Annotated in this window: 41 protein-coding genes (2 of these 41 running past the window's edge); 22 read left to right on the top strand and 19 right to left on the bottom strand. The window is 54.5% G+C overall.

What is annotated here, in order from left to right:
• From QRN31_RS16520 to QRN31_RS16510, 3 genes are all read left to right on the top strand, one after another.
• On the top strand, positions 1-1566 hold the 3' portion of the coding sequence (locus QRN31_RS16520) for a DUF262 domain-containing protein (protein WP_285433146.1). The gene continues 360 nt to the left of window position 1, outside the view; the window shows 1566 of its 1926 coding nt (coding positions 361-1926); its start codon lies off the left edge, out of view; it ends in the stop codon at positions 1564-1566.
• Positions 1567-1659: 93 nt separating this feature from the next.
• A complete protein-coding gene (locus tag QRN31_RS16515; protein ID WP_285433145.1) occupies positions 1660-8295 on the top strand; it encodes a DEAD/DEAH box helicase in 6636 nt (2211 codons plus the stop codon).
• A 2-nt stretch (positions 8296-8297) separates the two neighbouring features.
• Positions 8298-10355: a UvrD-helicase domain-containing protein gene (locus tag QRN31_RS16510; RefSeq protein ID WP_285433144.1), complete on the top strand. Its 2058-nt coding sequence runs from the start codon at positions 8298-8300 to the stop codon at positions 10353-10355.
• Positions 10356-10713: 358 nt separating this feature from the next.
• Here QRN31_RS16510 and QRN31_RS16505 read toward each other — a convergent pair whose 3' ends face one another.
• Positions 10714-11586 carry a BrxR family helix-turn-helix transcriptional regulator gene (locus QRN31_RS16505; RefSeq protein ID WP_285433143.1) on the bottom strand — a complete coding sequence of 291 codons (873 nt, stop codon included), beginning with the start codon at positions 11584-11586 and terminating at the stop codon, positions 10714-10716.
• 225 nt (positions 11587-11811) lie between these two features.
• On the opposite strand from QRN31_RS16505, the gene QRN31_RS16500 reads away from it, so the two are divergent.
• The 8 genes from QRN31_RS16500 (at position 11812) to QRN31_RS16465 (ending at position 21325) form a co-directional block, all read left to right on the top strand.
• Entirely contained in the window at positions 11812-13920 is a 2109-nt protein-coding gene (locus tag QRN31_RS16500; RefSeq protein ID WP_285433141.1) for an AAA family ATPase, read from the top strand.
• A gap of 138 nt (positions 13921-14058) precedes the next feature.
• Positions 14059-15204: an ankyrin repeat domain-containing protein gene (locus QRN31_RS16495; RefSeq protein ID WP_285433139.1), complete on the top strand. Its 1146-nt coding sequence runs from the start codon at positions 14059-14061 to the stop codon at positions 15202-15204.
• A 595-nt stretch (positions 15205-15799) separates the two neighbouring features.
• Entirely contained in the window at positions 15800-16054 is a 255-nt protein-coding gene (locus QRN31_RS16490; RefSeq protein WP_285433137.1) for a hypothetical protein, read from the top strand.
• An 11-nt stretch (positions 16055-16065) separates the two neighbouring features.
• Positions 16066-17118: an ADP-ribosylglycohydrolase family protein gene (locus tag QRN31_RS16485; protein WP_285433136.1), complete on the top strand. Its 1053-nt coding sequence runs from the start codon at positions 16066-16068 to the stop codon at positions 17116-17118.
• A gap of 396 nt (positions 17119-17514) precedes the next feature.
• The gene (locus QRN31_RS16480) at positions 17515-18207 is read left to right on the top strand and encodes a hypothetical protein (RefSeq protein WP_285433135.1); all 693 of its coding nucleotides are present in this window, start codon (positions 17515-17517) and stop codon (positions 18205-18207) included.
• Between the two features lie 400 nt (positions 18208-18607).
• Positions 18608-19693 (top strand): GTPase family protein, encoded by a 1086-nt coding sequence (locus QRN31_RS16475; RefSeq protein WP_285433133.1) that lies wholly within the window; start codon positions 18608-18610, stop codon positions 19691-19693.
• Between the two features lie 4 nt (positions 19694-19697).
• Entirely contained in the window at positions 19698-20834 is a 1137-nt protein-coding gene (locus tag QRN31_RS16470) for a GTPase family protein (RefSeq protein WP_095040968.1), read from the top strand.
• Positions 20835-21121: 287 nt separating this feature from the next.
• Positions 21122-21325 (top strand): hypothetical protein, encoded by a 204-nt coding sequence (locus tag QRN31_RS16465; RefSeq protein WP_285433129.1) that lies wholly within the window; start codon positions 21122-21124, stop codon positions 21323-21325.
• A 12-nt stretch (positions 21326-21337) separates the two neighbouring features.
• Here the strand turns inward: QRN31_RS16465 and QRN31_RS16460 are convergent, their stop codons facing one another.
• From QRN31_RS16460 to QRN31_RS16400, 13 genes are all read right to left on the bottom strand, one after another.
• Entirely contained in the window at positions 21338-21733 is a 396-nt protein-coding gene (locus QRN31_RS16460; RefSeq protein ID WP_285433127.1) for a hypothetical protein, read from the bottom strand.
• Between the two features lie 27 nt (positions 21734-21760).
• Positions 21761-24949 carry a UvrD-helicase domain-containing protein gene (locus tag QRN31_RS16455; RefSeq protein ID WP_285433125.1) on the bottom strand — a complete coding sequence of 1063 codons (3189 nt, stop codon included), beginning with the start codon at positions 24947-24949 and terminating at the stop codon, positions 21761-21763.
• A 1-nt stretch (position 24950) separates the two neighbouring features.
• Positions 24951-27578: a PD-(D/E)XK nuclease family protein gene (locus QRN31_RS16450; protein ID WP_285433124.1), complete on the bottom strand. Its 2628-nt coding sequence runs from the start codon at positions 27576-27578 to the stop codon at positions 24951-24953.
• Positions 27579-27606: 28 nt separating this feature from the next.
• On the bottom strand, positions 27607-27771 hold the full coding sequence (locus QRN31_RS16445; protein WP_285433122.1) for a hypothetical protein: 165 nt from the start codon (positions 27769-27771) through the stop codon (positions 27607-27609).
• Positions 27772-27915: 144 nt separating this feature from the next.
• A complete protein-coding gene (locus QRN31_RS16440) occupies positions 27916-28959 on the bottom strand; it encodes a helix-turn-helix transcriptional regulator (protein ID WP_285433121.1) in 1044 nt (347 codons plus the stop codon).
• A 159-nt stretch (positions 28960-29118) separates the two neighbouring features.
• The gene (locus QRN31_RS16435) at positions 29119-29655 is read right to left on the bottom strand and encodes a GIY-YIG nuclease family protein (protein WP_169872177.1); all 537 of its coding nucleotides are present in this window, start codon (positions 29653-29655) and stop codon (positions 29119-29121) included.
• 218 nt (positions 29656-29873) lie between these two features.
• Complete coding sequence (locus QRN31_RS16430) at positions 29874-30530, bottom strand: inovirus Gp2 family protein (protein ID WP_285433118.1); 657 nt, start codon at positions 30528-30530, stop codon at positions 29874-29876.
• A 537-nt stretch (positions 30531-31067) separates the two neighbouring features.
• Positions 31068-31565 (bottom strand): RadC family protein, encoded by a 498-nt coding sequence (gene radC, locus QRN31_RS16425; RefSeq protein WP_285433117.1) that lies wholly within the window; start codon positions 31563-31565, stop codon positions 31068-31070.
• Positions 31566-31651: 86 nt separating this feature from the next.
• Positions 31652-32536 carry a recombination directionality factor gene (locus QRN31_RS16420; protein WP_285433115.1) on the bottom strand — a complete coding sequence of 295 codons (885 nt, stop codon included), beginning with the start codon at positions 32534-32536 and terminating at the stop codon, positions 31652-31654.
• A gap of 106 nt (positions 32537-32642) precedes the next feature.
• Positions 32643-33647, bottom strand: a complete 1005-nt coding sequence (locus QRN31_RS16415; protein ID WP_285433114.1) for a YqaJ viral recombinase family nuclease — start codon at positions 33645-33647, stop codon at positions 32643-32645.
• Between the two features lie 76 nt (positions 33648-33723).
• On the bottom strand, positions 33724-34692 hold the full coding sequence (locus QRN31_RS16410; protein WP_285433113.1) for a DUF932 domain-containing protein: 969 nt from the start codon (positions 34690-34692) through the stop codon (positions 33724-33726).
• Positions 34693-34763: 71 nt separating this feature from the next.
• Entirely contained in the window at positions 34764-35093 is a 330-nt protein-coding gene (locus QRN31_RS16405) for a hypothetical protein (protein ID WP_285433111.1), read from the bottom strand.
• Between the two features lie 347 nt (positions 35094-35440).
• Entirely contained in the window at positions 35441-35632 is a 192-nt protein-coding gene (locus QRN31_RS16400) for a hypothetical protein (protein ID WP_285433109.1), read from the bottom strand.
• A 112-nt stretch (positions 35633-35744) separates the two neighbouring features.
• Between QRN31_RS16400 and QRN31_RS31445 the strand changes: the two genes are divergently transcribed.
• On the top strand, positions 35745-36113 hold the full coding sequence (locus tag QRN31_RS31445; protein ID WP_350310388.1) for a helix-turn-helix transcriptional regulator: 369 nt from the start codon (positions 35745-35747) through the stop codon (positions 36111-36113).
• Positions 36110-37597, top strand: a complete 1488-nt coding sequence (locus QRN31_RS16390; protein ID WP_285433108.1) for a YfjI family protein — start codon at positions 36110-36112, stop codon at positions 37595-37597. The genes QRN31_RS31445 and QRN31_RS16390 overlap by 4 nt, the downstream gene beginning before the upstream one ends.
• A 108-nt stretch (positions 37598-37705) precedes the next feature.
• Here QRN31_RS16390 and QRN31_RS16385 read toward each other — a convergent pair whose 3' ends face one another.
• From QRN31_RS16385 to QRN31_RS16375, 3 genes are all read right to left on the bottom strand, one after another.
• Positions 37706-38425 (bottom strand): hypothetical protein, encoded by a 720-nt coding sequence (locus tag QRN31_RS16385; RefSeq protein ID WP_285433107.1) that lies wholly within the window; start codon positions 38423-38425, stop codon positions 37706-37708.
• A gap of 79 nt (positions 38426-38504) precedes the next feature.
• Complete coding sequence (locus QRN31_RS16380) at positions 38505-39869, bottom strand: site-specific integrase (RefSeq protein ID WP_285433106.1); 1365 nt, start codon at positions 39867-39869, stop codon at positions 38505-38507.
• A gap of 1399 nt (positions 39870-41268) precedes the next feature.
• On the bottom strand, positions 41269-44286 hold the full coding sequence (locus QRN31_RS16375) for an RNA-directed DNA polymerase (RefSeq protein ID WP_285433105.1): 3018 nt from the start codon (positions 44284-44286) through the stop codon (positions 41269-41271).
• Positions 44287-44740: 454 nt separating this feature from the next.
• On the opposite strand from QRN31_RS16375, the gene QRN31_RS16370 reads away from it, so the two are divergent.
• From QRN31_RS16370 to qatC, 3 genes are read left to right on the top strand one after another with little or no spacing between them, the layout of a single operon-like run.
• The gene (locus QRN31_RS16370; protein ID WP_110624696.1) at positions 44741-46543 is read left to right on the top strand and encodes a KAP family P-loop NTPase fold protein; all 1803 of its coding nucleotides are present in this window, start codon (positions 44741-44743) and stop codon (positions 46541-46543) included.
• A gap of 1 nt (position 46544) precedes the next feature.
• On the top strand, positions 46545-47300 hold the full coding sequence (locus tag QRN31_RS16365) for a Qat anti-phage system associated protein QatB (protein WP_285433104.1): 756 nt from the start codon (positions 46545-46547) through the stop codon (positions 47298-47300).
• Positions 47279-48607 (top strand): Qat anti-phage system QueC-like protein QatC, encoded by a 1329-nt coding sequence (qatC, locus tag QRN31_RS16360; protein ID WP_350310387.1) that lies wholly within the window; start codon positions 47279-47281, stop codon positions 48605-48607. The genes QRN31_RS16365 and qatC overlap by 22 nt, the downstream gene beginning before the upstream one ends.
• A 573-nt stretch (positions 48608-49180) precedes the next feature.
• Here the strand turns inward: qatC and QRN31_RS16355 are convergent.
• Positions 49181-49888, bottom strand: coding sequence for a cupin domain-containing protein (locus QRN31_RS16355; RefSeq protein ID WP_285433102.1), 708 nt, complete (start codon positions 49886-49888; stop codon positions 49181-49183).
• A 61-nt stretch (positions 49889-49949) separates the two neighbouring features.
• Entirely contained in the window at positions 49950-50807 is an 858-nt protein-coding gene (locus tag QRN31_RS16350) for a GNAT family N-acetyltransferase (protein ID WP_285433101.1), read from the bottom strand.
• A 989-nt stretch (positions 50808-51796) separates the two neighbouring features.
• Between QRN31_RS16350 and QRN31_RS16345 the strand changes: the two genes are divergently transcribed.
• The 6 genes from QRN31_RS16345 to QRN31_RS16320 form a co-directional block, all read left to right on the top strand.
• The gene (locus QRN31_RS16345) at positions 51797-52465 is read left to right on the top strand and encodes a haloacid dehalogenase type II (protein ID WP_222585757.1); all 669 of its coding nucleotides are present in this window, start codon (positions 51797-51799) and stop codon (positions 52463-52465) included.
• Between the two features lie 43 nt (positions 52466-52508).
• A complete protein-coding gene (locus QRN31_RS16340; RefSeq protein WP_285433100.1) occupies positions 52509-53783 on the top strand; it encodes an NAD(P)/FAD-dependent oxidoreductase in 1275 nt (424 codons plus the stop codon).
• A gap of 93 nt (positions 53784-53876) precedes the next feature.
• A complete protein-coding gene (locus tag QRN31_RS16335; RefSeq protein ID WP_285433099.1) occupies positions 53877-55514 on the top strand; it encodes an ABC transporter substrate-binding protein in 1638 nt (545 codons plus the stop codon).
• A 45-nt stretch (positions 55515-55559) separates the two neighbouring features.
• Entirely contained in the window at positions 55560-56516 is a 957-nt protein-coding gene (locus QRN31_RS16330; RefSeq protein ID WP_222585760.1) for an ABC transporter permease, read from the top strand.
• Positions 56513-57388, top strand: a complete 876-nt coding sequence (locus QRN31_RS16325) for an ABC transporter permease (RefSeq protein ID WP_285433098.1) — start codon at positions 56513-56515, stop codon at positions 57386-57388. Before QRN31_RS16330 ends, QRN31_RS16325 begins: the two co-directional genes overlap by 4 nt.
• Before the next feature lies 1 nt (position 57389).
• A protein-coding gene (locus QRN31_RS16320) for an ABC transporter ATP-binding protein (RefSeq protein WP_259150079.1) crosses the window boundary here: on the top strand, positions 57390-57671 show its beginning. The gene runs 1560 nt beyond the window's last position; only the first 282 of its 1842 coding nucleotides appear in the window; its start codon is at positions 57390-57392; its stop codon lies off the right edge, out of view.

Raw genomic sequence — 57671 nt, 5'->3', positions numbered from 1 at the left:
GCCAGCAAAGTCGATTTTGAACACGAGCGCTACAAGGTCTGGCCGACCAATAGCGATCGTGAGGCATTCAGACTGGTGCATGCCGCGCAAGGGCCCGAGGGTCTCGAGCAGGCATTAGAAGACCTGCCTGATTGGCAGGATCAGAATCATCAGGTGCTAGGTGGCTACCGCTACTTCTATAGCAAGCTCGATGACTGGCTGCGGGGTGGGTTAAGTCAAGAGGCAGCCTTACCGATCAAAGATCGGTTGGAGGCACTGTGGCAGGTGATAGGTAACGGGCTACAGGTGGTGGTGATCAATCTGGATGACGAAGATGAGTCCCAGGTGATCTTCGAGACGCTGAATGCCCGAGGCACTCAATTGTTGCCGGCTGACCTGATCAAGAATTACCTGTTCCGCCGTGCCCAAACAGATGGTAGGGATATCGAGCTGTTATACGAAAAGCACTGGAAGGCATTTGACGATAAATTCTGGCGCAAGGAGATCAATCAAGGGCGTACCAAGCGGCCACGCATAGACCTATACCTGCAGCACTACCTGACGCTGATGCTACGCGATGATGTGCGCAGTGCCCACTTGTTTGAGGCGTTTAAGGAATATGTGCTGGCGCTTGAGGAGCAGGCCTCCGAGCAGGAGGGCAATGCCAATGCCTCACTACAGAGCACGCAGTTGACCACCCAGCCGCTCAGTATCGAAGAACACCTGCAGTTCATGTCCCGCTATGCACGGTCATTCCGCACCTTTGCTGTGCCGCCGGTAGGATCTCGTCTGGCTGTTTTCCTGTCGCGGCTGCAGGCCGTCGATACGGCAACGGTTTTCCCATTATTGCTTCTGGCCTGTGATCAGCTTTTGCCTAAACAGCAGGTTGAGTTCGATCACTTTCTTGTTGTGCTTGAATCCTTCCTTATTCGACGTATGGTCTGCGGTATGACCTCCAAGAACTACAACCGCTTGTTTGTTGATGTGATCAAGGCGCTAGACAAACGCGGTGAATTCACTGCGATGGCCTTGCAGGAAGTGCTTCAGTCGAACACAGGCGACAGTGTCCGTTTCCCTACGGATGAAGAGTTCAGGCAGAGTATTTTGCATAAGCCTGCCTACCAGAATTTGGCGCAGTACAAGTTGCGGGCAGTGCTGGAGGCGATTGACCAGGCGCAGTGTATAAAGAAAAGCGAAGTATTGCCGCTGCCACCAAGCCTTACCATTGAGCACATCATGCCGGTTAAATGGCAGGAAAACTGGATCATTCCTGAGGCTATCAACAGCGATCCAGAGAATCGACTCACCTTTATCCAGCAACGCAATCAGGCTTTGCATAGCCTGGGAAATCTGACGCTGATTACCAGCAGCCTGAATCCGTCATTGTCCAATGCGGCATGGAGCAAAAAAAGACCAGAGTTGGTGAGGTTCAGCAAACTGAATCTGAACCGCTATTTCCACTTGCCCGTTGCTGGTGAGGCTGACCCGCTAACAGACTGGAACGAGAATGCGGTGCTGCAGCGCGGAGAGATTCTATTTTCTAGTGCCAGCGAAATCTGGCCATATACGTCAGTTGTGGTCGGTTGACGGGCAGGGCAGCCGCGGATTTGTTGTTCTGCAGGTGTAAGTCACGGAAATTCAATAAGATAGCGTCATTACGGGCGTAACAAGGAAAAGACTATGCTGCCGGCAACGCTAGCGCTGGAAGTGCGAAAGCAGGTACTGCATTACTTGGGGGCAACTTTCAACCTTCGCCTGGCTTCGGCAGAACGGGCGCTGGAAGCTTTTTTCATCCATCCCGAGGAGGGTTTATTCAAAGGCCCCTGGGTGCAGTTGCGCCGGCCTTTCAGGCAGGACAGGGGAGATACATCCACCCTGTTTGATCTGCATGTGCCTTTTGTCCCGTTCAAACATCAGGCCTTAAGCTGGCGCCGACTGACCACGCGTAATGGACATGTGCCACAGCATACCCTGGTGACTACTGGGACTGGCTCAGGCAAAACCGAATGTTTTTTATACCCTTTGCTTGATCATTGCTTGCGTATGCATCAGGCCGGCAGGCGTGAGGGTATCAAGGCGATTGTGCTCTATCCAATGAACGCGCTGGCCGCTGACCAGGCCGGGCGTTTTGCAGAAGAAATTCTCAGATCCGATCAGATGAGCTATGCGCTAAATGGTCAGCGCAAGGCCCGTATTAGAGTTGGTTTGTATACGGGGCGTATGCAGCAGAACTCCAGCAAGGACGAAGGCGCAGAGCCAGGCACTTACACTGAAGTCACGGTGATCCAAGCCGGACCTGACGGCAAGAAAGCCTACACTTCCATCACCAACCGGGCCGAGATGCAGAAAAATCCGCCGGATATTCTGCTGACCAACTACAAGATGCTCGATTACCTGCTGCTGCGGCCCAAGGATATGAGCATCTGGAAGCACAATCAGGCGGAGCCGGGACTGTTGCGGTACTTGGTACTGGACGAGTTGCACACCTATGACGGGGCGCAGGGGGCAGATGTTGCCTGCCTTATTCGCCGTCTCAAGGCTCGCTTTGACATTCCCGTGGGCCAGTTGTGCATGGTGGGTACCAGCGCCACGGTGGCCGGCGGGGATGATGAAACCACCATGGGGCCGATACAGAAGCTTTGTGACTTTGCCAGCACTCTGTTCGAAGAAAAAATTACGCACGATGCAGTCATTCAGGAAGATCGCTACCGGGTGGATGAGGTGGTGCGTACTCCGGTTCTGGAGGCCGATCTTCTGCCGGGTGTGGAGGACTCAGAACCACGGCATCTGGAAGATGCGCTGAGGTATGCGCGGCGCATGGCGGCGTGTTTTGGTGGTCCGACTTTCCCCGTATCGGCGGATGATCCGCGCTGGCCTGACTGGACGCCGCACTATGTAACGCTCAGGCCAGTGCTTGAGCGTCTCAATGAAAGTGACCTCTGGGGTGTAGCGCTAGGCGAGTGGATACGCCGGCATTCGCTGTTTCATCAGATGCTTAAGGCTACCCAGGAACAGGCGGTACATTGGCTTGAGCTGCTGCGTCAGTTGTCCCGTGATGACTTTGCCCTGCGTTCGGCGGGTGATCTGCAGCGTCGGGGCGAGATAGTACTGGCTTTTCTGGCATTGATCGCCCACGCCCGTGAGCTGCGCAGTGGCAAACCTTTCCCTCTGGTACCCACCCAAGTGCAACTTTGGTTGCGTGAACTGCGGCGCATTGGTGCGTTGGTCAATCCATCTCCGGTATTTACCTGGCTGGATGACACCTTGCCAGAGGGCAAGCATCAGCTTCCGGTGGTCCACTGCACCGAGTGTGGTGAGCTGGCCTGGGCCGCATTGCATGATCCGGACAAGGACAGCGAGATCAGCAAGCAGGGTGTGCGTGGCAAGCAGCTGAGCGATGAGGTCTCACCCATTTATGATGCTTGGGGTTTTGAGCGCGATCCGGATCAGCGGCTGGTATTGCTTAGCCCCTGGCTGGAGGGGGATGACCCTGTGGAACAGAGTGGCCAGCAGGGCCTGGAAGGCCTGCGCTGGCATTTGGCTCCCGGTTCACTGGTCTTACGCGAGGGGCCTGGCTTATGTCCGCTAAGCAGTGAAACCACCTTCACCGTGAAGATGGTTCATGAACAACGCACCACCGAGAACGGAAACCGTGTTGGTATCCGTAAGTGCCCGCATTGCCACGAGCTAGACAGCCTCATGTTTATTGGTAGCCGGGCTGCGACCATGTCCAGCGTAGCGATAGACGAGGTGTTCGGCTCGGTTCTAAATAACGACCCCAAAATGCTGGCTTTTACCGATAGCGTTCAGGATGCCAGCCATCGCGCCGGTTTTTTCTCTGCCCGTACCTACCATTTCACCCTGCGAACAGCTTTGCAGCATTTGATTGATGATGCCGGTGATGAGGGGGTACCGCTATCTGAGGTAGGCGAACGTTTGCTGGCCTTCTGGGCTGAAAATGAGCCCGGGCGGCCGGGTAGCCTAAAAGAGGCTATGGCAACCCTGATTCCACCGGATCTGCGCGAATACGAGCCCTATCAGGAGTACCGCAATGGCAGCCTGCAGGATCCGCCTGCCAAGCTTCGAAAGGAAATAACCGAACGTCTGACCTGGGAGGCGACGAGTGAATTTAGTCTGATGCTGACCCATGGTAGGACCATGGAGTTGCATGCCAGTGCGACCTTGGGTTGGGACTGCGCGGTCATCGATGCCACGCTGGATGAAGTTCACCAGCGCTTTGTGCGCATCAGCCCGTTGCTGGCAGGCCTAGATGAACAGCGTATGCGTCTATGGTTGCTGGGTATTTTGCATCGCCAGCGCGAAAGGGGCGGTGTGCGTCATGCCTATTTGAACAGCTATGCCCAACAAAACTACTGGGGAAAATTCCCTTTTGGCCGGGTGATCTCGGGTCGTGAAACCTATCCCCCCCAGGGCAAATACAAACCTCGGTTGTTGGCGACTCAGCCAGACAAGTATCACGACCATCTTCTGGTAGCCCCACGGGATGGTCAGATGTTGCCTTGGCAGTTGCTGTGGGCTCGCCGGGTACTGGGTCTGGCAAGCATTGATGATGCCACCCTGGTTGATGTGTTGGCAGCGTTCCTGTCGGCCGGAGAGAAGTCCGGCCTCTTGGTCCGGCTGCATCAGGATGGCGACAAGGCCTGGTATGCCATCAATGATACAGCGGCCAGGCTTTATCCTGCCGGGCATAAGTTGCAGTGCACTACCAGCGGCTACCACCTCTACCGGCCAGAGCAGGAAGCAACACTGTGGCAAGATGCCCCCAGCCTGTCGTATCGGGATAAGCACGGGCGGTATGTAACGGCAGAGCTCAATGAACGGGAAGTTTACTATCGCACGCGTTATCGCAAAGGGGCGCTGCGTCGTGTCTTTGCCCATGAGCACACTGGTCTGCTAGATACCTTGGAGCGTGAAACACTGGAGCTGAACTTCAATAGTGGTAGCCACGCCGATGATCCCAACGTACTGACGGCAACGTCCACGCTGGAGATGGGTATCGACATTGGGGATCTGTCGACCACCATGTTGTGTTCCATTCCTCCGACAACTGCCAGTTATCTTCAGCGCATTGGCCGTGCCGGGCGCAGAACCGGAACTGCACTGGTGTTGAGCATTATCAACCAGCGTCCGCATGATCTGTTCTTCTATGCCAGGCCTGATGCGCTGCTGGCCGGTAAGATCGAACCGCCCGGTTGCTGGCTGGATGCCAGTGCCGTGCTGGTGCGACAGTATCTGGCCTTCTGTTTTGATCAGGCCGTGCGTCGGGGTGCGCTGACGGATCTACCGGCTACGGCAAATCAGCTAGTTGACGAGGTGATCAACAACCGGACCGGGCATATACCGTCTTTGATTGCCTGGATGCTGGAAAACGAAGAGGCATTGCGCACTGCTTTTCTCAAGCATTTTGAGTACAACGCCAAAGCGGATACCCGTGAGCGCTTTTTGCAGGAATCCACCACTGAGCGCCTGCGCGCAGCCATCGAAATGGCTGCCAGTGAGTTTCAGCAACAAAGGCTGTTGCTGATTAACGCCCAGAAGCGCTTGCGCAGCCAGAAGGACAAGATTGATCATCAGACCGAATCGGCAGACCTGGCTGAGATCGAACGTGAAGAGAAGATTCTGCGCGCCCGTCAGCGCAAGCTGAGTGACATCAGCGCGCTGGAGGTGTTGACCGAGCACGGGTTGTTGCCTAACTACGCTTTCCCTGAACGAGGGGTTCGCTTTTCCGGTGCAGTTTATAACCGCAGGCTCAAGGGGGAAACCGGAGAGGATGAGTTCAAGGTACGTCCGCCCTTTGAGCTGGTCAGATCGGGCTCCTCTGCCATTCGCGAGTTGGCACCTTGGAACCATTTTTATACCCATAGTCACCGCTTTGACATTCAACAGTTGGAGTTGGGCTCAAAGAGTCAGCCCCTGATTGCCAAATGGGCGGTGTGCGGGCAATGCGGACACATGCGCCAACAAGCCGAGTTGGATCAGCCTGATGCTGTGCCTGCCTGCCCACAATGTGGTTATGACGGGCCGCAGGGCCAGATGGATAAGGGCCAGCAGGTGCAGTTCCTGGAATTTTCTCGTTCCCAGGCAATTTCCTACATGGAGTATTACGACAGCCTGTCTGCTGACAAGGGGGATGAGCGCGAAAACGAGATGTACCAGTTGGTCACTTCTTTCGATCAGACGGTGGAGCAGGCCAGCGCTGCAGTTGGCAATGATGCCTTGCCCTTTGGTATTGAGTACCGCGCCGCCATGGTTATGAGGGAAGTGAACGCTGGCTTTCAGTCACAACATCGGGATCTTGACTTTGGACAGGATGCCAAGGTGTCGTCAGAAGGCTTTCTGATTTGTGCAGATTGCGGTGTTGCGGCCAAGTCCAATCAGAACCGTGACAAGGTCAGTCACCGCAGGAGCTGTTCCGGTCACCGGGAGACACAGCGACGCAAGCGAGAAGGTCGGCTTGAGGACGCTTACCGCTGGGAAAATGTGTTCTTGTATCGCGAGCTGCGCTCAGAGGCGATTCGTCTCTTGTTGCCTGAAGTAGAGCCGGAGGACCTATCAACCCTAGAGGCAGCCATTTATCTGGGGATGCGTCTGCGCTTTCAGGGCGACCCTGGACACTTGCTGGTGCGCCAGCAGGTAATTCCCAATCTGCGCGAGGGAACTACCCAGCACTATTTGGTGCTAATGGATGCGGTGCCCGGAGGTACCGGTTTTCTCAAGGCGCTGTTCCAGGACCAGGATGATCAGGAACGCATGGGCGAGGGGGTAATGGACGTGATGCGCCGCGCCCTGGTTGCCCTGGAGAGCTGCAGTTGTCGTGAGTTGCACCAGACCAAGGATGACACCGATGGTTGTTACCGCTGCCTACGCACCTTTCACATGCAATACAGATCTGAAGAAATCAGTCGTGAACGGGGTATTCGTCTGCTCAGTCGCTTGATTGAGGCAGGACAGACTCGACAGGCCAAGCATGGGCTCGACGACATCAAGCCGAAAGCAATGTTTGGCAGTGTGCTGGAAAAGCGCTTTGTCAGCAGCTTGCAGCATTGGGTTGAGACGCTAGGTAAACCGGGTGATTGGCGTGAAGAGTTGATAGCCGGTAGCCGCGGCTTTAAGTTCACCCTGGGTGACGGGCGTATCTGGTCGTTGCAGTTACAACCAATGCTGGGCGGTGCCCAGGGCGTTACAGTTAAGTGTCAACCCGATTTTCTGTTGTTTGCCGATGACGAGATTTGTCGTCCGGTGGCAATTTTTCTTGATGGGTTTGAGCCGCATGTGAAGCCGAATGAGGCTGAATCAGGGCTCGCTGATGACTGGCTCAAGCGCAGATCCATTCTGGAAAGTCAGCGTTATTGGTTGTGGAGCCTGGGGTGGGATGATTTGGCTGAAGCCGACGGCCAGCGATTCCGTTTTATGGCTCAACGTGTAACCGACGATATCCTGCCCGCGCGTTTGAAGGCGGTAACCGGGGTGAAAATCCCCGCAGTGAGAACCGCTACGGGTCATGCGCTTGACCAACTAAAAGCCTTTCTGCTTACCCCCAACGCATCGGGTTGGCAGTATGTTGGCAGGGAAATGCTAGGTTTCTCTCTCATGATGTTAGCTGGCAACGGTATTGGACAGGAAGCCGGCAAGGTTTCAAGCCAGCTTGCAATGTGGCGCAATGGTTACCCTGTTCCGCCAGTTGGTAAGGATGACCGTGGTGATTGGGTCTGGTTATCGCAAAACTTGGCGCTGACGGAGGATTTTATGGTCTATGGGTTGGGGCAGGAGTTGCTGGTCAATGACTTTACCAACCTCAAGCTAGAGTTGCGCCTGGGGGATTCGGCTGCTGAACGTTCTGCGGTAGAGACTTTTAAGCTCCGTTGGCGCCGCTTTTATGCGATGGCCAACCTATTTCAGTTCCTCGGCAATACTCTGGTGTTTATCACCTCTGAGTACGTGAACGGCGTGATACCAGAGCCGGATTTGACACCTCTGAACAGCCTCGATGAGTCTTGGCAGAGTGTGATTGAAGAGGTGCTGCCTGCCCTTGAACGATTGGTTAAATTGATGGCTGAGGCACGTTGCGTGTTGCCTGAGGTCGAGCACATTAGTGATGACCTTACCGATGATCTGTTTGCCGAGATGGCATGGCCCGAGTCAGAACCCCCTGTGAGTATTCTAGCGGGTGATCAGGCAGCTTTTGCCAACAAGTGGCAACAGGCTGGATGGCGGGTAATTACGGAGAAAGATATTGAGACGCGCGGTGAACAGTGGTGCATTGACCAACTGCCGAAGTCTAATGGAGATAGTTGAACATGGCTAAAATGATGCTCCACCGGGACGTGCTCAAGGGCTTCGGCAAGCTCCCGGCAAAAGTGCAAAAGAAAGTCGTTGAACTGACGCAAAAGTTTGAAGAAGACAGTACCCAGGCGAGTATTCACCTAGAACCTGTTAATGCCACCAAAGACCCTAAGGTGCGCAGTGCCCGAGTTGGTCTGGATTATCGTGCCATCGTGATTGCGCCAGAGCAGGGCGATACCTACCTGCTCATGCATATTGATCACCATGATGAGGCCTACCAGTGGTGCGCCAACAAACGCTTTGAGACTCACCTTGCACTAGGCACCTTGCAGGTGTTCGACGTTGAGGAGGCTGAACGCTCGCTGTTGGCTGGGAATGACCAGGTTCAACCTGCTGTCCAGCCAGTTGTGCCCGATGTTGAGCTATATGTGCTGCAAAAACTTTCTGACGACGAGTTGTTTCACGCGGGTGTACCACACGCCTTGATTCCGGCTGTAAGGGCGGTGAGGTCAGACGACGACTTTGAGCGATTGTCTGAATACTTGCCGCCTGAGGCCAGTCAGATTTTGTTCGGGATTGCTGCGGGTATGGCGCTTGACGATGCCTTAAATGAGATGATTGGCGGTTTGAATGATGTTGCCAAACCTGTTGGACCAGGTGACTTCAGCCACTTGGCAGATATGTCCAATATGAACCTGGTACTGGTGCAGGGAGAGGAGCATTTACGTGAAATCCTCAGCGAGGACATTGAAGAGTGGCGTATTTTCTTGCATCCCTACCAGCGCAAGCTGGTCGAGTGGTCGACCAAGGGCCCCATGAAGATTTTTGGTGCCGCCGGTACCGGCAAGACCGTAGCGGTCATGCACCGCGCGGCCTGGTTGGCGAAACAGTGTACGGATAATGAAAAAGTCCTTATTACCACCTACACCACCAATCTCTCAGTCACCATCAAGGGCTTAATGGAAAAGCTTGCGGCCGGTTTCAGTGATCGCATTGAGGTGACCAATCTGCATCAACTGGCTAGGACTATTTGCTTCCGGGCTCACTGGAAAGGAAAAATTGCAGAGCCTGATGATTTGCAGTCGATCTGGAAGCAGGTCATGACGCTGCCAGCTGCAACGGAGCAAGAGTTTTCTGCCGACTTTCTGCGTGAAGAGTTCGAGCAGGTAATCGAACCTATGGGTATTTCGACTGAAGATGAATACCTTACGGCGGTGCGCAGTGGACGTCAGGTATTGCGTAGAAAACAGCGTAAAGCGCTTTGGAAGGTGTTTGTTGAGGTACGCAGGCAGCTTACTAAACGGGAGCTTCTGACTTTTGATGGCTTGATCCATCAGGCACGTCTGATCGTTGAGCGTGGCGACTTCCCGCAATACCGACATGTTCTTGTCGATGAGATTCAGGATTTTGGCCTTGAGGCTTTGCGATTGGTTGCTGCAATCAGCCCACTGGATAAAGATTTGAATGATCCACTTTGTGTTGTTGGTGACGGGCACCAGCGAATCTATAACGTAACCCCGGTGCCTATGGGCCGAGCGGGCATTGATGTGAGAGGGCGTTCTCGTCGTCTAAAAATCAACTACCGTACCAGCGAAGAAATTCGTGACTGGGCTCACGGGGTGCTGGAAGGTCTTGATGTCGATGACCTCAATGGCGATGTGGCGGTGACGCAGGGCGACCGTTCAGTATTCCATGGACCAAAACCGCAACTGGTCAAATGTGAAACAGATGATGACGTGGCTAGCGCTGTTCTGGCATGGATAAAGGGGCTGACCGAAATCGGTGAGATTCGTACCCATGAGATCTGTCTCACCCCGGTGAACAACAAGATCATTAATGCCCTGGAGTCTAACGGAATCGCTACTGTAGAGCTGAAAGCACGCCAGGCTGATCCGGGACAGGAAGAGAGTGGAGTGCGTTTTGGCAGCAAGAAACGTATCAAAGGCCTAGAGTTCAAAGCCGTTGCTATTCTTGATTTTGCTAACTCCGGCTGTGTTCTACAGCGATTTGAGAACTACGTCGCTGCAACACGGGCCCGACAGCAGCTACTGGTGGTGAGTAAACCTGAGTGATGCCTCGGTAGGGACGAGAGCTGTTGATGCAGGTACAACCCTCACTCCGAGTTTATTGACACGTAACAGCTCCATGGAGTCCCTATTTAAAAGCTCCTGCTGAAACCTGATGCTGAACTCCCGATTTTTTATGGGAGTCAGCGCCTGATGATGCGCTCCGATGTTGCCGATGCCCAAAGGCGAAAAGGCCTATCGCTCCCTAATCCGATGGACTTTCAAAATTCCGTCGACGGACTGGTTGATTCGGTCATGGGCATCGTCTGTCGATATGAACTCGTTAGCGTTCAGGTACTGGTTCCGCAATGCCTGAGCCGCGGGGGTTTCGAATTTTCGTCAAAAAGCCTCGACACTCCCCACCTCAGTTGTACAACCAGGGCTCCAATTCAGTCAGGTTCTTCACCACAATCTGCTGCGCTTCAGGCCGAGGCTCCATTTTTGTGGGGTCGATCTGATAACGCTGTAATACATATTTCACCAGTGCCCGGCGCGTAGGGATCAGAAGTTGGCCGTTTTGCATCCCGAAATCGGCTTCGATGATTGCCTTCTGTGCGGCTGTCAGTCGCGAGTCGGGCTCGATGATCACCGTTACCTCGTTATTCCAGACCTCGTCCCCATCAATCCCGTTCTCGGATATGCCTTCCAATTCGGGTTGACCGCGCAATCGACTCAGCACGAAGTCACGATACTGGTTGTTCTTCTCGCAATAGGCGCGTACGTGCCAACGCATACCGGTATAGACCAGGGTGTGTGGTGCGATGAGCCGACCTTCTGGGGCGGGGTTGGCCAGTGACACGTATTCAACTTCAAGGCGCATGTTTTCTCGACAGGCTTTGAGCAATGGCCGCAGGATTTCTGCGCGAATCGTCCGGTCCGGAACTTCCAGTACCTTGGTGTGGGCATAGGCCAGGGCCAGGCCTTCGATGTGCGGAGCCCGTTCGTTGTTCTGATAAAGCAGGTGAAGATAGGCACTGGCACTGTCGTCGATGAACAACGGCTTGAAGTGCTTGCTCGGCACGTAGCCCTTGAGTTGCTTGTCATATGTCAAGTTTCGGGGCGCATGTTCAGTGATGTAGGTGTTGATGTCCTTGGACGCCTGCTGGCGACTGATCCCGAAGCTCTGGATCAGGTGCACCGTGGTCAGCCGGCCTTCCCACCAGGCAATGGTCTCGATCAGTCGATAGCGAAGCGCCAGGTCCCAGCGGACCTGCTCGATAGATTGTTTGCGTTTCATAGCCCCTCCATGTGTGCGAATACTTTACCTGTACAAGTCTACAAGATAGACCTGTCGCTAAATATTACATATCGTTTGGCTGTCGGGAAGGTGAATCGACTCACACAAGGAAATGGTCGTGTGTATTGGATGCAGCTTCGCCGATTGCAGCGTGGCGCCCACTCGACTCATTTCGGCGCACCTCTGTTTCACCCTCCGGTCTTATCAGGTACAGGAACTACCACGATGCCAATCCGCCGCGCGATCAGTCATGACTCAAATCGCAGCTCCGGCCCCCACAGCCCAGACACTTGTGCGCTGTCGTTGAAATGGGCCTTCAAATTGATGCTCGATCTCGGCGGACACAGCAATCTGATTCAGCGGCATTACTTCAATGACGACGAGCTCGCTACCGAGCTAGGGTTGCGAGCACTTATTGGTGACGATGGCTTCAAGCCAAGCCATGCTCTGTTGCGCTTGAGAGCTGAACGCAAGGCTTTTGACATGCACTATTGCGAGGCTGGGTACCCGGATCGTTTGAGCCATAACCTGAAGGCGCTGGCACGTCTGATTGAATTGGACGACTCAGAATTAAGCATCCTCGGCTTTTGTGTGTTGATGCACTCCGATCCTGTGCTCAGTAGCGCCGCCGATCTGCTCGGGGCCATGGGATACAACCGCATGCTACGGGTCTTGTCGGTATTGCTGGATATCCCGCAGAAGTTGTTGGCTCGATACCTCGCTCACGATGGCCAATTGGTAAAGGCGGGGTTGCTGGAAGTCAATACGGTTTCTTGTACGGTCACTACCTTGAGCAGCCGGTTAGAAGTGGGTAACAGTGACCTTCCAGGCTTGCTGCGCTTCAACCGGGGGCAACCGATCGAGCTCTTCAAATACGCCTTCCGGCTGAGTGCGGCGGGGACCCTGGAGGAAGACGATTACGCGCACCTCAAGCAACCGATTAAGATTGCCAAGGCGCATCTGACCAAGGCCCTGGCTGAAGCCCGGTCAGGGGTTAACATACTGCTATATGGGCCGCCTGGTACCGGCAAGACGCAACTCAGCCGTCTGCTGGCGGCAGCACTTGATACACCTCTGTATGAAATTGCCTGCAGTGACAGCGATGGTGATCCGGTCAGCACCAATCAGCGTTTATGTTCATTGCGCTCGGCCATGAGTGTGCTCCGTTCGCAAAAAGCGTTGTTGCTGCTGGATGAAATTGAGGACGTTTTTGGCTCGCCTGCATTGTCTCTGGACCGAAAGGCCGGAGCTCAAAAAGGCTGGGTCAACCGCATGCTGGAAGAGAATGCGTTGCCCTGTTTTTGGCTGAGCAACAGCATCGAATCACTGGATAGCGCCCATATCCGGCGGTATGACCTGGTTATCGAGTTACCCAACCCGCCAAAGGCTCAACGCGAGCGCATTATTCGTGGCTGCGGCGGCGATAAGCTGAGTGACGAACTGGTCCGCAAAATGATTGAGCATGAGCACATGAGCCCTGCGGTCATCACTCGCGCTGTGAGCATTGCCCGCAACCTTCATCCTCGTTCAGGCAAGGCTCTGGATGCCACCGTTGAATGCCTGGTGGACAGCACGCTCAAAGCTCAAGGCTTCGATAAGCTTGAGCGTAATCAAGGGCATTCACTTCCTGCCTTCTATTCGCCTGAACTGATTAACACTGACGTGGCGACCGCCGGATTACTGGATGGCCTGCGTGAACACCCCGAGGCGCGTCTTTGTTTTTACGGGCCTCCAGGCACAGGGAAGACGGCATTCGGTTGCTGGATTGCCCGAGAGTTGGGTAAACCCCTGATGGTGAAACGGGTGTCCGACTTGGTATCGCCTTACGTGGGCATGACCGAGAAAAACCTGGCCGCAGCATTTGAAAAGGCTGGGCAAGATGATGCGGTATTGCTGCTGGACGAGGTCGACAGCTTTTTGCAGGACCGGCGCAAGGCCACCCAAAGCTGGGAGATAACGGCAGTCAACGAAATGCTCACGCAAATGGAAAGTTACCGTGGCCTGTTTATCGCTTCAACCAACTTGATACGCGATCTGGACGAGGCTTCCTTACGTCGATTTGATCTGAAAATCCATTTTGGTTATCTGCGCCAAGCTCAAGTTCAGCAATTGTTCAGTGCGCATATGCAGGCGCTCAAGCTCAAGGACCCTTCCAGCGCAGCGGGGCTGCGCTTGAAGCATGAGGCTCATCTGACGCCGGGTGATTTCGCTGCGGTAGCCCGGCGTGCGCGCTTCAAGCCCTTTGTCAGTGCTGATGAACTGGCCAGTGCGTTGCTGGCGGAAAGTCGTTTGAAAACCGTCGGGTTGCAGCGACCGATTGGGTTCGTTCATTAGTTCACAAGTGTCACATTCGAGTGTTTAGTGGCTTATCGCCATTTTCTCAATGGTGCAGCTATGCATTAATTTATTAGTACGTTTGGTGCAGCACCAAACAATTGCCCGATTGGGCCTCGGTCGGCAGCGAGCTAGCAGATGAATGAATTCACACATCACCGGCAGGACTTCTTTATCCCTCGTGTCAGGACTTCAGGCGACCGAGTAAAGGTGCTCGTTGTTGACATCTATCAGATTGGCGGCCACTACGCCTATGTCGATTGGCGTGAACTGATCAATGATTTCGCTCGGCAGTGGTTGGCGCGGCACCCTCATCAGCGGCCTGCAACTCTCTGGTTCTCCAGAGCCTATAGCAGTCTGTTCAACGGTGGCGATTGCTGGCATGGAGCTTGTAGTTCGAACTTGCCTGAAGCTTTCCTGGTGGAGCTGGCGGCATTTTTGGCCAACACGCTGGAAGGGCACGTCAAAATAGGCGAGGAAGTGATTGTAAATGAGGAGGAGGGCTGGCGACCTTATCTACACTTCGAGGCCGGCAAGGTCTGGGACGAGGACGAGATCGAGAGGGGCGGTTCAGTGGATCTCGGTCCCTGTGATGCATCCATGTCCAGGGTAGGCATCGAAAGTGACTCTAATGGCTCCAATATTTACGCTGATCCAGCTGGGCGATCGGTTCTGGAAAACCTTCAGCGAGCCAACACGGCAGAGTTCGAGGAAACACTAAAGTCTCGGGATAACGGTGAGATTGAACACTACGTCACTCGACACGCGGACAAGCTTTCCAATCCGGACTTGTTCCTGCATGGCGACACCCCGCTGCATATGGCCGCCTTGGCCAGTCACACGGATGCCTGCAGGCAGTTGCTTGAACGTGTCGATCCTGCGATCAGAAACGCGGCTCAACGCACCGCACTCATTCATTTGGCGAAATACCGGCGTCACGAGTCCTATGGTCGAGTGATCGAGATGCTGTCGTCGACCATCGATGCAGCAGATGGAGCTGGCAGGACCGCACTGATGTATGCCGCGCTGGGAACGGTAGGGCTGCGAGGCAATACCCGACTGGTAAAGGCACTGGCGCGTAACGGTGCAAATTTGGCTTGCCCTGACAATGAAGGTCAGACCGCACTCAAGTTGGCAATGCGCGATAACAGGGACGGGGGTAACTCAGCGGTGGTTGAGTTGCTCAAGAGGTTCACGATCGAGCATGCCGCGCTTCAATGTTTTAATGCCCAGTATCACTGCGGGTTTAGCTGGGAGGGGGATTTCACTTTCAGCAGCCGTTGAAGCACGGGGTGATTTTGAAGGAGCGTGAAGCTACAAATAGGGCCTGAGTAACAGGTCACCAGCAGTTGACCTGTTAACGAACAGCAGATCAACCTCATCGCTACCAGACTTTTCAGGCCTCTGAGAGCGCAGTTTTGTGCTCAAGCTGCAGTCCACTCCACCTGCCCCTACTCCCGTGCTGACGCAAAGGGTGCAATTAACCCGCCCCCTGTGCCGAGTAAAAAACGACGCCAATGATTTCGCTCGGATAGCGTTTCCAATCAGCGCGTTGGGCAGTGGCCGCAATATGTAAAGTTTGAGGACGTATGTACTCTGGTGCATCCACTGAGGGCTTCGAACGGTTGGATCGGTTTACGCGCAAGCTCCGAACAACCTGCCCCGGATCTACCGGGCTAACTGCCAGGCAATACTCTTGGCTGACCAATAGCAAAAACCCATTTTTCTACGAGTCTGTTCGCCGGATACATGCGTTTCATGCGCCCTCCATGTGTGCGAATACTTTACCTGTATAAGTCTACATTCTAGACCTGTCATTTAACACGACATATCGTGTGTCTGTCTTCGAGGTAAATCGAACTCACGGAAGGAAGTGGACATGAGTATGTCGGACGCAGTCTCGACAGGTGCGTTGCTGATGATTGGACTGATCTTTTTGGTGCTGTTGATGCAGTACCTGCGGTTGCGCGAGATCTGGCACCTACTGCTTGGCAATCAGATGGCGGCCCGTTGGGCGCGCATCCGGGAAATGGAAAACCGAGAGTTGCGCTCGGCATTGCGGGCAGAAAAAGCGCACGTGGAACAGTTGCAGAGAAAACTGGAAATTGTGCTGGCGATGGTGCCAGTCGCGTGAGGGGAAAGGACATGAAGCGACTGGAAAGAATCAAAGGGTGCTTGGTTGGCGGTGCTGTTGGCGACGCGCTGGGCGTTTCGGTGGAATTCCTCGAGTGGCCTGCCATCGAGGCTAAATACGGTCCTCAGGGCATTGTCGATTTCACCCCGGTCCGTGGTGTTACTGGTGCCATTACCGGCGACACGCAGATGATGCTGTTCACTGCTGAAGGTCTTTTGCGTGCCTTTGTGCGGAGCAGCTCGGGGGGCATATGCCATGTGCCAAGTGTCATTCACCATTCGCTGCTGCGCTGGTTGATGACCCAGGACTATCCGTCGGCAACATCGGTGAACGCCGATGGCTGGCTGATCACCGAGCCGGCTCTTTGGTCGTGCCGTGCTCTTGGTACTACCTGCCTGAGCGCACTCAAGGCCAGCTCGCACCTGGGGGCAAATGCCGAAAACAACAGCAAGGGCTGCGGCGCGTTGATGCGAGTGGCACCTTGTGCATTCTTCGCTAACGCATTCGAGTACGCCGCTCAATCTGCCCGCCTGACCCACGGACATCCCTCCGGTTATCTTGCGGCGGGTCTGTTGGCTGACATCCTCCAGCGTCTGATTGATCACCAGACCAGCCTGGAAAATGCGGTGACTTCAAGCCTGGCCCTGCATGGTCAGAAAGCGGGCATGGAGCAAACGCGCAGCATGCTCGAACGCGTGTTGTTTTTCTTCTATGAAGGCTATCGCCCTACACCCCAGCGAATCGCCGAGTTCAGTGGCGGGTGGTTGGCGGAGGAAGCCTTGGCCATTGGTCTTTGGTGTGCGCTTTCGGCCGACACCCTGGAAGAGGGCATCATCAATGCGGTGAACCACGATGGCGATAGTAACGGTACGGGACTGATAGCCGGCCATTTACTCGGTATCCAGCATGGCACGGCAGCGATCCCGTCGCGGTGGTACGAGCGATTGGAGTTGCGTGGGGTGATCGAGCAGGTGGCTGAGGATATTGAGCGCGTGCCTCGGGATTACTGTGGTCATGGAGGGGAGTTCGATGAACAGATCGAGCGGGCATACCCCGGGAGCTGAGTGGGCCAAGCCATAAAGTGTGTATATGAATTTTGGAGAACTGCCATGCCCATAAAGCCCAGACCTCTTACCTACGTCTGCCGGGATTGCGGGTGGAGGAAAACAGTGACACCGCAAAGTGACGCACTGCGGCCAGGAGAGTGGTTTGATCAATGTCCCAGGTGCCAAAGCACGTCATTGACTACCCGATTCCCTGGGTTGTTGGAGCGGACACTGGCCGAATTTTTGTCGCGCTGGTAAAGGCATTACAACTGCATTGCACGCAAAGGTGATGTCTAAATGGCATTATCTGGCCTGACTGGTTAATCGCCCCAATTTGCTAGTCGCTGGACGAGTCCGCAGTGAAGCAAAGCATCTCGTCATTTGTCGGGCATTTGATCTACAGGAAGTTAGTTGATGAATAAAATGATTGTGAACCCTTGGCTGTCCGTTTCGCCGTTGGGTCCAGTGACCTGCTGTCATCCGGTTGGGCATGACCTTATTCATCTGAGACAGGGAGAGATGGATGGGGCCTGTGGTCCCTATTGCATCACCATGGCGCTGATCACGTTAGGGGTGTTGACGCGCGATCAAGCCCGCAATCTTGATCAATTCGATGGCCGAACCCGAGAGGGACGCTTCCGTGAAAATCTGTTGGCGTTCGGAAGCCTGGTGACAGAGGGCACTGATGATTTCGATATCAGCTGGCTCGCTGAAACATTCAAGGGGGTAGGCGTTACGACTCAGATACTTGACGTGGCGCGCAGAAGAAAAGCGACGATCGAACAGATTGCTAAAGCGGTGGACAGCAGCGACATCCCGATAGTGGGTGTGGATTGGCAGGGAGGGGCCGGTCATTGGTTGATGGTGGTGGGCTATCAAGGCTATCAATTTGATGAAGAGCAGGATATGCAGATCACTCATCTGCTCTGCCTGGACCCCACCAGCGACGCGCCAAGGACTTCACTCTGGAATGCGGTGATAGAGGTATTTGACGAGTCCGGCGAGTCTGTAAACGAGGGGCGGTTCTACTGCCGCCATTGGGGGACGGGCGACATTGTCAGCGATTGCCGGATATCCACGAGTGTTGTGGTGGGTAGCAATGAATAGACCTCAAAGCGTTTGATTCAGTGATCGATAACAGCCCTCAGGTTTGATAATTCAGCGTGAGCGTTAGTGGCTGGCCTCTTTGCTGGGGGGGCTGAGGTTGGATCATCAAGAATTACAACAACGAGCTGAACGCAAAAAAGCATGGGCGTGCGACACAACCTGTCGCGCTGTCACTAATAATGGCCATTGACGATTTACAGAGGTCGCCATCGGATGACCCATAGCGTCGTTAGAACACGGACTCTATCTAGTGCAGAAGATTGACTGCAGGGCGTTATCCGAAAAAATTGGACAGCATTTTCAACCTTCCCAGCGTCATCAAGATTGTTTTTCTGTGGAGCTCAACTTTTTATTTTTTTGGGCGATACAGTAGGCAAAACTATTTCATAGGAGTGTTTGCATGAGCGGTTTTAAGGACGATGAAGATTTCGGCGAGAAGTTCGCTAACGAATTCAAAAGTGCTCGCAGCAAGATCAAGAAGCCCAACATTCTCGTTTTAGGCGGGACGGGTGCAGGTAAGAGCTCTTTGGTGAATGCGACGTTTGGTGAAGCGCTTGCGGGTGTAGGTGCTGGAAGTCCTGTCACTAAAGGAATCGAAAAATACGAAAATGAGCTGATTCGCATATTCGATAGTGAAGGTTATGAGTCTGGCGAAGAGGCGCAGAAGCGATACAAGGAGCAGGTCGTTGACTTCGTCAAAACGAGAGCGCCACAACTAGATGATCAGGTCCACTTGGCCTGGTACTGCATCAGTGTCGCTAACCACCGCGTTTTTGATATCGATACCAAAACGATCAATGAGATTGTCGCCAGCAAGATTCCAGTTGCGGTAATCATGACGCAGGTCGATCAAGTTTCTGAGGAAGATAGCCAGACTCTTGTCGCCGTGGTCAAAGACAAATGCCCAAAGGTTACAGTCTTTGAGTTCTCAACCGATGCCTCGGTGGGGTTGACCGTGGAGCCTTTGATTACGTGGGCACACAACCATCTGGACGATTCGCTCAAGGAAGGTTTTATCAGCTCTACAAGGAGCGGAATTGAGCTCAAACGCAAACAGTCCTACATGGTAATTGCTCAGCACGTAGCGAGTGCAGCGACTATTGCGGCAAGTCCGATCCCTTTCTCCGATGCTCCGGTTCTGGTCGGAAACCAAATCGCTATGATTGCGCGGTTGGCGTCTATTTGGGACATGCCAAGTATTAAATCCCTTGCTGCCGGTGGCATTTTTTCACAGCTGATCGCGCAATTGGGTCGTAGTCTGGCAGGCAATCTAATCAAATTTATCCCCGGGGCCGGGAGTGCCGTAGGTGCTGCCATTAATGCTTCGATCGCATCGGCCATTACTGGTGCGGTAGGTTACGCCGTGACCGAGGTGTGTGAGCGCGTAGTGGAGGATGATCTGAATGGCGTAGTCAAGGACATTGCAGAATACTTCGATAGCAATCTGATTTCCGAGCTGATCAAAGCGAAGATGAAAGGAGGCTAGCGCCGTGTCTCAGATTAACGTTCTTATCTTGGGTAAGTCAGGGTGCGGGAAGTCCTCGCTGCTGAATTACCTTTGGGGCAAAAAAATCGCCGAAGCGGGTGCGGGTCGACCTGTCACGCCTAAGGCGGCAGACGCAAAAGGTTGTGGAATTTACCCGTACCCACCCATTGTTCTGAATGATTTCAAGATGGTGGTGCATGACAGTTGGGGCATTGAAGCTGACAAAGCCGAAGACTGGCGTGAACTGATCATTAAGGAAGCACATGAGCGTGAGGATCGAGGACAGATCACTGACTGGTTCCATACAGTTATCTACTGCATCAGCGCCAAGGGAGCGCGTGTAGAGGATTACGAGTTCAAGGCGGTCATCAACCCGCTGATCGAACAAGGGTTTAACGTAGTATTCGCCCTTACAAAATCGGATATCGCTTCCGATAGCGAAAGACGAGACGTTCGTAATTATTTGCAGAGCAAGGTGCCAAAGTGCGGCGCGATTATCGATGTCAGTAACCTGGGGCAAAAACTCAGGAATGGTCGAGAGACCACGGCGTTCGGGGATGCTGCTTTGCTACAGGCCATCATGACCAGTGTGAAGGCCAACCTGATTGGCAAGATACGAGCGCAGTTTCTCAGGCGTTGTAATATTCGGGCTGATCAATGGAAAGAAAAAGTTCTGAGACTATACGATCAGGAAGCAGGATTTTTTAGCAATTACTCGAAAGTACACACCAAGGTGGCCGATTTTGCAGCTTCAAACTCTAAAGAGATGGCGGTAGAGTTGAAGAGCTGGATGGTCAGTGTCACCCGTGAGGCGCAGGTTATTTTTAATGGATTGGGAGTGCTATTTGGCGCTCAACAGTTCCATCGTGAAACGTTGCGAGATTATGACCGCGAAATCATCGCAGCAGATCTGTTGAAATGGGATTGGACCGATAACCTCACAGAAACAGTCTTTCAAATAATACCTATCTTGAATATGGTTTACGCCGTAGCAAAGAAGGGCATGCATCGAGACATGCTTGCGGAGAAACTTGATAAAGCAATTTCGGTTTTCAAAAATCGCAGTATTGATGTGAGCAGCAAGCTGGACAGCTACTTGGGGCGAGTTCTCGCGATTCCGACAATGGCAACTCAACCGTAGACTTCATCAAAAAGCCAAGCAGCGCTTGCCGCTTGGCTTACGTCTTCGATTTCAATCAGGCGGCATGCTCTCGACTGCCGAGCCGGTTGAGCAGATTTGGTGCTAGCGACACAATCTGACGCCCTCCCTCCGTATCGATGAGCCCACCGACGATTGTTCGAGGGCACACCTGATGACCTCGCAGCTGTTCATTCGCTGCTCGACAGGCGCGCGACAATTGAAGGGTGATGCATTGAGTAAACCTGTGCACTAAATCCCAAACGTTACAACTAAAGAAGGAGCTCACCATGGTCATGCCCATGCGACCGTTCACCCGCATCTGCGAAGCTTGCGGCTGGAGCCGGACGGTCGTCCCGGTCAGCGATGTGCTGAGCCCCAAGGACTTCCCGGACATTTGCCCGGGGTGTGGCGGCACTCAGTTTGAAATGCGCCGTGCCACGCCCTGGGAAGTGGCCGTTGCCAAGTGTAAGAGACTGCTCAAGCATCCCTGAGCAGGCAGGTATTCAGGGTGCGGTGCACTTTGCGGGTAGGACTTCGTTTTGTGTCTCTGCAGGCAGTAGCTGATAGGTTGCCGAATCTGTACGCAGGTATTTGGCTTTGGCGCCATTTCGGACGGCGTAACCTCCGTCACCGGTGAGCTTGTCGACCGCGTAATCGGCGATGGCCGGGCGGATGCCGTTTTCCTTGAAGAACTCAAAACCAATCCGATACTTCTCGACCTGTTTACCGTCGATTGAGCGCAGCACCTTGCGCTCATCCGAGAGCAGATCCTGCGCCTTGAAGACCGCGCCCAATACGCCTTCCTTGATTTCCAGAGCGATGGATTCGTACAGCGTCATAGTCGTTCCTTTGTTGAGTGTGTGGCGGCAGTTTTCAGCCGCCGCGTAGAGTTGAGTCATTTGAATCGTAACCGATGGGGCTTGCCCTCACAGGACCCGGAACGCACCGGCTGCCGTGGGCAGGAAAATCCAGGCTTCTTTTACCGGGCGTCCTGACGCGCGGGTAATGGCGTGCGCATAGGCTTGCAATTGTCCGGCATATTCGCCCGCCAGTTGGTCCCAACTCGCGGAAGCTTTGGGACTGGATTTATGGTCAATCAGAACCCAGCCGTCGCCGATGTCCAGCAGCAGATCCAGGCGTCCATTGAGCACTTGCCGGGAGGCCAGCACTTGTTGCACGGGATACTCCGCCATTGCCCGAGCGTGCGGCCAGCGTGCGGCAATCCAGGCGTGCAGGGCACGGGATTGTTCCAACACCTGGCTGGCATTCACATGCTGCTCCATCCCATAGCCCTTGAGTATGCGTTGCACCTCATCCAGCACCAGTGGCGTGTTGGGATCGGTGAACGATAAGCCCAGGCAGGCGTGGATCGCCGTGCCCAGGACACTCATATTCGGTTTGCCGTTTAGCGTGAGGCGGTAACCGATATTGCAAGTTTCTCGCGCTGTGACGTGGGGCTGCGCAGCGCTGCTGGAGGGACTGAAACTTAGCGGCAGGCGCGGAGCTTGCGGGGTAACAGGTGCGAACCAGTGCACGCCGCTAAAACTGGCGGGGTCTTGCACAAGGGCCTCAACGGCGGTCAGTTTCCAGTAGTCGGCCTTGAGGGTTTGCCCGTCAGGCAGGGTAATGTGAGTCGCATCCTCCTGCGGCAGCAACCAGGGTGCATCGATGCACTCAAGCCACTCGCCCGACGGTTTTTGACTTGGGCGCGCCAGCACCAGTAAGTCGCGGGCACGGGTCATGCTGACGTACAGCAGGCGTTTCGCTTCTTCCACCGCGCTTGTGCGGAATTCTTTGGCCACTTTGGTCTCAGCGATGGTGTCTGCCAGCGGGATTTTCTGTTGCAGCCCGAAGGGCCATGGCCAGTAACGGATAAACCGATCCTCCAGTGGCCGTTGAGGATCGAACGCGCTCCCCGAGCGGGCGGATACCGACCACAACCGGTCCCCCACAGAGCGCGCCAGGTCCATTAGAATCACCACCGGCCATTCCAGGCCCTTGGCGGCATGATGGGTCATCACCCGGACTGCATCAATGGCGGGTGTGGCCAATGGATCGTTGTTCTGGCGGGCGGTTTCGCCCAGCCAGAGCACCAGGCCGGAGATCGAGGCAGCCTGTCGTGCACTTCGGCACAACTCTTCATATTGCTGGGCAAGTTCGATCAGCGCATCCAGATTGGCTAGGCGTGTCTGTGCCTGTGCCGGGCTGGCCGACCAACGTACGACCCGTGCCGGCAAATCGCATTCGGCAATCACGGTTTGCAGGGCTTCGGCGGGTGCCAGCAGCGGCAAGTGCGCCCGCAATGCAGCCAATTTGGCTACCAGGGGATGGGCTGTGTGGTTTTCCACGGTCTCTTCCAGCCACTGGCTGAGGCGATGATTGCCGTCCAGGTAACGCAGACGATCGGCGACCCAGGTTTCGGGTTCGGTACCGTCGGCCAGGGCCACGATTTCGGCTGTGGCCAGGGTGTCGGCGGGATCATTGAGGCGGCGCAGGCATGCCAGTGCCAGCGTCGCCTCGGCGGTGGCCAATAAACCAGCCTGGGCAGTGGAGCAGGGGATGCCAGCCGCCGCGAGTGCCGAGGCGACCTTGGCGACGTTCGCGTGGGAATAGCACAGCACGGTGATATCGCCCAAACGGACAGGGCGCGTCTGTGCAGCAGCCTTGTCGAATACCTCATAGTGCTCGTCAATGAGCTTGCCGATGCCCGTGACCAGCGCGCCGACTTGCAGGTCGGCGTTCTTGCCTTCGAGCAGCCAGTTGGCGAATGCGGGGCCGGCCAATTGATCCTTGCGATTGGGCTTCAGTTCGACTTCGGCGCGGGGCAGGGTCTTTGAGAACGCATGGCTGAATGCTTCGTTGACGAGCTGTACCAGTTCCGGTCGCGATCGCCAGGAGAACGGAAGTATTTCCTTCTGGCCGCCCAGCGCCGTCAATGAGCTCAGAATGGACTGCATCAGCGCGCTGTCACTGCCGCGAAACCCGTAAATCGCCTGCTTGATATCTCCTACCCAGTACACACGTTTGGCAAATCGGGCGAGCTTGAGGAACAGCGCCAGCTGCATGGGGCTGGTGTCCTGAAACTCGTCCACCATCACCAGGTCCAGCTCGTCGTCCAGCACCTGGGCCACGGTGGGGTGGTCCAGCAGGTTCAGCAATGCATGTTCCTGATCGGCGAAATCCAGGGCGCCCAGTTCACGTTTGCTGTCGCCATAGATGGTCAGCGCATCTATCGCCAGATCGAACACCTGTCGCAAATAATCGTTCAGGTCCTGATGCAAATTGGGATGTTCGGCGTAGCGTGCGACACACTCGGTGACGCCTTCAACGCAGGTTTTGAGATTTTTTTCCGGTGCCGACTTCGCCAGCTTTGCCCAGGCACTCCACGGCACACTGCCTCGACTCAGCTCCAGCCCGAAATCCCGTAGTAGCGACACATACTCGGTGGTCACTTTCGTTTTGCTTTCAGCGTCGGCCAGCGCCGCCAGTGTACTTGGAATGAGGCGCTTGAGTTCGCCGCTCAGGTCGCTTTGGGTGGCCTTGGGGAAGTTGTCGAGCAATTCCTGGGCGTTGATCGCGGCAAAGTCGCGGGCGCGGTCCATTGCGATATCGTTGGTGCGCAGTTGGTCAACGATGCGGCGTAGATCGTCCAGCCAACTGTTCTCGTGACGACCCCCTTGCTGGCCCTTTTCTTCCAGGCCCAGGCGACGTGCCACTGCGAGAAAGTCCGCCATACGCTCACCATGCAGCACTCGGTCAATCGCCTGATTCAGCAACGCTTTGGCCTGGCTTTCCTCCAGCACTCGCTGTTGCGGCGCCATGCCTGCTTCGAAGGAAAATCGCTCTAGCAACTGGCCGCAAACGCTGTTTATGGTGCCGATACGCGCCTGGCCCATGGCGTTCGCCAGGCCCATGTCACCTTGCTTGAGCAGGTGGCTGCGCACCCGCTCTCGAAGCTCGGCGGCGGCTTTGCGGGTAAACGTGGTGGCGATCACGCCCGCAGGCTGAACCTGCTGGCTGCTGAGTTCGCGGTAGAGAATGTCGGTCAGGCGATGGGTCTTGCCACTGCCTGCACCCGCGCTGATGAAGGTAATGCGTGCGGTTACTGGCGGCATGTCATTGCTCCCATCCGGCGAGGGTCAAATAGTCGTTGTAGTCTTCTTTAAGATATTCCATGGCCATGGCGAACTCCGGTGGCTGCGAGGCGTCGGTCGCTTCAATGCGCTCCAGCGCCACTTCGAATTCGCCTTGTCCAATTTGCTCCTGTCGCCATTTCCAGGTTCTGATAAAACTGTCCCACAACTCTCGGGTGGTTGCAGGTGGATTGGCGGCGATGACCTCTGCGTCAGCGAAGACCTGGTTATCGGGTACCAGTAGCTTGGCGGACTCCAGAATGTAGTAGGCCACCGACGGCCAGGAACCACTTTCTTGACGCAACAGTTCGGCATAGATCGCCAGTTGCAGGTGGCGGTTTGCCTTCAGCTTTTCGGGGTATTTCTTCCCGCCTGCCCACTTCATGTCGACGATGGCCTGTTGTCCGTTGGCGGTCGTGAGCACCAGGTCGGCGGAGCCAATAAGTGCGCGCCCGGAGAACTCTCCGGTCAGGCTTTTTTCCGAGATGACCGTGCACACGCCTGCCTGGGTCATTTGATGACGCAAGGTCATCAGCGCTCGGTGCAGTCGATGGCGCAACGTCGCCAGGTCGGCGCCGCGTCCCGCCATGTGCAGCACCGCGCCCTGCTCGGCGACGATTGTGTCGAAGGCGCCTGCGAACCAGCGTTCAAAAGATGCATCGCTCAGCGTGAGGGCGTCGGGCAACTGAAAATAACGCTCGGCTAGCCCGTGGGCCAGATTGCCGTTCAGGCGGAAATCGTCGCCCAGGCTGATACTGTCGGAGGGGTAAAGCTTGGCCACATACTTGAGCAGCCACTGGTAGGGGTTGAACAGCAGCAACTCGAGACTCGAGAACGAGGCGTTCTGCGGGACAGCCAGCGGTACGTCGACAGGCAGTTTCCACCAGCGTTTCTGTTGTGGCAGCGGTACGCGCGCGACCGGTTCGCTGAGCGGGCCGGATTGCAGCATTAGATGCTCAAGGGCTTGCACAGGCGCGTTGGTCGTTGCGGTCTGGATCATCTGCCACAGCGGGTGGCTTTCTTCATCAGGTGGCGCTAGCACCAGTGTCAACTGATGCTTGGCTGCCAGCACCGGACGCAGCCAATCCTGCGCGGCGTTGGCCAGCCGCGTGGCATTGTCGGGAAGGGTGACGCCCGCAAGGGCCAGTTGCCGCAATTCGGCGGTCGACCACGGGTGATTGGCCGGCAGCGATGGCATGGCCACCTCCCACCAGATGACCTGGTCGGTGGGCTCAATGGCGGCTCCTGGTTGCGAGACTGCCAAGTGAGCACCAACCTGCGCAACGTTCAGGAGGTTATCCGTGCCATTGCCCGTGGCCTGTTCGATCACCTGCTGCAACTGCCGCTGACGCAATGTCGAAACGCCCTGAGCCAGCAGCGTGTCGAGGGTTTCCATGCAGGCGCTACATTGTGCATAGCCGGCACGGGCAGCCAGGCTCTGGGCGGGTGCTTCATTGCCCAGGCGCAGGCGAAAGTATTCCTGCAAAAGTTGTGTGCGATCGAGCACTTCCTTCAGTGGTGCACCGGCATCGGGATCATAGCCGGGGCTTTCAACCCACTGTGCAATGGACAGTCGAACACTCTGTGCATCCGCGTTCTCGTAATGCTTGTCGATGTCTTCCAGCACCTGCTCCCAGCGTGGCCCGATGATGCCCGGCGCATCCGCCAGCTTGGCGGCCAGCTGCTGGCGGGCAAACCGACGTATCGGGCACACCGGATGGGTCAAGAATTGGAGCAGCGCGCGGTAATCCAGTGGCGCCCACAGCAACTCCATGACTAGTGGCAGTACCTGAAGCGCTGGGCGCAGGTCGTTGTTTTCCTGCAAGCCGTGGCGTGCCTGGTTGGCGCCGGCCAAGTGTGCGTCCAGGCGCGAGCCCTGGCTGCTGGCGACCAGCAAGGTAGGTGTGCTGTGCGCTAAGGTGCGGCTCAGCCAACTGGCTCCCAGCACGCGGGTCTGCGCCTGCACCACAGTTACCGTGCCGTCATCTTCCCAAGTCAGCGGATCGCATTGAGCGCCCTCCGCTTGCTGGAGCAGACAGGTCTGCAAACGCCCCAGAAACCCTTGGCTGGCACCCATCGGTGCACTCGCCTGCTCGTGCGGTAAGCGTTCGAGGACCGCTTGCCAGCGCTGCGGATAAATCGCCCAGTCATCGACCAGTCGCAGCTGGGCAATCGGTGGCCGCCGTTGCGCCAGAGCCGCGAGCACGTGCTGCAAGCGCTCGCCCATGGAAGCTGCAACGTGCTGGCGCGCCAGTGGCTCTATATCAGCCAAGTCCCGCAGGCGCTGGTTGGCATCGGCACCAACGGTGCCGTCCCACCCGTGCAAGGACCAGGTGTCGCGCCACTCCAGCAACGTCTCTGCAACCCCCAGCTCATCCACTGCGAAACTGACATGGTAGAACCGATCCGGGCTGTCCATCCGTGCCAGGCAGTCTCGGTAGGCCGCGGTGCGTTGCGCTGCGCACGGGCGTATTTGAATCAGGCCAAGCTGGGTTTCAAGGTAATCCAGCAAACCCTGTGGACCAACCGTCAGCACGCCCAAGCGATCACTCGCCTGGGTGGCCCGCTGGCCATCCAACTGCATACCAAAAGTGATGTTTGTTTCAGACACGCTGACGCTCCTTGTGAGTGCTGCGGGTTCAACGCACTTGGGTGGGCGCATTGAGGCACTTGTAACCTGGGTATTGGGCTTCAGCCGTTATCTTGGCCATGTTCGAAGACACGGCCTGAACTGTGACGGTGAAGTTGGCTTGAGGGCCTGCCTTGGAATTAGCGCGTTGGAGAAAGGCTGAGTAGGTTTTCATCGCATGGCTCCTGCTGTTTCAACCCCGTCTGCTTTTTGCGATCAGATGCCAGGGCGTGGTTCGCAAAGACAGCCAAGGGTGGGGCGGTGATCTTCGGTCCTTGAAGCGACAATTTGTGTCGCGATGGCTCAACGAAAAACGCTTTCACAACCCGCAGGTGGGCTTTTGGACTTCTATGTGTGTGGAACCATAGGAAGCCGCAGCTCGTAGCAATGTCTCGCGGATTTTCACCCGCAAACTCTCTGGTTGCTCCACTATCAGCGCATCGCCCTGAGACAGAATCCACCAGTGCAGCTGCCAGGTGTTGCTCAACGTTGCCTGGACCCGGTAACCGTCATCCAGCGGCGTCAATTGCATGTCCGCGCTCAATGGCGTTTCGCGAATCAGTCGTGCCTGACGTTCGCTTAGCCAGGCTTGAAATTGGATTTTCTCTAGCGTACCGAATTGCAGCGCATCACTGGCCAGATACGCTTGCAGATCGAAATCCACTAGACCCTGTGTAGGGGACTCCAGCGCGCTCACCTGGCGAAAGCGATGCACCGCAAACTGGCGTACGTCGGTGTACGGGTGAGCCGTGCCGATCAGGTAGGTGACCAAGCCACGCTGCACCATCGCCAACGGATTGAGCGTGAGTTCGCGGAGTTTGTCGGAATGCGCCGAGTAGTACTGACACCGTATCTGCTGCTCTTCCAATAGCGCCTTTTGCAGAGTTTCCAGTACTTCAAAGCCAATCTCTGGTGTCTGTAGGTTAAGGTCTGGCCGTACACTCGCGACCTTATCCAGCCAGCGGGCCGCCGGATTATCCTCCTCCAGCCCCTTGAGTTTGCGTCGTGCATGTTCGAAACGCGGCTCCAGGGTCTGGAGCATGCTGCCAGGCAATAGCGGGCGGATCGCGTCTTCCACCAGCGCCAGGCTCAGTGCTTCGCTCAAGGTGATGCCCTGCAATTCCACGCTGACTCCGGGCTTCCAGTACCAACCCTGCGGTGTGCCCGCGTCGTTGCATTGCAAGGGGAACACAATGGACAGGTCGCGCAGGTCACGTTCGATCGTACGTCGACTGATCGCGAAGCCGGCCGATTGTAGGCAAGTTGACAACCCTGCAACGGTGATGCCGGGCGAGCGCTTGGGGAGGTGCCGCAGCAGCTCCCACTGACGGCTGACGGTGGAGTGGGATTTGGCGGAGGACAAAGCGAACATCCTTGTGGTAAGGGCGCACCTGCCTGTGAGGTAAGCCATTAGGGGAATATCGGCTGATGGTCAACGAACTTTAGGGGACGTGAGGGGGCTGAAGTGTCCTCGCTACCTTCCCATGAACTTCGCCGAGGTGCAGATTGTAGATGTCGTGCATTAGAGCGCTCCCTGGCGTCCGAACATCGGACTACTGGCGGCCCAAAGCCCATCCTCAATCGCTTGGACGACCGATTTTTCGGTGTTAGCGCCGAACTTCCATGCTTGGATGTGTAATTCACCCTCTAACTTTGGAAGCCAATGACAGATTTGCATCGCGTATGTACCTTTCGCTCCGAAGCCCAGGTGCTGCTTAATCCGTGAGTTCAGGGACTGTGAGCTACCGACATAGAGCAGGGGGGACTCGGCGTTCAGCCTGGCGAATGCGCGATCGATTTGCTTGTCTTTTTTTGCATTGCTGAATGCCTGATATAGGTTTTTGTAAACGTCGTCATTCACTGAGAATTTATAGATGTACGGTGCTCTGGCAGAAGACCACTTATTGAGTTCTGCAAGCTGTTCGGCTGGATAACCGTCCCGTATGGCCTGAAGGGGAATGGACACTGTATGTACGCCTTCAACGGCAGCGGTCTCAACGTCCTTGGCCAGAGAGTGCAGTCTTTGCGCAATCTGTCCGAGCAGGTTTTTGTCGATCATGATGGCAATTTTCTCCAAATAGATGTCGAGTTTAAAAGGATCGTAAGTTGATAGCAATTTTCTGTGGGGGCATCAGCATAGGTTACTACCGTCTAATGACAGTGCCAGAAGAGATTAAGCTTTGACTTTATTAGTTAAGTTGGGGATGGCTAATGTGAGTTGAAGTCCGTCCCGCCTCATAGCTGAGTTGTCCTATTTTAAGCAAGAATGTGTTGCCCTTAGCTTCTGCTGCAGCCGAACCCATGACTGCCATCCCCAAAAGCCTTGGTGGCAGACTTGCAGAGATAACTTGTTCGGTGGAAGAACAGAGCCTGTCCAACCAGGTCGTCACGATGTAAGTGATAATAAGGATTATTCGGAATTTCCACCAGGCCGCCCACAGCTTCTACAGATAAACCCAGCGCGCTGGCCCAGGCCTCCCCCAGGCGGTTGAACATGTTGTCTCTGCCAAGCTCAAACTTACCCAACGAGTTGAAGGCATCGTAGTTCAACAGGATAGCTAGATGGTGGTGCGGCTTGCTGTGCTGACCTTGCTCTCGCGCCCAGACGTATCGAACCTTGCTGTCGTGGGCATAGGGATTGGATTGGCGAGCCATGCTACGGTTATGTTTGATTTTGGCCTTAAAGGATCCGATGAAACGCTCAATGACCTCGTTCGTGTACGCGTAGTCAGGTGGCTGAATCCCCATAGGTAGTCGTAGGTCGACTCGGAAGGCAAACACTCTGGGGTATTGAGCAAGCGCACACTGCATCGTCTGTTGGAGACGATTCAGGTACTGCTTAATGAATGGACCTTTGTCCTCTTGAATAGGCCAGTTTTGGAAGGTGGTGTCGTTGTGAAGGATCAGGTTGGTGTTGTCAGAGTGACGGATCATGTAGGTACTCCAGTGCTTAGTTTCATATCTTCAGCATGTGGAGTATTTATTTACCGGCAGACATTAGTTGCTGCCTCGCAAGCAGGCCTTGCATTGTGTAGGTGTAACTAATGATGTTGTATTGAAAGTCTGTTAGATGGGGTGGCGATAGATTGGAGGGTGGTTGTGGTTGCTAAAGCTATAGGGATGTAGCAAGAAGAGCATATTACCAATACCGAAAATATCCACCTTGGATTTCAGCGATAAATCCTCGTAGATAGTGGCTCCAGGCAGGTAATTCTAAAAACTTACTACTCTGGGAAAAAAACATTCGGATCAAAGGAGGTCGATGTTCAATTTCATTAAATTGCAACGCAGGCAACACGAGATATGAAACCTCAGGAGCCGGCACAATCAATCTGACCGAAAACCGTCTAAAAGATCTGCGTACTCAAGTCGTGTAGCCACTCACGACAAAAAAATAAGTAAAAGGACACCGTTTCGATGACCACCCTGGCAACGCCAAGGGCGGTCATCGAAACGGTGCGAACATAGAAATTAAAGGTAACCTCGTTCAGCCAATGATATGCAGCCTTCATGACCTACAACTATGTGATCCAACGTCTGGGTGCCAATCATGCTGAGGGCGTTTTTGAGCGCTATGGTTAGTCTGCGATCGGCTTGGCTGGGTTCAGGATCGCCGGACGGATGGTTATGTACCAGAATCGCGGCTGCTGCATTGTGTTCCAGCGCAATCTTGACTACTTCGCGTGGGTAAACGCTGGCTGCATCTAGCGTGCCGCTAAATATCTCCCTGAAGGCAATAACTCGATGCTTGCTGTCGAGCAGCAGCAGAGCAAATACTTCGTACTCGTGGTACTGCAGTAGTGTTTGCAGGTGGCTAAAAACCTGCTTTGGCTCAGTCAAGGCCCGGCCTTTAGACAGACGACTCATCGCCAATTGTTGCGTTATCTGCAGGATGTCGGCCTCAGTGACCGGTGATTCCATGACATAGGTACCGGTCGTTTCACCGGCTATGAGCTTGCGATATTTCATGCGGATATTCCTGTACGAATGCGTAAGAACGGAGGGGTTGAGAAACGCGGTTACTGGACGGTGGGCTTGCTGTTGTGCCGCGTGACTTACGACTCCAACTTTTGCGCGACTGAGGATTTGGCAGGCGCTGCCCGTTGGGCTTGGGGTTCTACATGGCTGGGCTGATCTTCAACGGCAGGGAAGAGCTCCTCGACGACGGAACCGATGTCCTCCTCGCTGTCTTCAAAGGCTCCGTTTTTAAAACCCAGCCGGGCCGCGTGATCCAAGGCGCTCTGGTCAAAGCCCGCGGCTTGCCGGGTTTCCTCCAGTTGCTTGGCGTCCAGCAAGGCGTCTTCTAGACTCAGCCCACCGCGTACGGTGATGTCCACGTAGAAGATCGGCGTGGTATGGCTTTGCCGAGTGGATTTACCGCGCAGACGCAACTCCAGCGGCAGACAGGCCAGTCGATCGCCGGAGATGGCTTGCAGGTAATGCAGACGCGCTGCCAGGGTGCGGATGCTGTTGTAGCCCGTGGTGCGAAAGACAAAACTGCCCAGCGGATCGTCATCGCCAATCACCACGTTCAGCCGGCCGTAAGGCTTGCAGGCGTTGCCCTGGGCCAGTGGACAGCCATCGGGCGAAGGGCAGGGCAGCGACTGGATGCCGTCCTTGGTCAAACGCTTGCAGGTCTCACCGTTGCCGACGCACAGCGGTCGTCCGGTAGCACGGTCGAACAGGCTGTAATCCGCCCGAAAGTTGAGGTAAGGCTCGTTGAACAGTAAGCGGATCGGAATACTGCGCAGTTTGCCATCCTGGCCATTACGCAGTTCCTCATTGAGCGGGTGCAACAACCAACCGTCCCGGCTCTGTACCTGAGAGGTTAGAGTGAACTGATCGTCTTTCTCCGGCAGACGCTTGCCGTTTTTTTCGACGACCTTGCCGATGGAAATGCGCCCTAAAATCGGGGGAGTGATGGCTAAACCTTTGAGCATGGGAGTTCTCCTGTATCTGAAATAAAAACGCCACCGAGACCGCGCAAACGGCCAGGGTGGCGCTGGAGAGAAAGGGCATGGGGATAAGGGAGGAGCGAACGAACGTTCAGGCCAGCAGAAAACGTCGACTGCCGGTTTTGGTGGTCGAGTAGCGCACTTGCAGATAGGGCTTTTCTTTAAGCAAACGGGGGATATCCAGGGCCACGCTGTCTTTGGCTTTCTTCCAAGTGATGCTGCCGGTTGTGAAGGTCGCCCGACTGGCATCGCCCATGGCCTGTTGCAACGTTTGCTTGAGATGAGCTTCCTGCTTCTCCTGCAGAGCAATCGATTCGCGCACGTTCAGCAGTTCGGTAAAGGTCGTACAGAGCAGCGTGTCCTGGCTGAAGTCCAGGCTTTGCCCACTGTCCTGTGGATACAGACAGCGCAACGCCTGCTCCGCCGAGGCCGAACCATCGGCCGGCGGCGGGGTATCATTGACGACGTAATCCCAGAACAGCCGCTCCAAGTCGATCAGCCGAGCAATCAGTGACTCGTCCCGTTCGATGCGATGGATTTCCAGGTGCTGACCACCGAGCAGTACCGCCACATCAGCGGCCTGCTTGCCGGTGACGGCGAGCTGGTGCATGACTTGCAACTGCACATAATCGGGCACACCCTCCTTCCAGAGGCGAGCCCCATTGATACCGGCCGTTTTGCATTCGAGGATCTGCACTTCTGACGCACCGATCACCTCACGGTCGATGTTGGCCAGCATCCAGCTCAGTTGCGGGTCTGGGTGTTGCAGTACGGCATTGACTCGCCGCACCCGATGACCACTGCGCCGAGTGTAATGCGCCGCCACGATAGGCTCCAAAATGTTGCCCCAATAAGCCGGGCTTTCCTCATCCTGCGGATCGAGCTTGGGCAGTGAGGTATCACGCCCGGTTTTCTCCATCCACAGTTCCAGCTGGGATTTGTACGGGTTAAGCCCGACGGCAGCGGCTGCATCAGAACTGCCGATTCCACGTTTACGTACCGCCAGCCAGTCCTCACGCGGCAGTTGTTTGGTGCCCACCAGGCGCAACGCCGGACGGGGTTTGCTGCTGGGTTTTTGCAGAGTTTGCGTGCCCATGATGTTTTCCTGTGCGGTATAAAAACGCCCGGCCAGCAGAAGCTAACCAGGCGCTTTAACAGTTGAGTAAGTGGGACTAAGCGGCGAGTTCCAGTGCGGCCTGCAGGGCGCGTTGTTTGATGACAGCACCTTGGCCAAACCAGGCCGAGTCCATGCGGTATTCAGTACTTCGGGCGCGCCGCTCATGATCGACGTACTCGGTCACAGCATTGAGCAAGCCCCAGGCAGTTCCTTGAGCCGACACCAGTGTTGATCCGCGCCCCTGACCTTCATACAGGCTCTGCACCTTGCGCAGCGCCCGCTCGTTAGGAAGTACTGCTGGTAGCGGACTGTTGGGGCTGGCATCACACAATACGGTCATGAAAAAACCCAAGGCCTCATGCCATTGAACCTTGCGTTCAGACAGCATTCGCATTCGGTGCATGAAGTCGTCCCATTGCGAGACGGCGATACCTAACTGCTTCTTCACCACTTGCGGATCAAAGCGGGTGTTGTGCGGCACTTTGATTGCCCGGGCCGTACCATCAAGAGCGATGGTCAACGTGTTATTGCAGACCACCCGCACCGTGGTGGGGGTTGCGGTGGTGGCCAAGGTGCCGTCACAGGAGGTGGCCAGCAGCAGGTAGCCATTGACCTGATCGTTGCCTTTCAAAGCAGTGGATTGGCCAGTACGGGCCAATGCCCAGAACTTGCGACCACCTTTCAATACCCCGGCAGTTTCCAGCTCGTAGCCGGAAACTTCGGTCAGGTCGCGATAGAACTCCAGGACTTCACGCGGTTGTACGATTTGGTATCGGTTGGAGACCACAGACAACGGAGCCTTGGTGTCGGAGCGGTAGAGTACCTTCTGTTCAGGGAAGGTATGAATACTTCCCAGGTGCCCGATGGCATCCGCCTTGAAGTGGACCGGGCTGTTCTGGATCTGCCAGTCCATCCCGGCTTCCCGCTGCCAGATTTCTAAGGGTTGTTTGGGGGAGAGGCGACTGCCCAGGCCGTGCCAGGGCGTTGCGCCAACGTAAGCCATTTGTTCAACGAGGTGAGCCATGGGAATGATTCCTTGCGAATGAATGGAAAAGAGCGTCGTTTCATCAACAAGCGACGCCTGTTCACAACGGCTTAACGGTTGACGCTGAAGCTGTAACCACAATGCAGGCACTGGTAGTTATTCAGCATCTTGTCATCCATTTGTGAGCCCAGCGTGGACCCGGCTATCCCGCCAGCAACTCCGCCAAATAGTCCACCGAGAAGAGCGCCAGCAATACTGCCAATAGCGATCCCTACTGGCCCTCCGACCACGCCCAGCACCGCGCCAACTTCTGCGCCCGACAGGGCTCCGACGGCACCACTGGCCGCACCGCCTGCGGCACCAATCAATCCACCTGCTTGTTTGCCAATATTTTTTGTGACGACGCGTCCAGAGTTACAGCTTGGGCACGGGGTATACATATTAGGATTCCTCTCTATTTGTTGAGTCCACGTATCACGCAGAAATACTTAATGACTCGCCCATCGTTGAGCGTTCATTAGGGTGATGTATGTTTGAAATTTTTTTGAATGGGATTTCAATAGAGAGGATTGGCAACTATTCGGAAATGACGTTTATGGGACGGGGCTCAGTTTTCGACTACTACATTTCCCTCGGTGCAATCAGTGTCTCATTCTTGCATCTGGGCATAAGTTCTGCGCTTGGCGCGGCCGTGATAAGGAAAGAGGAGGGAGGGCGCACCTGATTAGACTCGGCGCACTTGTTGAGGCAGGAGTAGGGGATTATTAGCGAGAAAGTGTCGAGCCACTCAATCAGCCAGCTGTGCGCCGATGGTGCAGGAACTGACGCTGCTGGCCAGATCGGGACAAGAAAGCGCACAGAGTGTGATGCCGGCCTTGGAGGTACTGGTGATGCTGGGCTGAAAATGTTTAAGAATATCGAGGAATGTGCTGCTATTTTCGCTATTAGTAGCAGGAATAGCGGTTTTGTGCGTCAGCATGGAGCATTCACGCAGATGAAATTCCAGCTGCAAGTTGTCTGCGTCGAGCGGCCACTGCAGGCCGAAAACGCCTCTTTGGTGTAAAAAAATACATTAAGTAGCCCACGCGACAATGAGGTCTTACCCGCTTAAATTGCCTCCCATCGAAACTGGAACCGGGAAGGGCAAGGCAATGAATGTAGAACAAAATGGTAAGCCAATCGTACGGGTGCTGCGGTTGAGACAGGTGCAAGAGCGTCTGGGGTTGGGGCGGTCAACCATCTATGATCGAATGAGCCCAAGGTCACCTCGGTACGACAGCACATTTCCAAAGCCAATAAAATTGGGTGGTTCAGCTGTTGGATGGATTGAGTCTGATATTTGTCATTGGATTGATTCCAGAGTGGCTATTGGCTGGGGAAATATCAGAGATGTTGAAAGCCGACTTAGTCAAGGGCCCCTCGCTGTTGTTGAAGAGATCGCAGTGAGGGAGGGGCAATGAGCTTCTTTAACTCATTCAACATCAATATGCCTCTGCAAGGAGTACCATTCCCTGGGTATATGCCGCTGCCCCTGCTGCAGGCGGCAGTCAACGAGGCCCAGAACAATGTTAAAGCTCCGATGCCACTCATTTTCTCGGGCGCACTGGCTGCGATTGCCGTTGCATCACAGGGGCTGGTTGATGTTTGCAAACCGACAGGCCAGCGTGTGCCAACTTCACTCATGCTGCTTTCAATTGCGAACTCCGGAGAGCGTAAATCAACAGCGGAGAATGTCTTTCTTGGTCCAATTCGCACGTTTCAGAAAGAGCAAAATATTATTTATCAGAACGCTCTTAGCGAATGGGTCGCACGCCATCATGTATGGGAAACAAAAAAGAAGGCTATACTAAAATCAATAAGCAAAATGACAAGTAGCGGAGTGCTGTCAGAGGAAGAAGAGCAGCGTTTATTTGATCACGAGAACCATAGGCCTGCCAAGCCCAAAAAATTCAAACTACTTTACGATGATTCAACTTCTGAAGCCCTATTTTCTGGGCTGAATAAGAGTCTACCAACCGCTGGGTTGATTTCTAGCGAAGGCGGCGGAGTTTTAAGTGGGCGGGCATTGAATGATTTATCAAAACAGAATGCTATCTGGAGCGGTGACTCGATCACCGTTGATCGTGCGTCAGCCGAGAGTTATGAGATCAATGGAGCGCGTCTGACTGTATCAATAATGGCACAAGAGAGTGCCTTCAAAGACTATATGGATCGTCGTGGTGAGGTGTCTCGCGGCTCCGGATTATGGGCCAGATTTTTAGTATGTAACCCGCGGTCGACGCAGGGGACTCGATTCATCGAGAATGGTACTATGTCTTGGGAGTATCGAGATAAATTTTCTGCTCGTCTAGTTGAAATACTTCAGAAGAATATTGCCTTGCTGGAAAATCCTGATCGGGAAAAGCAAGTAATTTATTTTTCATCAGAAGCCAGCGAAAGATGGTTGGAGATTTTCAATGCTATTGAGTCGGAAATTCGGCAGGATGGGTATTTTTCTGGTGCAGGGGACCATGCCTCGAAGTTGGCGGATAATATCGCTAGGGTGGCCGCGTTATTTCATTTTTTTGAAGGGAGTGAAGGTGATATTTCGATAAGTACGCTTAATTCGGCTGTTGACGTATGTCATTGGTATTCAGATGAGTTTATAAAGCTGTTTATGCCGCAACCTGTAGAACAGGTCGATGCATTTGAGCTAAATAATTGGTTGCAAAATTATCGAGTTGGTAAAGGTCGCTACATCAGAAAAAACCATATCCGCCAGTACGTCATTAACAAACTAAGGGGGGATGATCGCCTAAGCCGTGCTTTGGATGCTCTTCGTCTCCAAGGGGTAATCTCGTTCATGAAAATTGGTAAAACTGTATACGTTGACCTAATGCCGTCGCTTCCCCCTGATGGTTACGCACAGCTGGTAATTATGCAGCCAAACAAATCATTGTTGTGATGAGTGTGGCTATAAAAAATAAGCGAATTACTTGGTTTGGATTGAAGGGTGTCCCCTGCCAAAAATTGATGGTGGGTCTCTGGGGATCCCGTAAACTCCTAGGCCTGGCTATTGTGCTGGACTAAGCGAGCTGTTGTAGGCATATTTTGCGTCTTTGTCATCGAGTATAAGATTTAATAAGTGTTGGATTAGGTCTTCCCTGTTTTTTGGTAGTGTAAGGTTCTCTTTTTCAATTATTTTCAATAGAGGATCCGCTAAAGCATAGGCAGTATTTTTGGGGGTGTGCCAGCCGCCCCGTGGCCTCTCTTCTATTAGAAGATCTATGATCCTTTTTTTTGCGTATTTAGCATTATCTGATGCCTTCTTTCCTCCCTTGCTGGCGCGCTCGGCTAATGCTTGTGCGAAGGGGTCGCTAAGTCCTGATAAAAGTCCGAGGAAATACTGTGCTTTTGATATTGCGCGCCAAGCTGTGATCATACTGTTATCCCAAAATGCTATTTGTGCGAGGGACGTATATATGCAAGCAAGGAGAAACGTTTTTTGTGCTCGCTCCTCTTTGTTTTTGCTCTTCATTATCAGGGAAAAGTAGAGTTCCGCAATGGACTCTTTATTGACTTTTTTGCTTTTGATTTCTCGCCTGTAGAGCTCAAGTGTGTCGCGTATTTCAAATTTTCCGATTACCGAGTCTTGTGTTGTTTGAAGGCTTTCCGTGATTTGTATTAAGGTGTTATCAATGCTCATGTTTTCAAATATTGAAAACACGCTTTTCTCAAACTCTTCGTAAAGGTCGTGGGGTTCTTTGTTTTCCGATTCGTAATCTTTATTCATGGATTTTTCGCTGACTTGGGGTGACCCGTGACCCATAAGGGGGGCTAGATTGTTGTTCAGGAGTCTAGATTTATCGGGTTCAGGTGGTTGAAACGATCCTGTCTGGGTTTTGGCAGATTAGAATGTTTAACCGCTTGCCGAGTAATTCCCACGCTTCGGCCATTTCCTTAGTGTAGCTGTGGCGTTGATAAGTGCGTTTCACCTTGTTCTCTTCTGTATGATTCAGGCATCTTTCCGCTACTTCGGGTAGTATGCCCAATGCGGTCATGATTGTGGCGCCAGTGCGCCTTAGATCGTGCGGTGTCCACTTGCCACCAGGTAGCAGTAGGGCTTGTGCTTTAGCGCTACGGCGGCTCATGGTGCCTTGCTCAGGTTGGCGCTGACGATCTCCCAGCTGCTTGGTCACTGTTTTTGGGCACACAGCGGCGCTGTTGTCGGTATTTGGGTAGCACCAAGATGATGTGCCGTTGATTTCTTGTACTCGTTTGAACTGTCGGATGGCAAATTCGGAGAGAGTGACAGTATGTGGTTTGCCGTTCTTGCTGTTCTCGGCAGGAATCAACCAAGTATGTTGCTCAAGATCGATATGCTCCCATCTGCTGGTTAACAGCTCGCCGATGCGACAGCAGGTAGATAGTGCAATCCAGATGGCTGCTTCGGTCGTCTTCAGTAGCCCGGCATCTGGGGCTTTCTTGGCGAGGCTGCGGATCTCGTCATCACTTAATACTCGGTCGCGTTCAACATCCTTACCACCAATCTTAGCTTTGCGAATACTAGCGCTGGGATCGTGCTCGATCAGGTCGCGATCTACGGCAAAGCGGAACATCTGGCGCATAAGCGAAAAAACCATCTTGGCCATACGGTTTACACCGCGAGCGAGGAGGGCATCAGTCACCTCGGTGATATGGCCCTTTTTCACGTCAGCGACTGCCAAGTCGCCCAAGAAGGGCAGAACGTCCTTTTCAAACATCCGGCGAGCCTCTGCCCCCTTGTCCTTGCGGTTGATGAGATCAACCTTAGCCCAGTGCTCGAATAAGTCGGCAACAGTTTTGCGTGCGGCCCTGCGAGCTTTCTCTGCTTCGGCTGCTGTTTTCTCGGCGGAGAGCCGTGCCAACTCGGCATCTCGGGCTGCGATGCGGGCAACTTCCTCTGACTCCAGGTGCTCGCGAAGATTATGAGTTCCACTCTGGTAGATGCGTGACCACTCTCCAGCTTTAGTACGTGCTTCCTTGAGGGTAAGGCCGTCTGTGCCAGTTGCGTCATATGTGCCGACGGGCAGAAATACTCGCCCGCCGTTGGTGTCGGTGTATCTGAAATAAAACAAACGCTCGCCATTTGGGCGAATGCGCGCCATGAATCGGCCGCAGCCGCGAGGAGCATCCTCGATCAGCCAGGTAGCTTTGGCAGGTTTTGCGCTCATCTGTTTGTCGGTGATTGTCGCCACTTTCGCTTCCCCAGAAAGGCCAGATTTCAATTGGTCACCGTTGGGTCACCGTTTCTCGCTGGCTTTAGTAGAATGCTATCGGAAGCTATTGGACTGTGTAAACTGTATTGATCTAGCAAATACAGTGCTTTAAGCCTTGTTCTTGGATTTATTTAGACTGGCTTGGATTATGGTTTACCTTTATGGGGTGCTAGGGGTAGAGTGTTCGAATCACTCCGTCCCGACCATATAATTCAAGGGGTTGCGAGATTTTATCTCGCGACCCTTTTTTGTTTTCAAGTGTTTTTACCCCCACAAAAACGGCTGGCTCTCAGCAGAAATCGAAGGACTGTTAGAGCGATTTCGGTGTCTGGGGAGTTAGAGCCACACGGATAGCCCGTCGCTGTGAAACGCTGGGGCAGTAGGATTCGGTGGTCACTTGGATCCTATGGTCCGCCATTAAGTCAGGGAGCAATCGATCCGTAGCCACAGTTCAACTAGGAGTCGTCTAGGCTGCGCGTACTTGAGTGGTGAAGGTAGTCGAGAATTGCCTAGTTTCGATGCCCTCACGTGGCACGTCTCTGGCTCAGGTGACTACTACGCCGCATTTCCTTGGATCATTTAGCTTGAGGATAGTGGCGTCTGGCTTGCAACGAGTGGTCCGGTGTTGATACCCCGCGGATTACATCCGTTCTTTATTGGCATAGGGAGACGGCAAGAACGATCCAACGAAGGCGTCTCGAGGCCGGCCTCGACAATGTTCGCCTGCAAGATGTCTTCAACGCTGTCGTCGTCGATGTCAGCGATTCAGAATGAGCAATTGCGATTACAGCAGCGCTGCAAATCCGTGCCTGTGGACTGACCTATGCCTCGAAAATCCTAACGTTCCTGCGGCCAAAACAGCATGCTTGATAACCGTAGTCGCGATGCGCTTTTGAAGGAAGGAGTGTTACGGTTCGTCCGGCTGGCGTGTGGCCGGTGTTAACGGCAGATACGAAGGTATAGAGGCCTATGGCGTTGGAGTGGTCTATGATCCGTGCACGATGTGGCTCCGGGAAGGGCTGCAGGAGATTACTCAGTGCCTCGCGAGTTGGACGGCTGTGAGCTACAAGGTCAATGAAGGGTGCAAGTCGCTCCATACTCTGAGGTTGAAAATCAGGCGTCTGGTCAATTGACAGAAGATGAGCAGTTTTTTTGCAGATATTGTTCGGTGGTTGGCGTCGCAGAGCTATCTGCTGTTCGATATAGAGGATGGCTATAAATTTTCGGGGGCTGTGGTGACGGAAAAGGGATTGAAGCTTTGCGAAACCTTGTCTAACAGCTGAGCCTAGCAGACATAAAAAGGCCGCTTCGTTAGCGGCCTTTTACGTTTGGAACTCCTGCGAGTAGCAGACCATTCATAACTGATAAATTATGATGATCACTTCGGTAAAATTTTACGAGTCTTAGAAATTTTAAAACCGTCTGGAACTGGTTTAAATGGACCCGCAGGTGAGCGGTGGCTGCTCTGAAATCGCCGTAATGCCTGAATGTCGATTTCTCCAATGACACAATAATCTGTGATCCCACCTTTGACCTTAAGAACGTCTCGTTTCCAGCTATCCTTGTAAGGAGCGCGGATACGACTATCACCGTATTGTCGGTCGTTGCACTGGATAACATAAGCGTGAATGTCTAACGCGGCAGATTCCACTAACGCATTAAATGTCTCTGTGTCTTGATTCCACTCAGGAACAAACAGCGCATCTACCTTTCCTCTAAGCGCACTTCGATAGCCGATATTTGTAAGTTCGCTGCATACCAATAAAGCGAAGCGGAACTCTCCATGTTGAATAATTGGTGGCTTTTTCCAAGGTTTTTCTGGCTTTAATTCCACGCCCGCTATGCGGCGTAATTCCTGTTCTTCATGCAACGCGGGTCGTTGCTTGTCCTGTCGGTAGATCATCGTTGAGGGGAACCCCAGCCCGTCGTGAGAAAGAGCTACCCAAACCTGGTTGTGAACCTTCGCATGTTTGGCATGAAGGTATTCGACCCCAGAAATCAAAGAGATACCACGACCGTGTAACTTCCGCGCGATGCGAACGAACCATAGGGCTGGCAACGCCAATTCAGGCAGGATTAGATAACGACTCTTCTCAGGGTTTGAAATCACGCCGTCTAGCAAGTGATTCAGCCTAGCGTACCTTTTTTGAATGTCAGGGTCAGGCTGCTGCGCTACCGATGCTGTCCAACTTTCCAGTCGAGTCTGCCAGCTGGATACGGCAATGCGGTAATCTGATGGGGGCGTCCCATCGGGAATTTGTAGAACTCCTCGTCGATCCATAAACGGCATTTTGTCGTTTAGCGTGAAACCTCTCAGAGCTAGAACCACTGCGCGTATTTCCTCCTCATGATCCTTGGAGTAGACATTTTTGCTGAGTACGAAAAGCTCGGGGAGGTTGAAAGGTCGTGTGGCGAAAAGAAGGCCCCGGGGTAGGCCTTCGAGATTGCTCCATTCTGCGAGGAATGTTGCTCCACGTAATACGCTGTGGGGAAGCATTTGAGCCGATTCATCGTGAATTGCACCTGATCGACGATCAGGGATACCCCGCTGCGCGACCATTTCTTCTGGCAAGCCAATAAAGCGGAATGGCATGTGGGCCAAATCAAAAGAAAAGAGTCTAGCTTGGGCTCGCTGGAAGGCTTTGGTAGACCAGGGCCATTTTACGCCAAGATCGCTTGGTCGATAGTCGGCCATATGTTCTTTCCATTCCCGCTTGCCATTCTTGGAGAGAAAAGGCGGAAATGCGGACATGATGCTTTCAAGTACGGTTTTTAGTAAGTGTCCTTCCCAAAGCGCAAGAACGTTCTCGTCATCGACCGGTCCTTCGTCAGGCCACGCCTTCACGCTCACTGAGCAGTTTAGCTTCACCTTCATACACAATTTGTCAAGCGCAGTAATGATTTTTCGAAGCTCCCGAAAATCCTCGCATGAGGTTGCGAGCTGTATCACGCGAGGTAGATAAATCGATAACTCAAAAAATTGTGGCAGCACCAGGACGTGCTGGGTAAACGCGCGAAAGAATGCATGCCGGTGCGCTTTCCAAGCTTCAGGAGGTAAGTCACGTTCATACGCTTCAAAATCACGTAATTTGATGGCAAAACCCGCGCGGCGCATTGTTAATGCATCCGTCTTTCGCAAGTTGTCAGCCGTCTCACCATCGCTTTGTGTTGCTGCTAAAAGATCGGTTCCAACGTGTTCAGCCCAACGAGGTAAGCGTGGCATTGCACGCCATTCGCTTGCGCGTTCGCTAATTTGATGAGCAATAGCGTCTATGAACGTTTTGCCCGTATCGCCATTCAACATAAAGACTTTATTCTTTGCATTGGCAAAACATATCTGACTTTTGTTTTTTCCCGACTTGAAATAGCTAGGCTGAAAAATTATTCTTTTACTCTCTCCCTTACCATCCCAGGCAAGTTTTTCGTCAGAGCGTTCGAATAACCAATCCCAAAGCTCATCCGTTGACCGAAAGTGGGCGCCATTTTCCATGACGAGCAAAATATCATCAACGTATCGTCCATAGTACAATGGAATGACTTGCTGTTCGATCACCCGGTCCAGCTCTATCAAAGCCATGTTGGCGACTACAGCAGACGCTGGTAATCCAACCGGCAAACCTTTCTTCAGCGGAGTTGTCGCTGCCCATGCTTCTAGAGCTTTGATGAATAAACGATTTAGTTTTTTCTCGGTTTCTGTCAGCTCAAGTGAGAGCACATCATGGAGAAAGGACGACTCCAGCATGAAGCTAGGTTTCAGTTCGTGGTAAAAAGAACTGACATCAGCCGTGAGTGCGACGACTTTTTTTCCATCATCCAAGGCGGCACGCATTGAGGAAATGCCGTTGTCACGCCAGTTTCGAAAAGGTGTCAAATAAGGAACAAATGAACCTAGCGATAGCGGGTTTATATTTTTTCCATCTTGTGTGCGGCGCAATCGATTTCCGTAGGCGCATTTGGAAAGTTTCGCATCATACTGATGCCCTACTTTAAGCAACCATAGAGCAGATAATACATGAAAGTCTATGCTGCATTGAGCCATCAAACGGAATTCCGCATTAGGCTTTGAATATTCCTCAGTTTCCGAAAGCAACTCGCAAGTGCGGTCCCAATCTTCTTCTGGAGAAGAAAAAATTAGGCCAGTACCATTTTTTTCGCGAAGTTCCTTGCGGTCTGCCCAAGTAACAGACTTAGTGGCAAAGGTCCACCCACCGACAAACGCTGTCTGCTCAACCCACTTTAGGTTGCTTCCATTGAGCAGAATCAACAGCGCATTGAGATTTTCGAAAAGGTGTTCCTCGTAGGCTGCTATTGCCAATAAGTCGGGGCTGGACGAATAGAATAAATCCACTTTAGCCTTTCGATAAGCTAATCCTAACTCCTCAAGAACGAAACTCATCTATCACCTGCAAGGGAAGCGTACGGTGGAACTTCGATTTTTTTTATATTCATTTTATCTTCCTTGAATGTACCGATCAGGGGCAGGAGTGGGTGGGCCACTAAACCCGGCAGAGGAAATGCCTAACCCATCCAACGTTTGATGCAGGTTATACGCCGCACCGTGGAAGAACCTCACATAAGGACATAGAAATTCAAATAACGTCATCAGCTCCGCTCGGAATGTCTATGAAATATATCGTGTACCGACCTGGTCAGCCCTTGAGCTATTGGGTTACACCGAATACAGAGCATTGCATCAGAAAATGCAGTGCCAAAATAGTGGCACGGGTTCTATTTTTCGATAATGATACGGATCGTTCAATGATGATCCATTACGGCCTACGGCCTACGGCCTTGGAAACTGGTCGTTTAAGCTGCCAGGTGCGCAAATAATGTGAAGCAGGGAGGCTCAAATGTGGGCTGACGTCGATACAAAACAAGATTTTCTGAATTACTCAGAGGTCGCTGATCTGGTCGTCGACGTAATTCGCGATCCGAACATGAGGCCTGTCACGGTCGGTGTCTTTGGTTCTTGGGGCACCGGAAAATCAACTCTGCTGAATTTGATTGAGGAAGGCCTCAACCCTGGCGAGGACCCAAGTAAATACGTTGTGGTGCGTTTTGATGCATGGCTTTATCAGGGATTTGACGATTCCCGAGCAGCCTTGATGGAAATCATCGCATCGACATTGATTGAAGCTGCGGAAGGAAAACCAGCGGTTATCCCCAAAGCCAAGAAACTGATGGGCCGTGTTAATAAAATGCGTGCACTTGGTCTGCTGGTCGAAGGTGGCGCAATGGCCATGGGGATACCAGCTTTTGGATTTGGCATGAAAGGTGTGCAGGCCTTAGGCGAACTATTCTCGGGCGAGGCGGATGAAGAAACGTTAACGACGCTAAAGGAAGCTGGTGGCAAGGCTAAAGGGCACCTTACTGGTTTGTTGGATGAGGAAAAGCAGCGGACTCCACCGAAGGAAATCGCCGCCTTTAGGTCAGAATTTTCCGACGTTCTCACTGCGTTGGATAAAACGCTGGTCGTATTTGTAGACAACCTCGATCGGTGCCTTCCAAAGCAGACCATCCAAACCCTCGAAGCCCTTCGTTTGTTTTTGTTCATGGGGCAAACGGCATTCGTCGTCGCTGCCGATGAAGACATGGTCAGACATTCGGTGAGCGAGCATTTCAAAGACCCAGATGACCGACATGTAACTGACTATTTGGACAAGCTTATCCAGGTGCCAGTGCGTGTTCCTAGGCTTGGGGTACAAGAAGTGAGAGCCTATTTGTTCATGTTGTTCGCGTCCGCCGGCGCAGTGATTCCAGCGGATAAAATCGAAAAGCTACGAGCCGGGCTTGAGGCGAATCTGCGCACAGCCTGGAAGGAAGAACCTATCGTCACCGAGGTTGCATTAGGTCTTCTTGGTACAGTTGTTCCAGATCAGATCGCCCAAGGATTTGCGATTGCTGATCGCATGGCGTCTATGCTCGCGAACTCAACGCTGATCCTAGGAAATCCACGAATCGTTAAGCGGATGTTGAACGTAGTTCGTATGCGCTCTCGTGTTGCCAAGCAAAGAGACATGCCGGTTGATGAGGCGTTGATTGCCAAACTCGCTCTGTTTGAACGATGCATGGAAGACAAATCGGTTGCTCACATGTACTCGGTGATCAACGCAGCCGCAGGGGGGAAACCGGAAATACTGACGACACTCGAAAACCTGCTGGAGGATCCAGATAAATTCAAACTAGCTTGCCCTGAACCGTGGAACGTAAAAGCTGAATTTATCAGAGAGTGGCTGACGCTTGAGCCTTCACTCTCGAACACTGATCTTCGTCCGATTGTCTATTTGAGTCGTGAGACCACGCCATTACGCGTACTGAGAGCGGGCTTATCGGCCGCTGCGACAGAAGCGCTTGCGGTTCTCAAGAGAGCGTCCAACACATCCTCCCCATCTGCCATCGCTGCCATTCTCACAATCCCAACTGGCGAGCATGTGGCTGTTATGGCACAGCTTATTCAGTCAATGCGGTCCCATGTGGATTGGACTACCAGAGCGCCTGGTTTTGATGGCGCATTTATGTTGGCCGAGCGCTCATCCGATGCAGGCTCTTCGTTATCCGATTTCATCCATACCGTCATGCCAGGAAAAATTAAGCCCTGGCTCAGTACCAGGGTGAAAAGCGTCAGCTGGTTTAAGCCTAAAGAGAAGCAATGACATGGGAACGTCGACTTCGAGTAAAGGGCCCGGTGGTAACTCTCCGTTTGTTCCTGGGTGGATAGACACACCGGGCCAGGGGGCGATTCCAGAAACTCCTCCGCAGCGGTTCAAAGATTTCCGTAAATCCTTGGGTAAATTCGTCTCCAGCGGAGACGGCGACTACCTTCGCTCTGCTGTACGAAGCTATGCCAGTGGCTCTACAGGTGGTAGCAGTGTCGGCCCCATACGATTTGGCTCGATGGCTGGTGCTGGCGGCGCACTATTTGGTGCAATGGCAGCGCTGAGTGACGGCCAGTCACCAAACGGGCTCAATCTTGCGTCCCTTAACGGGAAAGATACGGACGTTGCGATTGACATAATCGTCCAAGCACTCGTTCCAGAAGATGGCGATTCAGATCGGGTTCGCGTAGCGATGAATGAAGCACTATCGGAATGCTTGGAGGGCTATGATGAATTCGACTTCACGAAGATAAATGATGAAATGCTGGTCCAAATGATGCTCGTGTACGTCACGAAATGTGTTTTTGGGCAGATAGTGCTGGACTCCAATGAAGCCTTCGCTAAAGCATCGTCTCCTGGGCAGGTGGAGCAGGCGGAAAGGGATTTGTTTTCTTTGGTGGAAGCGGTAACAGACAAGCACATGCGCCCCCTTTTAACGGCTAACTTGAAGTCCTTCACGAGTGCCCAAGTCGAAAATATCCAGCTCAGTGCGATTAAAGAAGTTTGGGTCGAGTGGGAGAGCTACGAACAGTGACTGACTTAATTTTCCATCACGAATTTGACCAGCTTCCACCACGCTCTCCGAATGTCATACCCGTACTGATGTACGGAAGTCGACCATTGGCGAAGGGTACCTGTTCAATCGGTGGGCCTGTTCGTACCGCTGTTCGACGTCTAGGTGCGCCCGTGAGTCGCGTGGGCTTCGATTTGCTCACTATTGCGATGGCAGTTACGGCGGCAGACACGTTTGTCGATAAAGCCGAGGCAGACGATGGATGGGCACGACAGCTTCGCCTGGTCATTCCACTAGCCGATCCGGATCTTTGGAATGCAGCGGTCCCATTGCTTCAAAAAGCGCTTCATTTTTTAAGTGGTGATATCTGGACTATCGAGTTGCTGCCTGACGGCCCTAGACAATCAAAATCGCAAAATCGTGGCCGCATCACCGTGCTTGCTGGCCATGATTGTGTGAGCTTGTTCTCTGGAGGCATGGACAGTGGCATTGGTGCACTTGATCTGTTGGGTAAAGGGCGACGGCCAATTCTGATCAGTCATTCCTACAGAGGGGACTCGGAGAAGCAAATCCTTGTGAGCAGCCAGCTTCCCGTAAAAGTCTCAAGATTTGCGGCCGTAGCGAACCCCACCTCACGGCTTGGTACCACGCTCGATGTGCAGATGCGTACACGCAGCTTCAACTTCCTAGCTTATGGCACGTTAGTCGCTGCTACTTTGGCGCAATTGAGAGTGGCCAGTACACCGGTGGAGTTATTCGTTCCAGAGAACGGTCTCATCGCTCTCAATCCACCAATGACGCCAAGACGCATAGGGGCGCTGAGCACCCGAACGACTCATCCTCATTTTCTTGGGTTGTTCCAGCAAATTCTGGACACCGTTGGTTTGCCAGTCGTTGTAAAAAACCCGTATGCGCTAAAGACAAAGGGGGAGATGCTTCTGGGCTGTTCCGATCAAGTCTCACTCAACGCTCTGGCCACCGATACTGTGTCCTGTGGGAAATGGAAGAGAACGCATCAGCAGTGTGGCAAATGCGTTCCGTGCATTATCAGACGAGCTTCATTTCACGCCGCAGGTATGAAAGATGGCACGAGATACAATCCAAAGGGCCAAAACTTGCAGGCCGTTTTCAACGATGAAAAAGCACGGGACGACCTTATGGCGATGGTTCTGTCATCCAGGCGTTTACCCAAAACCAGCGTCTCTAAATGGGTGCCTAACGCGGGTCCGCTGCCGTTGAATCGAAAAGACCGAGATGATCTACTGGACGTAGCGGAGCGAGGAATGGGAGAGGTGAGTGCTTACCTGGACAGCCTTGGGCTAATTTGAGCGGCGAAGAGTTGCATTACTACCTCGCAAAAAGATTAGGGCATGATCGCCATCATGCCATGGTCTGTGAACCCTACTGATGTACGATCCCCCTACTTTTACCCCCACAAAAACGTCGGCTCTTGATGGACGTTCCTGGACGCTCGTAGAGCAGAACACCGCTGGAGCTCAAGTAAATACTAGCTTGGAAAAATCCAGAGTAAAATTCTGTGATCTTTCAAGAAGTATGAAAAAGGAGATGGGGTGCTAGGGGTCGAGTGTTCGAATCACTCCGTCCCGACCATATAATTCAAAAGGGTCGCGAGATTTTATCTCGCGACCCCTTTTTTACTAGTAAGTGTTTTTACCCCCACCCCAAGACTGGCCCTGGGTTCTATTCGGCATCGGTATCAATAATCAACGCAAACTGGTTGGAGATTCCTTGCCCGCCGACGTTACGATGGATTTTTCCTGGCGTTTGCTGAGATCAAGATATTGATCTCAGAAATCAGGTCATCGACCGCCGAGAGCATGAATTCGATCGTTGTTTCATCAACGAATCTTCCGTCCCGGCATTTTTTTGACCATTGGTGTCTATTTAACTGCATACACCTTGCGCACATACCCTGTGCTTTTCCAGGCGCACGGTGCGCCCTGCGCGACGAACACGCTGTCACCGGCGTTGACTGTAACGCTTGATCCGTCAGATCCCTGTAGGGTCACGCTGCCTTCGATCAAGTACATCAGCTCATTGAGCTTGTGCGCTCGGCCGTGTCGCTCGTAAGGCGTCGAGTCCCAGACCCCGACGCGCAGATTGGTTGCCGCATCCTCGAAGGCATTACGTGAACGGCATTGCGGCGTCGGGCCGATCAATATTTGCGGTTCTGGTGGGGAGGAAGGGGACAGCATCGCCAGCGGATCCAGCAAGGTCAGGCCGGGTGCCGGGGTTACGGTGGTCATAGTACAAAACGCCCATTGCGTACCGATCTGCGCCTCGATCTGTAGCGCGGTCCCGCGACCGATCACTGCGCTTGCGCCGATACCCAATTGCAGTGTCTGCTCATCGGTTTTTAGCACGACGTGACCGGCATGGATCACGATCACTTCTGTGTGTGGGAAGTCATCGATATCAAGCACATCACCGATTGCCACAATGCCGGCAGACACGCCGTCGGTCCCGGACCAGGCGACCTGACGACAGTCAATCAACGGATCGGCAGCACTCAATGGCAGCGATTTGAAAGGTGTGGCAACGCGACTGCCGTCGGCTCGAGCTAACAGTAAAACGGTAGGTTGGGGCATGCGGGTGACGCTCCATACAAATAAAAGTGTTGGATGGTGAGGGTTCTATCAAGGCAAGCGATCAGGCGATGGCTTGGGTGACCAGGGCAAACTGGCGCACGCCGTTGCTGGCTTGCGGCGGTGTGCCACGGGCCATTTGCGCCACGGTATCGACCTGTTTTAGGCCGGCGGTTTCCAGCCAGTCGCTCAAGCCACAATCCGCCGGAATGTCGATACGCACGAAGGTGTCCGGCACTTGGGCCAGTAACACGCCGATCAGATGTTGAGCTTGTTCAAGGTTCTCGCAGACCACCGGGCCAATAACGCGACCCCGGCCGTAGGGGCGCAACATGGCGAAGGCGCGCAGTTGGCCATCGCGCTCAATGCCCACCGAGTGCTCGACGACCTCGAGCAGGTCGGTGATCACGGTACTGCGCTCCAGCCCGGTACCGGCGTTAGCCAGTTCCAGCACGCGCGCCTTATCGGCGTCATGCAGTGGGCGACATTTTTCATCATTGGCCAATGGGGTAATTGCCGGGACTTGCGCCTGACCTTGTTGCTGCAGAATCCGACCGAACTCGACGAAGCCCTGGCTCACGTAAAGCGGTGCTCCGGCTAAGGTTGCGTTCAAAACCGGGATGCGTGGCTGGCACGCATCAAGCGCCCGTTCCATCAATTGGCGTCCGATCCCCTTGCCTTGATAGGCGTCGCTCACGATCACCAACCCGATGGTGGAGAAATCACCCTGGGGGCATGCGAATGCGGTGCCGATCAGGCGCTCGCCATCGAGCGCCACAAAGCCATCGCTGATCCGCAGCAGCATGGCCCAGTCATCCAGCCGATGGGGCCACTTCAATTGCACGGACAACGCGTGGGCTGCCGGTAGATCCGCAACCGTCATAGGGCGATAACCATAGGTGGATTGTTGCGAGTCGGACATGGCGAGTCTCCGTTAAAAAGTGTTCACGAGCGGCCGGATTTCCAGCGCGGTGATGCCTGTATCCCATCTGCATGAAGGACTGACAAGAGGGCGATGTACATTCGGCAGATTCCGCGAGGCAGAGGCCGCAAGACCACATTTACTACTTAATCGCATGGCAAGGTCGGCAGCAAATGCCTGGGCTTTTTTTCTACTATGGAAACAGAGTAAACGACTCGCCGGCTCATATCTGGAGCGCTCCATGGACAGTTTTGATCCTCGCCTAATCGCTGTGCGCAGCGCTCATTTCATTGGTGGCCAATACCGCGATGCTCAGCCTGTACTGGAGGTGATGCGGACGGCCAGGTGTATGCCGAGCCAACCTTGGTGGACGAGGCCGTCAACTATGCCTGGCAGGCGTTCAACTGCAGTGATTGGCCAGCCGTCTACCTCGGGAGCGGGCGCGGGTCATGCGTCGTTGGGCCGATCTGATCGACGCGGATGCCGAGACTCTCGCACCGCTTGAAGCGGCGGGTTCGACCCGACCACATAAAGACGTGTTGGCCTGGCATTCGAAGCCAATTTGCGTTTCAAAAGCGTGCTGATCGACATCCTCCAATAACATCGCGATCCCGCAGGTAGCTGGCCAGCCGGAGAGAGATGGCAGGCTCCAAACCACAGCAAACGGGCGCTTCCTCAGGGGAGCGCCCGTTTTCGTTCAGTCCGGCGCAGTTTCTGCGGTTAATGACGGCACGCGCGGCTCGTACAGGATTATAAAGGTCCATAAAAGCGCACAAATACGGGGTTTGCCCAAGGTAGGAGCGCGCCGCAAAGTCTGCTGAGGGGGGAGGCTAAAACGGTGGTTTGTATCGAGTAGAGGTCGCTTTTAACGCCATCTGCTGAATTCACGGTGTTGTAATGACGGTGTGCTGCAGCGTTGCATCACAGCTTCTCGAATGAAGCGAATGCTAGTCACGCCATGACCTAAACGAACTTCAGGACCGCACTCAATGAGCTTTCTTCGCCCCAAATTCATTACGTTCGACTGCTACGGTACACTGACCAATTTTCACATGGGCACGATGACTCGCGAGATTTTCGCTGATCGCGTTCCTGCGGCGCAGATGGACCAATTCGTCAAGGATTTCTCGGCCTATCGCCTGGACCAGGTCATGGGTGACTGGATGCCTTATGACGAAATCCTCAAGACCGCCCTGGCCCGGACCTGCAAGCGTTGGGGTATCGAATACCGCGACGAAGGCCAGCTGTATTACGACGCCGTACCCACTTGGGGCCCGCACCCTGACGTGCCGGCAGGTCTGTCGAAAATCGCCGACAAAATTCCCCTGGTCATTTTCTCCAACGCCAGCGACAGCCAGATAATGTCCAACGTCGACAAGCTCGGCGCGCCGTTCCATAAGGTCTTCACCGCCGAACAGGCACAGGCTTACAAACCACGTCTGGCCGCCTTTGAGTACATGCTCGACAACCTCAACTGCGGCCCGGAAGACATCTTGCATGTGTCCTCCAGCTTCCGTTATGACCTGATGCCGGCCCATGACATGAAGATCAAGAACAAGGCGTTTGTCGCCCGTGGTCATGAAGTTCCTGCCAATGCCTTCTACAGCTACCAGCAAATCCCCGACATCGGCGGACTGGCGGCATTGGTCGGTCTTTGAGTTGTAACGTAATGGCACTTTTCCTGGCATAGGCGGATTAGACATGGGCAGTGAATCCTACTGGCTCGACACCGCACCGGCGTTCACCGGTGCCCAGCTCGGCGCGTTGCCCGGGCTGGTCGACGTGGCCATCGTCGGCGGCGGTTTCACCGGCTTGGCGGCGGCTCGGGCGTTGGCCTTGAAAGGCGCCAGTGTCGTAGTGCTGGAGGCCGGGCGGGTGATCGGTGAAGCCTCGGGACGCAACGGCGGCCAGTGCAATACCGGGGTGGCCCAGGACTTCGCCGGTCTTAGTGCCAGCCTCGGTGTCGACAAGGCTCGGGCCTATTACAAGGCTTACGAAAGTGCGGTGCAGAGCGTGGTGTCGCTGGTAGATCAGGAGCAAATCGCCTGTGATCTGATCCGCAACGGCAAGCTCAAACTGGCAGCCAAGCCGATGCACTACGAAGGACTGGCACGAACCTGCGAACTGATTCGCCGGGAAGTCGATGCCGATGTCGAGTTGCTAAGCGCCGAACAGACCCGCACTGAAGTGCGTTCGGCGCAGTTCCACGGCGGCTTGCTGCAACGCAACGGTGTGCAGATGCATGTCGGGCGCTTCGGTGTCGGCCTGGCGGAAGCGGCGGCACGACATGGTGCGCTGATTCATCAAGGCACCTCGGTAATGGACTGGAAAGCCCGGGCTGGCGGATATCAGGTCAACACAAGCAAAGGTTCGCTGCACGCCGGACAAGTGATGCTCGCCACTGGCGCCTGTCAGCACGGCGGGCTGGGCTGGTATCGGCGGCGGATCGTGCCGGTGGGCAGTTTTGTGATTGTCACAGAAGTCCTGCCGCAGTCTTTGATCGAGCAATTGCTGCCCGGTCATCGTGCCTATGTCACCAGCCGCATGATCGGCAACTATTTCCGCTTGACCCCGGACAACCGTCTGCTGTTTGGCGGTCGTGCGCGGTTTGCCATGTCCGACAGCGTCAACGACGCCAAGAGCGGCAAGGTGCTGCAAGCGGCGATGGTGCAGATGTTCCCGCAGTTGGCCAACGTAAAAATCGATTACTGCTGGGGCGGGCTGGTCGACATGACTTCCGACCGTTTGCCTCGGGCCGGTCAGCACGGTGGGGTTTATCACTCCATGGGCTACAGCGGTCACGGGGTGCAGATGTCGGTGCACATGGGCCAGGTCATGGCCGAGGTCATGGACGGCAAGGTCGAGGCCAACCCCTGGCGTGAACTGGACTGGCCGGCGATTCCCGGGCATTTCGGCAAGCCGTGGTTCCTGCCGCTGGTGGGCGCTTATTACCGGTTCCAGGATTATTTACATTGAATTTGAAGTTGTGGCTTCACCGTCGTTTGCGTTTCAAGACGCTCCGGACAACCGCGAGCATGAGCCTTCTCATTATCGACAGGTACAGCTGATATGACTGACAACAAGATCGACTCGAAACTGATCTCCGGCCAAGAAAGCCTGAGAGTATTCGAAGGCCTCAATCGCGGCATGTCACGCCGCAGTGCCTTGCAAATGCTGGGGGTGGCCGGGGTGGCTGCCGCAGGCGCCGGTAGCCTGTTCGGTGCCGCCGGCAAACTGTTTGCCGACGAAGCCGCGAGTCCTGGCAAAGGCAAGCCGGGCGGGCGGATTCGTGTCGCCGGCATGACCAGTTCCACCGCCGATACGTTAGACCCGGCCAAAGGTTCCTCATCCACAGACTACGCGCGCCATTTCATGTTCTACAACGGCCTGACCCGTTTCGACAGCCATATGGTGCCGCAATTGGAGTTGGCCGAGCGCATCGAAACCAGTGACGCCACGCTCTGGGTGATCACCTTGCGCAAAGAGGTGACCTTCCACAATGGCAAGGCTCTGACAGCCGCTGACGTGGTGTTTTCTCTATTGCGGCACAAGGACCCAATCACGGGTTCCAAGGTCATGCCTCTGGCAGAGCAGTTTGCCGAGATCAAGGCCACGGGCACCAACGAAGTACAGATCCGTCTGAGCGGCCCGAATGCCGAGCTGCCGTCGATGCTCGCGGTTTCACATTTGTTAATCGTTCCCGAAGGCACCACCGACTTCAACCAGGGAATCGGCACCGGGCCGTTCAAGGCCAAGGAGTTCAAACCGGGTGTGCGTTCGCTTGCTGTGCGCAACACCGACTATTGGAAACCAGGTCTGCCTTACCTGGACGAAATCGAATTTATCGCCATTGGCGATGAACCCTCGCGGATTAATGCGTTGCTGTCGGGCGACGTGCACATCATCAACGAAGTCAACCCGCGCTCGACGGTGCGTATCAAGGCCAGCGCCAAGCACCGGGTCGTCGATGCGCCGTCGGGCAACTACACTGACTTGATCATCCGTCAGGATCAGTTGCCCGGCAAAAGCCCTGAATTCACCCAGGCTATGAAGTACCTGATTGACCGCGAGCAGATCAAATCCGCGGTGTTCCGTGGCTTCGCGGTCGTGGGTAACGACCATCCGATTGCTCCGGGTTCGCGCTACTACAATGCCGATCTGCCGCAGACCGTCTACGACCCGGAAAAAGCCAAATTCCTGCTGAAGAAGGCCGGCATGGAAAGCATCAGCATGCCGGTGGCAGCATCGCCGGCTGCCACCGGTTCGGTGGACATCGCGGTGCTGTTGCAACAGTCGGCGAAACAGGCCGGGCTCAAGCTCGACGTCAACCGCTTGCCGAGTGACGGTTACTGGTCCAACCACTGGATGAAGCACCCGCTGAGCTTCGGCAACATCAACCCACGGCCGAACGCCGACGTGATGTTCTCGCAGTTCTTCCAGTCGAAAGCGCCGTGGAACGAATCCGGTTGGCAGAACGATCAGTTCGACCAGTTGCTGATGCTCGCTCGTGGTGAAACCGACGACGCCAAGCGCAGCAAGATGTACGCGGACATGCAAACCCTGGTGCATGACCACTGTGGTATCGGCGTGCCGGTGTTTATCAGCAACATCGATGGTGTCGACCAGCGCGTCAAGGGCTACGGCAGCAACCCGCTGGGCGGCTTCATGGGCTACATGTTCGCTGAGCAGGTCTGGCTGGACGCTTGATGGATGCTCGGTTGGTACGTCAAGGACAGCGCAGGAGGGTAGGCGATGAATAGCAACACACTGTGGTTGATCGGCCGGCGTTTGGGCGCCGCGATCGTGACTTTGTTGATCGTGTCCATGGTCGTGTTTGCGATCACGGCGGTCCTGCCGGGGGACGCGGCGCAACAATCCCTGGGACAGTTCGCCACGCCGGAACAAGTGGCGGCGCTGCGCCTGAAACTGGGGCTCGATCAGCCCGGTGTGCTGCGTTACCTGCACTGGTTGATGAACCTGCTCAGCGGTGACATGGGGGTATCGGTGTCCAACGCCATGCCGGTCAGCGAGTTGATGGCCGGCCGCGTACCGAACACCCTGATGCTGGCGGCCGCTACGGCGCTGGTGTCGGTGCCGGTGGCATTGATTCTGGGCATCGGCTCGGCGATGGCGCGCGGTGGGCGCATAGACAGCTTCCTGAGCTTTTTCACCCTGGCCATGGTCGCCGTCCCGGAGTTTCTGGTGGCGACCCTGGCGGTGCTGATTTTTGCGGTAAACCTGGGCTGGTTGTCGGCGTTGTCCTATGCCAGCGACATCACCTCACCCTGGCAATTCATGCGCACTTACGCCTTGCCGGTGATGACGCTGTGCTGCGTCATCGTCGCGCAAATGGCCCGGATGACCCGGGCTGCGGTGATCGACCAGCTCGACAGCCCTTACGTGGAAATGGCTCGGCTCAAAGGCGTCAGCCCGATGCGCATCGTGCTGCGCCATGCCTTGCCCAATGCCATAGGGCCAATTGCCAACGCGATCGCCCTGAGCCTGTCGTACCTGCTGGGCGGGGTGGTGATTGTCGAGACGATCTTCAACTATCCCGGCATCGCCAGCCTGATGGTCGATGCCGTGACCAACCGTGACATGGCGCTGGTTCAGGCCTGCACCATGCTGTTTTGTACGGCATACCTGGGGCTGGTGCTACTCGCCGACCTTTGCGCGATTCTGTCTAACCCGAGGCTGAGAAACCAATGAACAATCTCATTGTGAAATCGACGCCTGTGACCCCCGACCTGTCGACTGGCAAGGGGGCTCATGGCCCGGGCTGGCTGGGTCTGATCGGGGCTGCGATGTGCGTTATCTGGTTGCTGGTGGCGATCTTCGGCCCGTGGTTGGCTCCACACCCGGTGGGCGAAGTGGTCTCCGATAATGTCTTCGACAGCATCAGCGCCCTTTACCCGTTCGGCACTGATTACCTTGGGCGTGACATGCTTAGTCGCATCCTAGTAGGTGCAAGGTTCACCGTTGGCCTGGCGTTGATCGCGGCGGTGTTGGCCAGCGGCCTGGGTACCAGTTGCGCGCTGCTGTCTGTGGTTTCGCCCAAATGGCTGGACGAAGTGATCAGTCGCTTGATGGATGCGTTCATTTCGATCCCGAGCAAGATGCTGGCATTGATCATGGTCTCGGCTTTCGGCTCCTCAGTGACCTTGTTGATTTGCACCGCCGTATTGAGTTTCACCCCCGGCGCGTTTCGCATTGCGCGCAGCATGGCGGTGAACATCGAGGCGCTGGAATACGTGCAAGTGGCCCGTACCCGTGGTGAGCGTCGGTTGTACATCGCTTGCGTAGAAATTTTGCCCAACATGCTCAATCCGGTGTTGACCGATCTTGGCCTGCGCTTTGGCTTCATCGTGTTGCTGCTCAGCGGCATGAGTTTCCTTGGCCTCGGCGTGCAGCCTCCAGATGCCGACCTCGGTTCGCTGGTGCGGGAAAATATCGGCGGCCTCAACCAGGGCGCGCCGGCCATCGTGATTCCGGCCCTGGCCATCGGCACCCTGACCATCGGTGTGAATTTGTTTATCGACAGACTGTCGTCCCGACGTAGTCGCCGTACGGGAGGTCATTGAAATGAGTGAATTGATTCGAGTCCAAGACCTGCGTGTGGTCGCCTGTGGCGAGCGTGGCGAAACGGAAATCGTCAAAGGCGTGAGCTTCGCCTTGGAAAAAGGTGAAGTGCTGGCGTTGATTGGCGAGTCTGGCTCCGGCAAGACCACCATCGCCCTGGCGCTGCTGGGCTATGCAAGACGCGGCTGCAGGTTGTCCGGTGGTGTGGTGCAGGTCGGCGAGCACAACATGCTCGCACTCAGTGAAAAAGAATTGCAGGGACTGCGCGGAAACCGGGTGTCGTAC

It is taken from the genome of Pseudomonas sp. fls2-241-R2A-110, from assembly GCF_030209165.1.
Lineage (GTDB): Bacteria > Pseudomonadota > Gammaproteobacteria > Pseudomonadales > Pseudomonadaceae > Aquipseudomonas.
This window is presented reverse-complemented; position numbering and strand designations above follow the sequence as displayed.

Bases quoted from the DNA above. Each gene is read 5' to 3' on its own strand.
- QRN31_RS16515 (WP_285433145.1), top strand. From the start codon at position 1,660: ATGCTGCCGGCAACGCTAGCGCTGGAAGTGCGAAAGCAGGTACTGCAT.
- QRN31_RS16510 (WP_285433144.1), top strand. From the start codon at position 8,298: ATGGCTAAAATGATGCTCCACCGGGACGTGCTCAAGGGCTTCGGCAAG.
- QRN31_RS16505 (WP_285433143.1), bottom strand. From the start codon at position 11,586: ATGAAACGCAAACAATCTATCGAGCAGGTCCGCTGGGACCTGGCGCTT.
- QRN31_RS16500 (WP_285433141.1), top strand. From the start codon at position 11,812: ATGCCAATCCGCCGCGCGATCAGTCATGACTCAAATCGCAGCTCCGGC.
- QRN31_RS16495 (WP_285433139.1), top strand. From the start codon at position 14,059: ATGAATGAATTCACACATCACCGGCAGGACTTCTTTATCCCTCGTGTC.
- QRN31_RS16490 (WP_285433137.1), top strand. From the start codon at position 15,800: ATGAGTATGTCGGACGCAGTCTCGACAGGTGCGTTGCTGATGATTGGA.
- QRN31_RS16485 (WP_285433136.1), top strand. From the start codon at position 16,066: ATGAAGCGACTGGAAAGAATCAAAGGGTGCTTGGTTGGCGGTGCTGTT.
- QRN31_RS16480 (WP_285433135.1), top strand. From the start codon at position 17,515: ATGAATAAAATGATTGTGAACCCTTGGCTGTCCGTTTCGCCGTTGGGT.
- QRN31_RS16475 (WP_285433133.1), top strand. From the start codon at position 18,608: ATGAGCGGTTTTAAGGACGATGAAGATTTCGGCGAGAAGTTCGCTAAC.
- QRN31_RS16465 (WP_285433129.1), top strand. From the start codon at position 21,122: ATGGTCATGCCCATGCGACCGTTCACCCGCATCTGCGAAGCTTGCGGC.
- QRN31_RS16460 (WP_285433127.1), bottom strand. From the start codon at position 21,733: ATGACTCAACTCTACGCGGCGGCTGAAAACTGCCGCCACACACTCAAC.
- QRN31_RS16455 (WP_285433125.1), bottom strand. From the start codon at position 24,949: ATGCCGCCAGTAACCGCACGCATTACCTTCATCAGCGCGGGTGCAGGC.
- QRN31_RS16445 (WP_285433122.1), bottom strand. From the start codon at position 27,771: ATGAAAACCTACTCAGCCTTTCTCCAACGCGCTAATTCCAAGGCAGGC.
- QRN31_RS16435 (WP_169872177.1), bottom strand. From the start codon at position 29,655: ATGATCGACAAAAACCTGCTCGGACAGATTGCGCAAAGACTGCACTCT.
- QRN31_RS16430 (WP_285433118.1), bottom strand. From the start codon at position 30,530: ATGATCCGTCACTCTGACAACACCAACCTGATCCTTCACAACGACACC.
- radC (WP_285433117.1), bottom strand. From the start codon at position 31,565: ATGAAATATCGCAAGCTCATAGCCGGTGAAACGACCGGTACCTATGTC.
- QRN31_RS16420 (WP_285433115.1), bottom strand. From the start codon at position 32,536: ATGCTCAAAGGTTTAGCCATCACTCCCCCGATTTTAGGGCGCATTTCC.
- QRN31_RS16415 (WP_285433114.1), bottom strand. From the start codon at position 33,647: ATGGGCACGCAAACTCTGCAAAAACCCAGCAGCAAACCCCGTCCGGCG.
- QRN31_RS16410 (WP_285433113.1), bottom strand. From the start codon at position 34,692: ATGGCTCACCTCGTTGAACAAATGGCTTACGTTGGCGCAACGCCCTGG.
- QRN31_RS16405 (WP_285433111.1), bottom strand. From the start codon at position 35,093: ATGTATACCCCGTGCCCAAGCTGTAACTCTGGACGCGTCGTCACAAAA.
- QRN31_RS16400 (WP_285433109.1), bottom strand. From the start codon at position 35,632: ATGCTGACGCACAAAACCGCTATTCCTGCTACTAATAGCGAAAATAGC.
- QRN31_RS31445 (WP_350310388.1), top strand. From the start codon at position 35,745: ATGAGGTCTTACCCGCTTAAATTGCCTCCCATCGAAACTGGAACCGGG.
- QRN31_RS16390 (WP_285433108.1), top strand. From the start codon at position 36,110: ATGAGCTTCTTTAACTCATTCAACATCAATATGCCTCTGCAAGGAGTA.
- QRN31_RS16385 (WP_285433107.1), bottom strand. From the start codon at position 38,425: ATGAATAAAGATTACGAATCGGAAAACAAAGAACCCCACGACCTTTAC.
- QRN31_RS16375 (WP_285433105.1), bottom strand. From the start codon at position 44,286: ATGAGTTTCGTTCTTGAGGAGTTAGGATTAGCTTATCGAAAGGCTAAA.
- QRN31_RS16370 (WP_110624696.1), top strand. From the start codon at position 44,741: ATGTGGGCTGACGTCGATACAAAACAAGATTTTCTGAATTACTCAGAG.
- QRN31_RS16365 (WP_285433104.1), top strand. From the start codon at position 46,545: ATGGGAACGTCGACTTCGAGTAAAGGGCCCGGTGGTAACTCTCCGTTT.
- QRN31_RS16355 (WP_285433102.1), bottom strand. From the start codon at position 49,888: ATGCCCCAACCTACCGTTTTACTGTTAGCTCGAGCCGACGGCAGTCGC.
- QRN31_RS16350 (WP_285433101.1), bottom strand. From the start codon at position 50,807: ATGTCCGACTCGCAACAATCCACCTATGGTTATCGCCCTATGACGGTT.
- QRN31_RS16345 (WP_222585757.1), top strand. From the start codon at position 51,797: ATGAGCTTTCTTCGCCCCAAATTCATTACGTTCGACTGCTACGGTACA.
- QRN31_RS16340 (WP_285433100.1), top strand. From the start codon at position 52,509: ATGGGCAGTGAATCCTACTGGCTCGACACCGCACCGGCGTTCACCGGT.
- QRN31_RS16335 (WP_285433099.1), top strand. From the start codon at position 53,877: ATGACTGACAACAAGATCGACTCGAAACTGATCTCCGGCCAAGAAAGC.
- QRN31_RS16330 (WP_222585760.1), top strand. From the start codon at position 55,560: ATGAATAGCAACACACTGTGGTTGATCGGCCGGCGTTTGGGCGCCGCG.
- QRN31_RS16325 (WP_285433098.1), top strand. From the start codon at position 56,513: ATGAACAATCTCATTGTGAAATCGACGCCTGTGACCCCCGACCTGTCG.